This window comes from Flavobacterium psychrophilum DSM 3660 = ATCC 49418 (genome assembly GCF_002217405.1).
GTDB classification, from domain to species: domain Bacteria; phylum Bacteroidota; class Bacteroidia; order Flavobacteriales; family Flavobacteriaceae; genus Flavobacterium; species Flavobacterium psychrophilum.
In genome coordinates, this window is record NZ_MUHE01000021.1 from 51,954 (window position 1) to 98,164 (window position 46,211).

39 protein-coding genes and 2 tRNA genes are annotated in these 46,211 nt (G+C 33.0%); 20 read left to right on the forward strand and 21 right to left on the reverse strand.

The features are described from left to right. The first annotated feature begins 108 nt into the window (after positions 1-108). Entirely contained in the window at positions 109-1,347 is a 1,239-nt protein-coding gene (gene dcm / locus B0A57_RS06290; protein WP_038466737.1) for a DNA (cytosine-5-)-methyltransferase, read from the forward strand. Here dcm and B0A57_RS06295 read toward each other — a convergent pair. The 4 genes from B0A57_RS06295 to B0A57_RS06310 form a co-directional block, all read right to left on the reverse strand. Then, positions 1,323-2,087, reverse strand: a complete 765-nt coding sequence (locus tag B0A57_RS06295; RefSeq protein ID WP_038466740.1) for an Eco47II family restriction endonuclease — start codon at positions 2,085-2,087, stop codon at positions 1,323-1,325. The genes dcm and B0A57_RS06295 overlap by 25 nt on opposite strands. Before the next feature lie 361 nt (positions 2,088-2,448). Then, positions 2,449-2,895: a KTSC domain-containing protein gene (locus B0A57_RS06300; RefSeq protein ID WP_011964067.1), complete on the reverse strand. Its 447-nt coding sequence runs from the start codon at positions 2,893-2,895 to the stop codon at positions 2,449-2,451. Between the two features lie 594 nt (positions 2,896-3,489). Continuing rightward, positions 3,490-3,562 (reverse strand) — tRNA-Met (locus tag B0A57_RS06305). A gap of 34 nt (positions 3,563-3,596) precedes the next feature. Next, positions 3,597-3,669 (reverse strand) — tRNA-Met (locus B0A57_RS06310). Between the two features lie 239 nt (positions 3,670-3,908). On the opposite strand from B0A57_RS06310, the gene era reads away from it, so the two are divergent. The 4 genes from era to B0A57_RS06330 all read left to right on the forward strand — a co-directional run bounded on the left by era (position 3,909) and on the right by B0A57_RS06330 (position 10,745). Further along, positions 3,909-4,790 (forward strand): GTPase Era, encoded by an 882-nt coding sequence (era, locus tag B0A57_RS06315; protein ID WP_011964066.1) that lies wholly within the window; start codon positions 3,909-3,911, stop codon positions 4,788-4,790. A gap of 208 nt (positions 4,791-4,998) precedes the next feature. Continuing rightward, positions 4,999-6,309 carry a ribosome biogenesis GTPase Der gene (gene der / locus B0A57_RS06320; RefSeq protein ID WP_011964065.1) on the forward strand — a complete coding sequence of 437 codons (1,311 nt, stop codon included), beginning with the start codon at positions 4,999-5,001 and terminating at the stop codon, positions 6,307-6,309. 330 nt (positions 6,310-6,639) lie between these two features. Further along, the gene (locus B0A57_RS06325; RefSeq protein ID WP_034098752.1) at positions 6,640-7,206 is read left to right on the forward strand and encodes a DUF4494 domain-containing protein; all 567 of its coding nucleotides are present in this window, start codon (positions 6,640-6,642) and stop codon (positions 7,204-7,206) included. A 185-nt stretch (positions 7,207-7,391) separates the two neighbouring features. Further along, positions 7,392-10,745, forward strand: coding sequence for a T9SS sorting signal type C domain-containing protein (locus tag B0A57_RS06330; RefSeq protein WP_038466745.1), 3,354 nt, complete (start codon positions 7,392-7,394; stop codon positions 10,743-10,745). A 162-nt stretch (positions 10,746-10,907) separates the two neighbouring features. Here the strand turns inward: B0A57_RS06330 and B0A57_RS06335 are convergent, their stop codons facing one another. Next, positions 10,908-11,234: a hypothetical protein gene (locus tag B0A57_RS06335; RefSeq protein ID WP_011964062.1), complete on the reverse strand. Its 327-nt coding sequence runs from the start codon at positions 11,232-11,234 to the stop codon at positions 10,908-10,910. Between the two features lie 26 nt (positions 11,235-11,260). Here B0A57_RS06335 and B0A57_RS12220 point away from each other — a divergent pair, with 26 nt between their 5' ends. From B0A57_RS12220 to B0A57_RS06355, 5 genes are all read left to right on the forward strand, one after another. Further along, on the forward strand, positions 11,261-11,437 hold the full coding sequence (locus B0A57_RS12220; protein ID WP_158001186.1) for a DUF5522 domain-containing protein: 177 nt from the start codon (positions 11,261-11,263) through the stop codon (positions 11,435-11,437). A 281-nt stretch (positions 11,438-11,718) separates the two neighbouring features. Beyond that, positions 11,719-13,701, forward strand: a complete 1,983-nt coding sequence (locus B0A57_RS06340) for a urocanate hydratase (protein ID WP_011964061.1) — start codon at positions 11,719-11,721, stop codon at positions 13,699-13,701. 169 nt (positions 13,702-13,870) lie between these two features. Continuing rightward, the gene (locus B0A57_RS06345; protein ID WP_011964060.1) at positions 13,871-14,974 is read left to right on the forward strand and encodes a hypothetical protein; all 1,104 of its coding nucleotides are present in this window, start codon (positions 13,871-13,873) and stop codon (positions 14,972-14,974) included. 36 nt (positions 14,975-15,010) lie between these two features. Continuing rightward, positions 15,011-15,541 (forward strand): DUF4136 domain-containing protein, encoded by a 531-nt coding sequence (locus tag B0A57_RS06350; protein ID WP_034098747.1) that lies wholly within the window; start codon positions 15,011-15,013, stop codon positions 15,539-15,541. A gap of 116 nt (positions 15,542-15,657) precedes the next feature. Continuing rightward, positions 15,658-17,412, forward strand: coding sequence for an aromatic amino acid hydroxylase (locus tag B0A57_RS06355; RefSeq protein WP_034098746.1), 1,755 nt, complete (start codon positions 15,658-15,660; stop codon positions 17,410-17,412). A gap of 3 nt (positions 17,413-17,415) precedes the next feature. Here the strand turns inward: B0A57_RS06355 and B0A57_RS06360 are convergent, their stop codons facing one another. The 3 genes from B0A57_RS06360 to B0A57_RS06370 all read right to left on the reverse strand — a co-directional run bounded on the left by B0A57_RS06360 (position 17,416) and on the right by B0A57_RS06370 (position 19,838). After that, the gene (locus B0A57_RS06360; RefSeq protein WP_011964057.1) at positions 17,416-18,036 is read right to left on the reverse strand and encodes a DUF4230 domain-containing protein; all 621 of its coding nucleotides are present in this window, start codon (positions 18,034-18,036) and stop codon (positions 17,416-17,418) included. Between the two features lie 2 nt (positions 18,037-18,038). Beyond that, a complete protein-coding gene (locus tag B0A57_RS06365; RefSeq protein ID WP_011964056.1) occupies positions 18,039-18,989 on the reverse strand; it encodes a GSCFA domain-containing protein in 951 nt (316 codons plus the stop codon). Positions 18,990-19,088: 99 nt separating this feature from the next. Further along, the gene (locus tag B0A57_RS06370) at positions 19,089-19,838 is read right to left on the reverse strand and encodes a hypothetical protein (RefSeq protein WP_038466748.1); all 750 of its coding nucleotides are present in this window, start codon (positions 19,836-19,838) and stop codon (positions 19,089-19,091) included. A 145-nt stretch (positions 19,839-19,983) separates the two neighbouring features. On the opposite strand from B0A57_RS06370, the gene B0A57_RS06375 reads away from it, so the two are divergent. After that, positions 19,984-21,738 carry an ABC transporter ATP-binding protein gene (locus B0A57_RS06375; protein WP_011964054.1) on the forward strand — a complete coding sequence of 585 codons (1,755 nt, stop codon included), beginning with the start codon at positions 19,984-19,986 and terminating at the stop codon, positions 21,736-21,738. A gap of 215 nt (positions 21,739-21,953) precedes the next feature. Here B0A57_RS06375 and B0A57_RS06380 read toward each other — a convergent pair whose 3' ends face one another. The 8 genes from B0A57_RS06380 to B0A57_RS06420 form a co-directional block, all read right to left on the reverse strand. Further along, the gene (locus B0A57_RS06380) at positions 21,954-23,693 is read right to left on the reverse strand and encodes a DUF2326 domain-containing protein (protein WP_034098742.1); all 1,740 of its coding nucleotides are present in this window, start codon (positions 23,691-23,693) and stop codon (positions 21,954-21,956) included. Continuing rightward, positions 23,684-23,911, reverse strand: coding sequence for an ABC-three component system middle component 6 (locus tag B0A57_RS12450; protein ID WP_011964052.1), 228 nt, complete (start codon positions 23,909-23,911; stop codon positions 23,684-23,686). The genes B0A57_RS06380 and B0A57_RS12450 overlap by 10 nt, the downstream gene beginning before the upstream one ends. Beyond that, a complete protein-coding gene (locus B0A57_RS06390) occupies positions 23,898-24,872 on the reverse strand; it encodes an ABC-three component system protein (RefSeq protein WP_034098740.1) in 975 nt (324 codons plus the stop codon). Before B0A57_RS06390 ends, B0A57_RS12450 begins: the two co-directional genes overlap by 14 nt. Before the next feature lie 324 nt (positions 24,873-25,196). Further along, positions 25,197-25,994 (reverse strand): TPM domain-containing protein, encoded by a 798-nt coding sequence (locus tag B0A57_RS06400; RefSeq protein WP_034098735.1) that lies wholly within the window; start codon positions 25,992-25,994, stop codon positions 25,197-25,199. Continuing rightward, positions 25,994-26,431, reverse strand: a complete 438-nt coding sequence (locus B0A57_RS06405) for a TPM domain-containing protein (RefSeq protein WP_011964049.1) — start codon at positions 26,429-26,431, stop codon at positions 25,994-25,996. Before B0A57_RS06405 ends, B0A57_RS06400 begins: the two co-directional genes overlap by 1 nt. A 78-nt stretch (positions 26,432-26,509) precedes the next feature. After that, positions 26,510-27,097 (reverse strand): LemA family protein, encoded by a 588-nt coding sequence (locus tag B0A57_RS06410; protein WP_011964048.1) that lies wholly within the window; start codon positions 27,095-27,097, stop codon positions 26,510-26,512. A gap of 48 nt (positions 27,098-27,145) precedes the next feature. Then, positions 27,146-27,478, reverse strand: a complete 333-nt coding sequence (locus B0A57_RS06415; RefSeq protein WP_011964047.1) for a MerR family transcriptional regulator — start codon at positions 27,476-27,478, stop codon at positions 27,146-27,148. After that, positions 27,478-28,455, reverse strand: a complete 978-nt coding sequence (locus tag B0A57_RS06420) for a M23 family metallopeptidase (protein ID WP_011964046.1) — start codon at positions 28,453-28,455, stop codon at positions 27,478-27,480. Before B0A57_RS06420 ends, B0A57_RS06415 begins: the two co-directional genes overlap by 1 nt. Positions 28,456-28,785: 330 nt before the next feature. On the opposite strand from B0A57_RS06420, the gene alaS reads away from it, so the two are divergent. Next, positions 28,786-31,449 (forward strand): alanine--tRNA ligase, encoded by a 2,664-nt coding sequence (gene alaS, locus B0A57_RS06425; RefSeq protein WP_034098733.1) that lies wholly within the window; start codon positions 28,786-28,788, stop codon positions 31,447-31,449. 346 nt (positions 31,450-31,795) lie between these two features. Then, positions 31,796-32,809, forward strand: coding sequence for an IS256 family transposase, variant Zn-binding type (locus tag B0A57_RS12480; RefSeq protein ID WP_089081996.1), 1,014 nt, complete (start codon positions 31,796-31,798; stop codon positions 32,807-32,809). Between the two features lie 265 nt (positions 32,810-33,074). On the opposite strand, the gene B0A57_RS06435 is transcribed toward B0A57_RS12480, so the two are convergent. Further along, on the reverse strand, positions 33,075-36,503 hold the full coding sequence (locus B0A57_RS06435; RefSeq protein WP_034098730.1) for a methylmalonyl-CoA mutase family protein: 3,429 nt from the start codon (positions 36,501-36,503) through the stop codon (positions 33,075-33,077). Between the two features lie 347 nt (positions 36,504-36,850). Between B0A57_RS06435 and B0A57_RS06440 the strand changes: the two genes are divergently transcribed. From B0A57_RS06440 to B0A57_RS06450, 3 genes are all read left to right on the forward strand, one after another. After that, positions 36,851-37,090 carry a hypothetical protein gene (locus B0A57_RS06440; protein ID WP_034098757.1) on the forward strand — a complete coding sequence of 80 codons (240 nt, stop codon included), beginning with the start codon at positions 36,851-36,853 and terminating at the stop codon, positions 37,088-37,090. Next, positions 37,090-37,407: a type II toxin-antitoxin system RelE/ParE family toxin gene (locus B0A57_RS06445; RefSeq protein ID WP_011964042.1), complete on the forward strand. Its 318-nt coding sequence runs from the start codon at positions 37,090-37,092 to the stop codon at positions 37,405-37,407. The genes B0A57_RS06440 and B0A57_RS06445 overlap by 1 nt, the downstream gene beginning before the upstream one ends. Positions 37,408-37,814: 407 nt before the next feature. Continuing rightward, complete coding sequence (locus B0A57_RS06450; protein ID WP_034098728.1) at positions 37,815-38,537, forward strand: DUF4197 domain-containing protein; 723 nt, start codon at positions 37,815-37,817, stop codon at positions 38,535-38,537. Positions 38,538-38,702: 165 nt separating this feature from the next. Here the strand turns inward: B0A57_RS06450 and B0A57_RS06455 are convergent, their stop codons facing one another. Next, complete coding sequence (locus tag B0A57_RS06455) at positions 38,703-39,134, reverse strand: DUF4268 domain-containing protein (RefSeq protein ID WP_034098726.1); 432 nt, start codon at positions 39,132-39,134, stop codon at positions 38,703-38,705. A gap of 198 nt (positions 39,135-39,332) precedes the next feature. On the opposite strand from B0A57_RS06455, the gene B0A57_RS06460 reads away from it, so the two are divergent. Beyond that, a complete protein-coding gene (locus B0A57_RS06460; RefSeq protein WP_038466755.1) occupies positions 39,333-39,971 on the forward strand; it encodes an NUDIX hydrolase in 639 nt (212 codons plus the stop codon). A gap of 45 nt (positions 39,972-40,016) precedes the next feature. Beyond that, positions 40,017-40,832 (forward strand): lysophospholipid acyltransferase family protein, encoded by an 816-nt coding sequence (locus tag B0A57_RS06465; protein ID WP_011964038.1) that lies wholly within the window; start codon positions 40,017-40,019, stop codon positions 40,830-40,832. 5 nt (positions 40,833-40,837) lie between these two features. Here B0A57_RS06465 and B0A57_RS06470 read toward each other — a convergent pair whose 3' ends face one another. Both B0A57_RS06470 and B0A57_RS06475 read right to left on the reverse strand, forming a co-directional pair. Continuing rightward, complete coding sequence (locus B0A57_RS06470; protein ID WP_034098722.1) at positions 40,838-41,446, reverse strand: hypothetical protein; 609 nt, start codon at positions 41,444-41,446, stop codon at positions 40,838-40,840. Positions 41,447-41,459: 13 nt separating this feature from the next. Beyond that, complete coding sequence (locus tag B0A57_RS06475) at positions 41,460-41,954, reverse strand: RNA polymerase sigma factor (RefSeq protein ID WP_011964036.1); 495 nt, start codon at positions 41,952-41,954, stop codon at positions 41,460-41,462. Positions 41,955-42,168: 214 nt separating this feature from the next. Here B0A57_RS06475 and B0A57_RS06480 point away from each other — a divergent pair, with 214 nt between their 5' ends. After that, complete coding sequence (locus B0A57_RS06480; RefSeq protein WP_034098719.1) at positions 42,169-43,473, forward strand: NAD(P)/FAD-dependent oxidoreductase; 1,305 nt, start codon at positions 42,169-42,171, stop codon at positions 43,471-43,473. Here B0A57_RS06480 and B0A57_RS06485 read toward each other — a convergent pair. After that, on the reverse strand, positions 43,470-44,525 hold the full coding sequence (locus B0A57_RS06485; RefSeq protein ID WP_034098755.1) for a DUF3810 domain-containing protein: 1,056 nt from the start codon (positions 44,523-44,525) through the stop codon (positions 43,470-43,472). The two genes, B0A57_RS06480 and B0A57_RS06485, sit on opposite strands and share 4 nt — an antisense overlap. A 98-nt stretch (positions 44,526-44,623) precedes the next feature. Here B0A57_RS06485 and B0A57_RS06490 point away from each other — a divergent pair, with 98 nt between their 5' ends. Beyond that, positions 44,624-46,087, forward strand: a complete 1,464-nt coding sequence (locus tag B0A57_RS06490) for an aminoacyl-histidine dipeptidase (RefSeq protein WP_011964033.1) — start codon at positions 44,624-44,626, stop codon at positions 46,085-46,087. Positions 46,088-46,211 lie beyond the last annotated feature (124 nt).

Consider the following 46,211-nt stretch of genomic DNA (forward strand, 5'->3'; position numbering starts at 1 on the left):
TTAAAGCTAAATTGGTATAACTGTTGTTCTTTTTCTTTTTTATTCGTTTGGATATTCCAATTTTTATTTTAAATTTGTAACCATTGTATAAGGTTAAATAATTTGGTTATGAATAAATATTTGACGCTTTCGGAAGCTTCCGAGTATATTGGTAAAAGTAAAGAAACTTTGCGACGTTGGGACAAGGAAGGAAAACTTTCTGCTGTTCGTGAACCTATGAGTAATTATAGAGTTTATAAAAAGTCCGATGTTGATACTTTATTTGCAGGTTTTTTAGAAAAGGATGTTCAGGAAACAACTACAAATTATGTTGAAGCCGAAAACGATTATACTGTTTTAGAATTATTTGCTGGTGCTGGAGGTTTGGCCATTGGAATGGAAAAAGCAGGATTAAAATGTGTGGCACTGAATGAAATTGATAAATGGGCTTGTCAAACTTTACGACACAACAGACCAAATTGGAATGTTTTGGAAGGAGATATTAGGTCATTGCATTTTTCAGAATATCATAATAAAGTAGATGTCGTAACCGGTGGGTTTCCTTGTCAAGCATTTAGTTATGCAGGAAAAAAATTAGGATTAGCAGATGCAAGAGGAACTTTGTTTTATGAATTTGCTAGAGCCGTAAAAGAAGTAAATCCTCCAATTTGTATAGGAGAAAACGTTCGAGGTTTGTTAAGTCACGAAAACGGAAAAACTTTGCAAGGAATGATTTCAATTTTAGATGAAATTGGTTATAATGTTGTTCCTGTTCAAGTTTTAAAAGCAATAAATTTTAATGTTCCTCAAAAGCGTGAACGTCTAATTTTAGTTGGAATCAGAAAAGATATTGATTTAAAATATGAATATCCAAAACCATACAAGAAAATTTACAACTTAAAAGATGCCCTAAAAAAAGGAGAATTATTCGATTGTAATGTACCCGTATCGGAAGGTTCGAAATATCCTCAAAGTAAAATAGATGTTTTAGATTTAGTGCCACAAAAAGGATATTGGCGAGATTTACCGCTTGAAATTCAAAAAGAATTTATGGGCGGAAGTTTTCATCTTGGTGGCGGTAAAACTGGAATTGCAAGAAGAATAGGTTGGGACGAACCTTGTTTAACTTTAACTTGCAGTCCTGCACAAAAGCAAACCGAAAGATGTCATCCCGAAGAAACTCGACCGTTTACGGTTCGAGAATATGCGAGAATTCAAACTTTTCCTGATGCTTGGAAATTTGAGGGTTCAGTTGCTCAACAATACAAACAAATCGGAAATGCAGTTCCTGTTAATTTAGGAAAGGAAGTTGGTTATTCTATTGTGAAGTTTTTGAATAACTATTACAACTTGTCGAAGCCTAAATAATAACTATAATTTTCAAAAGTAATTTGGTTTAAAATTGTTCTTTTCGAAGTTTCAGTTTCTAATTTTATTTCGTGCAATGCAGAATTTTCTTTAATTATATCACTTTTTTCAATCGAATTCAAATAGTCGTTTATCGCTGTAGGCAATACTTTGTATAATTGAAAAAGTGCATTTTCTTTTCCCGAAAGTAAAGCATAAAATTGGTCGCCCGAAATTTTGTAAACTCTACTATGACTATATTCCTTGCCGTTTATTTCTCCTTTCCACAAATCGTTGAAACTGCCTTTTGCAAGTATTTGGACCCAATAACATTTAGCTTGTTTGTAATTGTCGGCGTAAGTTTTCAGTTTTTGAAATAAACTTTCTGCCGAACTGCTGTTCATTGTATTGTGTTTGTTTTTGATGTCTGCAAACAAAGTATCGTCATTCGCTTTTACGTCAAAACCGCTTAGATTTCCAACTTGAAAACCCTTAATTCCTCCCAAAATTTGCTCGTGAAAAGTTCCAATAGAATTGTTTATCGATTTGTCAATTTGGCGTAATATTTCGGCTTGAATTAAACTTTCCTGATTAATATCGTTGAATTGAGCGTCAAAAGTCAATTTTATTGTATCAACTTTATTACTGTAGAAATTCTTTTTTGTGATATTCTTTTTCGCTTTTAAATATGATTTATGAAGGTTTGCAATGCAATTCAGTAAATGTTCATCCGAAATAAAATCAACATATTTATTTTTCATCTAATTCTTATCGTTATAATTCGACGGCTAAATTAATACTTTTTTATTGAAATTTTTTATTCGATTTCGTTTGCGTTTTCTGCGCTAGTCTTAATAAAATCCCGATGGGGTTTGTTTTTAATTTTAGTTTGCATATCGGATAAAATTAACACTATTGATGGCGGCGTTTTGCATTAGGTATTGAATTTTTGCTGCCTCAAAAAGATTACATTACTAGATCTTTATTTTTATTAGGGTTTAGACCACTTCGTTTGTAACGAAAAACTTTACTCTTGTGGTAATTTCTAATGATGAGATTTGAAAAAAAAAAAAAAGACTTTCTGTAAGGAAAGTCTCTTTATTTGTCGTGTGTTACAAAAGTTTATTCTTCAGCAGCTTCACCAGATTTTCTATAAATAAAGTTTCCGTAAATATGACGTTTTGCAAAACGATTAGGAGATTCTGCATTTACCATTTTTACATAAATATTTCTAGGAACACCAATATATTCATATTCCATTCCGTTAAAGTATTTAATATGCAAAGTTTGTTTTTCTAAATGAAAACCATGTATATTAGAGTTTGTAATAGTGTCTGTGTATTCAGGTAGATTTTTCTCGACAGTTTCTGCGGATATACTTACTAAAAAGTGGTAAGCACCAATAATCTTCTTGCTCGTTTCTTCAGCAGCAAGTTTTCCAGCTTCATCATTTACAAATTTGTCAGGATGAGAATCCTTCATGCTGTTTCTGTAAATAGTTTTTAATTCTTTCAAAGTTACATTTTTGTCAACTTCAAGTAACTTTCTGTATTCGATAACTCTTTTCATACCAATGTTTAAAATAATAATTTAATTGTCAAACCTTTACGAGTGTAGCTCTGTTTGAAATTGGGTGCAAAAGTAGTTATTTAAAATGGTAATTAAAAATTAACTTCAATGATTTGTTTTCATTTATAGTCCTTTTTACTTTACAATATTGGTGTTTATGCTAAAAAAAACAAATAAAACACTTAAATTTAGCCCTTCGATAAAATGATATGCTATTATTTCGAAATTCCCTGTTTAGTGGGTCTAAATCCGCAATAGAAGCCCATCGAGCTTTTTAAAAAAGGGCAAAATTTATGCGCCACACATATAAATAAGTCTTTATGCAATCGATGTAAAACCTATTTTAGATGAAATTTTATACGAATAAGCGGTTGAAAAAGCACGTTAGGAATGTGTCTGTTTGCGGAATTGTGCAAGATAAAAATTAGCTTTCGGATTTAGACAAACAATTAAATAAGCTCAATAAAAAATTAAAGTATTATAGGGAATAGAAATTGTAGAATAATCGAGATTTAATTAACTCATATCAAAAAAAAAGTGAAACTCTATATATACGCATAAAAAAACCCTCTCATTTCTGAAAGGGTTACTTAGTAGCGGGAACAGGACTCGAACCTGTGACCTTCGGGTTATGAGCCCGACGAGCTGCCTACTGCTCTATCCCGCGATGTGCGTTTTGTAATCTTAATAAAGCTACTTAGTAGCGGGAACAGGACTCGAACCTGTGACCTTCGGGTTATGAGCCCGACGAGCTGCCTACTGCTCTATCCCGCGTTGTTTCGAGTGCAAATGTACAACCAATTTCTTTACTTACAACCAAAAAGAGTGAAAAAAATATGTTTTTTTTTCTATTTATTTGAATTTTAATGTTTTATGTTGTCTTTTAATCGCTAATATAATAGTGTTTGTGTAATTAAGATCTCTTTTTGTTGCTACTATTCACTTCATATGACTACCTTTGTCCTCTAGATTTTGGTCTAAATAGTACGAAGTAAAAATAAAATACAATATAAATGTCACATAAAGCAGGTTTTGTAAACATCATAGGAAATCCAAACGTAGGAAAATCTACGTTAATGAATGCCTTTGTTGGCGAACGATTATCAATTATTACATCAAAAGCACAAACTACACGTCATAGAATTTTAGGAATTGTAAATGGAGAAGATTTTCAGATGATTTTGTCTGACACCCCAGGAATCATTAAGCCAGCATACGAAATGCAGGAATCAATGATGAACTTTGTGAAATCTGCTTTTGAAGATGCCGATGTTTTAGTTTATATGGTCGAAATTGGTGAGCAAGACTTGAAAGATGAAGCTTTCTTTAATAAAATTATAAATGCAAAAATACCAGTTTTATTACTGTTAAATAAAATAGACACTTCAAATCAAGCACAACTTGAAGCGCAAGTTGCGTTCTGGACTGCTAAAGTTCCTAATGCAGAAATTTTCCCAATATCGGCCTTGCAAAATTTTAATGTTCCAGAAGTATTTGATCGAATTATAAAATTACTACCAGAATCTCCAGCTTATTACCCAAAAGATCAGCTGACAGATAAACCCGAAAGATTTTTTGTAAACGAAACCATTCGTGAAAAAATATTGATACATTATAGCAAAGAAATTCCTTATGCAGTAGAAATTGTTACCGAAGAATTCTTTGAAGACGATAATATAATTCGTATTCGTTCCCTAATTATGGTAGAACGTGAAACCCAAAAAGGAATAATTATAGGTCATAAAGGCGAAGCCCTAAAGCGAGTAGGGGTAGAGTCTCGTGCAGATTTAGAAAAGTTTTTTGGCAAACAAATACATATCGAATTGTATGTAAAAGTAAACAAAAACTGGAGAAGCAACGTGAATATGTTGAAGCGTTTTGGGTACAATCAATAACGGTTATTTGTTTATTCGAAAACCTTGAATTGATGATAATGCTCTAGCCCTGATGGTAGCGGCATCCTTTTTCTTGCTCCTTTAGCAAGGAAAAGATATAGCGGACAGCAGGATTGGCTCCTAAAAATACCATAAAAGCTTAGAATCTTAGTTACTTAGCAAGTTAGTCACTTTTTTGACTACCTTTGTAAAATATTAAAAATACCTTATGAATAACATTGTTGCGATAGTAGGAAGACCTAATGTAGGGAAATCGACCCTTTTTAATAGGCTGATACAAAGAAGAGAAGCTATTGTAGATTCGGTTTCTGGAGTTACCAGAGATAGAAACTACGGTAAAAGCGAATGGAACGGAAAAGAGTTTTCAGTAATAGATACCGGTGGATATATTCGTGGTTCGGACGACATTTTTGAAGGAGAAATTCGCAAGCAAGTCGAATTAGCTATCGACGAAAGTGATGTGATTATTTTTGTGGTCGATGTAGAAGAAGGAATTACACCTATGGACGATGCGGTTGCAAAAATGTTGCGTAAAGTGACCAAACCTGTTTTACTTGCTGTAAATAAGGTTGATAACGCCATGCGTGAAAAAGATGCGGTCGAGTTTTATAATTTAGGATTGGGAGAATATTATACTTTTGCCAGTATATCTGGAAGCGGAACAGGGGATTTGTTAGATGCGCTTATTGATGCTTTTCCTATAAAACCATTACCAACGCAAGAAGAGATTGTATTGCCTCGTTTTGCAGTTGTAGGTCGTCCTAATGCTGGGAAATCTAGTTTTATCAATGCTTTAATTGGTAAGGAACGTTTTATGGTTACAGATATTGCGGGTACTACTCGTGATTCGATAGATACTAAATATGACCGTTTTGGTTTCGAGTTTAACTTAGTAGATACCGCAGGGATTCGTCGTAAAGCTAAAGTAAAGGAAGATTTAGAATTTTATTCGGTAATGCGTTCGGTTCGTGCGATCGAGCATGCCGATGTTTGTATCTTAATTATCGATGCAACTCGTGGTTTTGAGGGGCAAGATCAAAGTATATTTTGGTTGGCCGAAAAAAACAGAAAAGGGGTTGTTATTTTGGTAAATAAATGGGATTTGGTAGAAAAAGACACCATGTCAACCCGTGATTATGAAGCTAAAATTCGTGAAGAACTCATGCCGTTTGTAGATGTGCCTATTCTTTTTGTATCAGCGCTTACCAAACAGCGTTTATTAAAAGCGTTAGAAGCTACGGTTCAGGTTTATGAAAACAGACAGCAACGTATTTCGACTTCAAAATTCAATGAATATATGTTGAAAATTATCGAAAATCATCCGCCACCAGCCTTAAAAGGGAAGTTTGTGAAAATTAAATATTGTATGCAGTTGCCAACACCAACACCGCAGTTTGTGTTTTTTGCCAACTTACCTCAATATGTAAAAGATGCTTACAAGCGTTTCTTAGAAAATAAAATTCGTGAAAATTGGGATTTTGAAGGAGTTCCGATAGATATTTATATTAGAGAAAAATAAATTAGAAACAGGCAAATTTGCCTGTTTTTTTTGTTTAATGTGGGTTTGTAATCACGTTAGTAGAATCTTTTAAACTATCTAATTTTTGAACTTATTAAAATAAAAAATACGCAGTTTGTTATTCCTTCTTCGTTAGGCTTGAGTCTGAAAGAGCAAATTGGCAACGCAATGCCAATATTAATTATTAATGTTTTAGTGTTTTTAAAGATTGAATTGTAGTAATTAATGTTGCTTCAAACCACTATCTGAAAATTGTGAATATCTATTTTTGTGTTTGAAGTTTTATTCTCTATTAAAATCTATCTTTGATATCCTAAAAATAATCATATTATGAGCGCAATTTGGTACGAATGCAAAGTAAAATATAGAAAAACAGATGATACAGGTGTGCAAAAGGTCACCACAGAGCCTTATTTAGTAGATGCCTTGACTTATACCGAAGCCGAAACTAGAATTAATGAAGAGATGTCTGCTTATATTAGTGAAGAATTTAAAATTACAAATATCAAAGTAGCCAATTATGCCGAGATACATCCGTTCGAAAATACAGATCGTTGGTTTAAATCGAAAGTATCCTTATTAGCATTTGATGAAGAAAGCGGTAAAGAACGCAAAACAAATATGTATATTTTGCTACAAGCCAATGATGTTAAAGAAGCTTATGACAATACCGTTGCTGTTATGAATGGGACTATGGGCGACTATACGATACCTGCTATTTCGGAATCTCCAATTATGGATGTTTTTCCTTATTTTAGTGGCGAAGAAGAAAAAACAGAACAATTTGAAAAATTTAATAGAACTAAAGATTCTAAATTAACAAAAGCGGAAGAAGTAGAGGTTTTAGATACTATGGAATTTGATGCAGCTTTTGTATCGGAAAACGCTTTGTCTTAATCTTGCTTATTTAAAAAAGTTGGTATTTTAAGTAGTTGTTGTGTTTTAATTGTTTTTCGCTTAATGCTATGATAAATAGTGTTTTTTTTTGATTATCGATAATTAAATAGTATTTTTTTTGTTTAATATTTTTTTTATTTAGTTATTAGTTATATATTTCGAAATTAAAAAAAAAGTTAACAATTATGAACCAGAATTATTTTCAAAAAAAGGATACAAAAGCATGTTTTTTTGTGGTTTTTGCAGTGTTATTATTGTTGAATGCTTTTAGTATAAGTGCGCAAACTACAATTATAGGGCCTGCAACTGGAGGAGGTTTTGAGGCTGGTACTACATTTGCTGCAAATGGTTGGAGTACTATTGGTGGGTCTGCAACGCAAAACGTCTGGTTTGACGGAACTTCAGGAGCAACAGGCTTTTCGGGATCACGTTGTGCTTATATTTCAAATACAGCAGGAGGTGCCCATCTTTACGATATTTCTAGTTCAAGGGCATCTTTTTTGTATAGGAATATAACTATTCCCGCAGGAGAAGTTGATATTTCTTTAAGTTTTAAATGGATAAATGCTGGAGAATCCTCTTACGATAAAATACGAGTTTGGGTAGTACCCACTACATTTACACCAACCTCCGGAACTGCAATATCAGCCTCTGGTGCGGCACCAACTGGAATTATTCAAATTGGAGGTGATTTTAGCGTGAAAACAACTTGGACATCTGAAAATCTATTGCTTCCCTCTGCCTATGCAGGTACAACTGTCAGATTGGTTTTCGAATGGACAAATGATTCAAGCATTGGAGCACAGCCTCCAGGAGCAATAGATGATGTGTTATTAGTTTCTAAAACATGTTATGGTTCAGGAATCGGAACAACTACATTAGGTTGTCCTAATACTGTTTCTGGCGGTTTAGGATTAGGTGGGTCGCCAGCACCCACAATTACTTGTTCTACTGCGGCATGTGCAAATCTAGAAGCTACATTTACACCAATTAAGCAGACTACAAGTTATACCGTGTCTTCAATAGCTTATGCACCTCCATATCAATTTAATTGCATGAAAAACCCTGTAAGTGTAAATGTTGATGATATGTGGTCTCCAGTTGTTAATTTGCCTTTTAATTTTTGTTTTTATGGAAATACTTACAGTCAATGTGTGATAGGTTCTAATGGAGTTTTAACTTTTAACACTGCAAAAGCAAATACTGTCTCTGGTTATTCTTTTTCAGATAACTTGCCAAGTACAACAGGAAACTTATTTGAAAATTCAATTTATGGAGTATATCATGATATAAACCCAGCAATTGGCGGAGAGGTAGGTTGGGAATTAATAACATTAAATACAGGATGTAGAGCATTAGTTGCTTCATGGAATAATGTTCCTATGTATAGTTGTACCTCAGACAACTATACAGGTATGATGGTTCTTTACGAGAACACAAATATAATTGAGGTATATATTAAGAATAAAACTGTTTGCGCCACTTGGAACGGTGGTAATGCTATCGTAGGCTTACAAAACGCAACCGGAACAGCAGCAACTGTAGCTCCAGGCAGAAATGCTTTAGATCCAGATTGGGCTACTACAAACGAAGCATGGCGTTTTACACCATCTGGTGCAAGTGTTCCTACTTCGATAAAATGGTATGAAGGTGCAGGAACTTCAGGTCCTGTTGTAGGAAATACTGCCGTTATAAATGTGTGTCCACTTGTTACAACAACATATACTGCCGAACTGAATTATACATTATGTAATGGACTTGCGTATTCAAATACTGCGCAAACAACTGTAAATGTTAATACTGACAAAACTTGGAATGGTTCTTTGAGTGCAGATTGGAATGTTGCTGGTAACTGGACTCCTTCAGGAATTCCTACAATTGCTCAGGCAGTAAATATTCCTAGTACTGTAAATAATCCAATTATAGGCACAGGAGTAGACGCGTTAGCTTGTAGTGTAAAAATACAAAGTGGAGCTATTTTAACAGTTAATTCTGGTTTTAGTATTACTGTAGCTAATGTTGTTAATGTGCTAGCAGGTGGTACTTTTAATATTAAAAATACAGGAAGTTTAGTGCAAACAAATAATGTTACCAACTCAGGAAATATTAATATGGAGCGTATTGCAAATCTTCGTTTACAAGATTATTGCTATTGGTCGTCGCCTGTTGGGAACCTACTAGCAGGAACATTTCCAGTGCAAAGCGTGTCGCCACTTACCCCAGCTGGGTTTATATACAAATGGGGAACTACAGCAGTAAATACTAATGGAGGTTTTGGAAATTGGATAAGCACTACAGAGAATATGATTCCAACAACAGGTTATATTCTTCGTGCACCAAACGGATTTACAAATGCCGCACCAAGCGCGCTAAAAGCAAACTTTATTGGTACACCAAATAACGGTATTTTTACTCCATCTATTATTAGAGGTACTGATGTTACAGGAGTTGCTCCAAATGGAATTATAAGAACAATAGAAGATGACAACTGGAATCTTATAGGAAACCCATACCCATCTGCGATAGATGCGCTAACTTTTTTAAACTTAGCTGCTAATAATATGATTGACGGATCTATACGTTTATGGACTCACGGGACACTGCCTAGTACAGGTGTAACAGATCCTTTCTATGCAGATTACGCATATAATTATACAGATACCGATTATATTATTTATAATAAATTAGGTGCGAGCGCAGGACCAAGTGTCTTTAATGGTAAGATAGCTGCCGGACAATCGTTTTTAGTGCTAATGAATAACGGGCCAGCAGGATCAGGCACCGTAACTTTTAACAATACAATGAGAGTTACTAATAACAATAGCCAATTTTATAAAAAAGCAAGTTTTACTAAAAACACTACAGAGGAGAAACATAGGTTTTGGATAGATTTAATTTCGCCAACTACCACTGCAAACAGAATCTTAATTGGTTACGCTAATGACGCAACACACGAAAAAGAAAATTTATATGATGCAATAACCGATTATAAATCAAGTCAGAATTTTTATTCATTAATTAATGATGAGCCAATGGTTATTCAAGGTAGAGCATTACCATTTGATATAAATGATAATGTGCCTGTGGGAATAAAAATCCCTGCAAACGGAACTTATAAAATTGCTATTGCTGCCGTTGATGCTATGTTTGCTGCGGGAGCACAAACCATATACCTTGAAGATAAATTCCTAAATGTAATACACAATCTAACCGAAACACCATATCAGTTTACAGCAGTAGCAGGAATAACAAACAATCGTTTTGTAATTCGTTATACAGAAAACGCATTATCAAACAACGATTTTAATTATTCAAATAACATAAATGTATTTGCTAATAATGGCATCAACATAATATCAACTAAAGAAAATATTAAAGATGTTGTTATTTATGATGTGTTAGGAAAAACATTGTTAGATAAAAAAAGTATTATCAAAAACGAAGTAAAACTAACCGAATTACCACCTACAACAAGTGTTATAATCGTTAAAGTAACCTTAGGAAATAATAAAGTAGTAATAAAAAAAGTAATTTACTAAATTGTTTAACCCGTTGGGCATAAATAATAAATACTTATTATTTTAAAATAGAAACCCCGTAAAACCATGTTTTACTATAACTATATTAAAACGTCCTGATAAAGCTAACGATATTGTATGATGTTTAAAAACAAATAGAATTACAATCCCTAATAGAATAAATTATTTATAATTTAAAAACTTCCAAAAAGACCTCGATTTTAAATAGTCGAGGTTTTTTTCATTAGCATAAGCCTCTTTTTCAAAAATAATATTCCTATAAGCTTTGTTGCTATCTTTGTATCTAATCATTTGAATTAAAAAATCTAAAAAATACCAAATATAAAAAGGCAAAATAAGCAACTCTAATTGCTGGCGAATATGTATCTTTTCGTGGTTTATGAGAATTTTATCTGTTTTATCAAAAACATTTCTAATAATTATAAATGGAAAAAAAGTAAATCCTCTGTATTTTTTTGAAATTAAATATTTAGAAACAATTAGAAACATACTTTAAAGTTTATAAATTTGTAATCATGAATTTACAAAGTAAAGAAAATAAACCAATAGAAGGCGAAGATTTCTATTACACACCAGAAGGCTACAAATGCTTTACAGATAAATACCACTTAAAACGGGGCTATTGTTGCAAAAGCGGATGCCGCCATTGTCCCTATGGTTTCAATAAAAAAACAGGAACAATAAAGAAGTAAAAAAATAGCGATTGCAAACAGATTAGTAACACTATGATATGAATAACCAATCATTAAAATACAGCATTATGATATACAAATCCTACCATAGATCAGTTATTCGTTATCCATAGCTTTTTTATAATAACAACCCGTTTTAATGATATTATTTATTTAACTAACAGTTTACCATCAGTTTACCATAAATTAAAAACAACAACAGTTCTTAGTTTCAACCTATTCTTAGTCTTCAAAAAAACTTAGAATCTGAACAGCTCAGAACCTTAGCAACTCAATAAAAAATGACTTTCAAAGAACAAATACAACAAGGAATACCAGCTACACTTCCAAATCCTAAACCATACGATTTAGCTATAAATCATGCACCAAAACGAAAAGAAATCCTTTCGGTCGAGGAGAAAAAATTAGCCTTAAGAAATGCTTTACGATATTTCGATGCAAAACACCACGCAACGTTAATCCAAGAATTCTCGCACGAGCTCGAAACCTACGGACGCATTTATATGTATCGTTTTCGTCCAGATTACGAAATAAAAGCCAGACCTATTTCTGATTATCCAGGAAAATGTGACCAAGCAAAAGCCATCATGCTCATGATTCAGAATAATCTCGATTATGCAGTAGCACAACACCCTCATGAGTTAATTACTTATGGCGGAAATGGCGCAGTTTTCTCCAATTGGGCACAATATTTACTCACAATGCAATACCTGTCTGAAATGACAGACGAGCAAACATTGGCTATGTATTCTGGTCACCCCATGGGATTATTTCCTTCTCATAAAGAAGCACCTAGAGTTGTTGTAACTAACGGAATGGTTATTCCTAATTACTCTAAACCAGACGATTGGGAAAAAATGAATGCACTTGGTGTTTCCCAATACGGACAAATGACCGCAGGAAGTTATATGTATATTGGTCCACAAGGAATTGTACACGGAACAACCATCACGGTTTTAAACGGTTTCAGAAAAATTAAAAAAACAACTTCTGGAGGCCTATTTGTAACCTCAGGATTAGGAGGAATGAGCGGGGCACAACCCAAAGCAGGAAATATAGCGGGTTGCATTACCGTTTGTGCCGAAGTAAATGCAAAAATCACACACATTCGTCACTCGCAAGGCTGGGTAAACGAAGTTTTTCAAAACATAGACAAACTAGTAGCCAGAGTCATTTTGGCCAAAGCCAACAAAGAAGTCGTATCCCTTGCTTATCTAGGAAATGTAGTTGATGTTTGGGAACGATTCGACCAAGAAAACATACACATCGATTTAGGATCAGACCAAACCTCCCTACACAATCCATGGGCTGGCGGTTACTATCCAGTTGGGATTTCATTCGAAGAAGCCAACGAAATGATGGCAAACAACCCTAAATTATTTAAAGAAAAAATACAAGAAACATTACGCAGACACACAAAAGCCATAAACAAACACACCGCAAAAGGAACCTATTTCTTCGATTACGGAAACGCATTCCTACTAGAAGCCTCTCGTGCAGGAGCAGATATAATGGCAGAAAACCACATAGATTTCCGCTACCCAAGCTACGTACAAGACATTATGGGACCCATGTGTTTCGACTACGGCTTTGGCCCTTTCCGATGGGTTTGTGCCTCAGGAAAACCAGAAGATTTAGCAAAAACCGATGCCATTGCTTGCCAAGTTCTCGAACAAATGATGCAAAACTCACCACAAGAAATCAAGCAACAAATGCAAGACAACATCACCTGGATAAAAGGCGCACAGCAAAACAAACTAGTAGTTGGATCACAAGCACGAATCCTATATGCAGATGCCGAAGGAAGAATAAAAATAGCAGAAGCTTTTAACCAAGCCATCGCAAAAGGAGAAATTCAAACCATAATTCTAGGACGTGACCACCATGATGTATCAGGAACAGATTCCCCATATCGCGAAACCTCAAATATTTACGATGGCTCACGATTCACCGCCGATATGGCCATACAAAACGTCATTGGCGACAGCTTCCGTGGCGCCACATGGGTATCTATCCACAACGGCGGCGGCGTAGGCTGGGGAGAAGTAATAAACGGCGGCTTCGGCATGGTGCTCGACGGCTCAAAAGAAGCCTCAAAACGATTAGAATCAATGCTTTTCTGGGACGTAAACAACGGGATATCACGCAGAAGCTGGGCAAGAAACAACAACGCAATTTTCGCAATCCAAAGAGCCATGGCCGCACAACCGCTACTAAAAATTACAATTCCCAACATAGTCGAAGACAAATTGTTCGATTTTTAAACACAATAATTAAAAGCCAATCCAGCTGTACACTACAATCTTTTTTGTAAAATTGTTTTTTTATAAGCCCAAAAAGGAGCTTCCTTTGGTCGCTCTTTTTAGGCAATAAAAAATACAATTTTCCCGCAAAAGGATTTCCGTTTCCATCTGGGCTAAAAACACAAAACACATGAACAACCAACTAAAAATCATACTCCAACAAAAATCAGAAGAAAAAACAAACAAACAAATTGAAGACATTAGCAAAAAACTTCAAAAAATAGAAAAGCTAAACACTGATTTCGAAAAATTAAAAACCAAAATAACAAACATTCGCCAATTAGTCGACAAGAAAACTACCGAAATCAAAATTAATTTGTGCCATACCAAAGAACAATTCGTCATTTTATTGATAAAAAAATTCGGTATGAAAAGTTTTACAAAATGGGAAAAAGAAATTATAGCAAACCTAATAAACGAAGAACTAGAACTCTTAGCCAACTATAATCACGAAAGCGAAGACCTGCAAAAAGCCCTCGATCAATACTTCAAATCTCAAAAAGAAAATTTAAATAAGTTCGAAACGGAAATAATACAAGAAAGCATCAAAGATATGCTCGCACAATTCGATTTAGACTTTGAAGATGAAGATCTTGATTTTGAGAAAATAAATGACCCAGCCTTCAAAAAACGAGTTGAAGAAAAAATGAGAACCAAACAAAAAGAAGCAAACGAAAGGCAAAAACAACTCGAAAAAGAACAAAAAATCGAAAAAACCGACATCGATTTTCAAAAAATATACAAAAAACTAGCCAAATTAGCACACCCAGATCTGTATAAATCCAAAGACGAAAAAGCCACAAAAGAAGAACAAATGCAAAGGCTTACAAAAGCTTGGAACGAAAGAGATTATTACGAATTGCTCATGCTTTGGCTAGAAATAGACCCACAAAACACAATCGAATTAGAAATTAATCAAACCAATCAGAAAAACATAATAGCCCAATTAAACTCAAAAATAAAAGAAATTGAAGCCGAAACCTACCAGGTAAAATTTCATTTCGATGATACCGCTTTCTACTACCAGTTTAACGCTTCCTCCGAAAAAGCCATACATACCAATATCGAAAAATACAAGAAAACACTAAAGGAGAACCTCGAAATGACCGCCTCAAAACACCTAGAAGTCGAGAAAACAAAAACATTCAAAATAATACTAAACAACATTTACCAGTCTAATCAAGAAAGTGATTTTAGGAATTATCTAGATGATTTGGGCATAGATTTTGATTAATACTATTAATAATCAATTAGTTAAAAAAATAAAATCATGAAAACAATTAAATTTTTAGCAATATTAGTACCATTCTTATTCGCCTCATGTAGCGCAGTAAGAGTAAATTCTGATTATGACAAAAAAACAGATTTTTCGGTTTACAAAACCTATGCTTTTTACAAAACAGGAATCGACAAAGTAGAAATTTCTGATTTAGACAAAAAACGAATCCTCCGTTCTATCGATGAGCAAATGACTACCAAAGGTTTTACCAAAAGTGAAACACCAGATTTGCTAATAAATATTAATACCAAAGCCGAAAAAAACATAAATGTTAACCAATTTAATGCCTATTACGGATATGGTTGGGGCTTTGGTTGGGACCCTTATTTTGGCGCAAACTACAGCATCAATACAAATACCGAAGGAACGCTAACCATCGATCTAATAGACGCCAAGAAAAAAGAACTAATTTGGCAAGGAGAAGGCGTAGGCTATTTAACTAAAAACACCAACAAAAAAGACGAAAACATAAAATGTTTCGTCAATAGCATTTTATTGCAATATCCACCAGTAAGCAAATAAAGTATAAAACTGAAAATTAAAAACCAAAACAAAAAAGTTTTGGTTTTTTTATACAATAAACTAAAAAAAACATTATTTAATCCCTAAATTTACTTCCAAACAATAATTACAATATTATGGAAGCGCATTTCGAAAGCAACCCGCTGATTAACAGATTGCCAAAACATTTAAAACAGTTTATAAAGCCACAAGATTATAGCGAATATACACCTATAAACCAAGCTGTATGGCGCTATGTGATGCGCAAAAATGTAAATTATCTGTCTAAAGTTGCTCACGAATCATATCTTGTAGGATTAGAAAAAACAGGCTTAGAAATAAATAATATCCCAAATATGTACGGCATGAACCGAATTTTAAAAGAAATTGGTTGGGCCGCTGTTGCCGTTGACGGATTTATTCCACCCAATGCATTTATGGAATTTCAAGCTTATAATGTCCTTGTTATTGCTGCAGATATCAGACAATTAGAACACATAGAATACACCCCCGCACCAGATATTATTCACGAAGGCGCAGGTCACGCACCTATTATTGCCAATCCTGAATATGCCGAATATTTACGCCGTTTTGGCGAAATAGGTTGCAAAGCAATCTCATCATCACGTGATTACGAAATGTACGAAGCGGTGCGGTTATTATCTATAGTAAAAGAAGCCGAAGGTACCCCTCAAGCCGAAATCGATGCTGCCGAAAGGCAAGTAGAATTCTTGCAAAATAATATGGGCGAAATGTCAGAAATGTCGCAAATAAGAAACTTACACTGGTGGACTGTTGAGTATGGTTTAATAGGAACCATAGAAACCCCCAAAATATATGGCGCAGGTTTGCTCTCATCTATTGGCGAAAGTGCTTGGTGCATGACAGATAATGTAATTAAAATCCCATATTCTATCGATGCGGTAAACCAAAGTTTCGATATTACAAAACCACAACCTCAGCTTTTTGTGATACCCGATTTTTCGTATTTAAGTGAAGTTTTAGAAGAGTTTGCAAACAAAATGGCTTTAAGAACTGGCGGATTATCTGGTATTCAAAAACTAATTAATTCGAAAGCCATTGGGACAATAGAGTTAAGTACTGGATTGCAAATTTCGGGTTTATTTGCAAATGTTATTGAAGACCAAGGGAAACCAATCTATGTACAAACCACAGGAAAAACAGCTTTATCTTATAGAGAAAAAGAATTAGTTGGTCACGGTACCTCTTATCATGCGGAAGGTTTTGGAAGCCCAATAGGGAAGCTAAAAGGAATTAATCTGGCTATCGAAGATATGAGTCCGAGAGATTTAAAAGCTTACGATATTTATGAATCAGGAAAGGTAACACTAGAATTTGAAGGAAATATTGTAGTTTCTGGAGAAATTATTACAGGTTCACGCAATTTGCAAGGCGAAATTATATTAATTAGTTTCAAAAATTGTACGGTTACTCATGGCGAAACCATTTTGTTTCAGCCAGAATGGGGAATTTATGATATGGCGGTTGGCAAAAAAGTAATTTCAGCTTTTTCTGGACCAGCAGATGTGCAAAGTTTTAATATGATTACACATATTCCATCATCTCAAACAATAAAGGCTAAAAAAACACCCGAACGTCATGAGTTAGAAGGCTTGTATGAAAATGTTAGAAATATTCGTGAAGGAAAATCGACCCATTTATCGCTAGAAGATACTTTTGGAAAATTGCTCGAAAACCACCCTAAAGATTGGTTGCTTTCGGTAGAAATTGTAGAATTAGTACAGGCTAAAGATACCGTTCTTAGCTCAAAAATAATTTCACATTTAGAAAGTTTGAAGAACTCTAGACCCGAAGTAAAAAAATTAATTAGCAATGGTTTAGAACTAATTTTCGAAAAAGAATCGGTATAAGAATCACGACTTTATTTTCGAAGAAAAATCACTTTCTTTTCCAATAATATTTCCTTCGTATTGTAATTTCCAACCCATACTGTTGGTTAGAATTAGCATTTTAGACAATTCAGAGATTAATCGATTTTGAGCATTAGATTTCAAAGTCGATTTTTCTATTTTATTTGCTAAACTTGTCTTAGCTTGTTTGTTTATTTTGTTATAATCATCGCCAGTAAAAGGGTTTAGTTTGCTTTGATCTACGTCGTAAAACTGAATGTCTGGAGAAATTTTTATCTCTTCTTTTGGGATATTAAGAATGGTAATTATTTTGTTTTTTTCATCAATATCATATTTCATTTCATGTAAATTATACGCAACAGTCACATCGGCATTTACTATAATTAATGCTTTTTTGTCGAAAGAAATCATACCTCCAAAATAAGTGTTTTGGTCTTTATAGGTAAGTACCTCGGCAAAATGGCCTTCGGTAACAACCAGTTTTCCTACATTTACAATTTGTTGTTGAATTAGTGCTGTGCTGTTTTCTAAGCTCGAATGGTCCTCTTTTTTAAACGTACAAAACTTAAATAAAAACACAACTATAATGATTAAAACTATTCCGGTAATGATTCTGTTTCGCATAATTAAAATTTCATGAATGGATATATGACTACAAGTTTAGTAATTTTATCTCGAAGTTTCGATAAAAATTGTTGGTGAGAATCAGATTGCGAATGAAACGGTTTATGGTGTAGTCCTTTTTGAATATCACAAACCTGTTGCATGGTAGCAAATTCTTTTGAATCGATATAATTCTCGAAAAAACGAATCCAAATATAATTGATCGCCGTTTGGTTTGGATGCAACATATCTTCGGTATAAAAACGATAATCCCGTAGTTCATCTATCATGATTTCGAAACTTGGAAAGTAATTGATAATTGATAATTGACAGTTTGCAACTTTGTGAATTGCAGAAATTAAATGCGATTTGCTTAGTGTATTTTCTGCAAAGCCATCTTTAATATGGCGAACGGGAGAAACTGTAAAAATAAATTTGGCTTCTTTGTTTATTTCAGTAATTAAAGTGACTATGTTTTGTAAACTTTTATTGATGGTTTCTATCGGAAGTAATTCTTTTGTAAACTGTTTTTGTGGTACTTTATGGCAATTGGCAACAATTTCATTGGTTCCTATATCTCTATAAACCCAAGCTGTTCCTAGCGTGATAATGAAGTGAGTTGCTTGGGTTATTTGTACATGTGTCGAATCGATTAATTCGTTTAAAGTTTTTAGAAACTCTTCTTTGTTTGGATTAGACAATTCTGAATGCACTTCATAGCAATGCCAAGATTGATTATGAAAAAAAATAGCTGCTTCGGTAAAATAGTGTTTGTGAATACTTCTAAAAATTAGTTTTTCGATAGCAACAGCATTAAAAATAATGCCAAACGGATTGACCGTATTTTGAAACTTGAAATACTCAAATTTTTTTGCCATATTTTCTGCAAAGCAAGAGCCTAAAGAAACTATTTTCGAATTATAGTTTATTAGATGATTACTTTTTGCAATAGCGATTGGAGTTGTAAATTGCATTCTCTTGTTTTAAACAAAAGTAGGGGAATATTTTATAAAAGAAAAACCCTTTCGGAGTTTGAGTTCTGAAAGGGCTAAAATTAACTTTAAAAACGAGTACTAGTACTCAAAGATTGTCGTTCTTTTAAGAACGTTTGTTTCATCATATTTTTTTTGCGCTATAGGATAATCTTGTGCATTATATAAATATTGGTTTGTTGTAGTTCTTGTCGTTTGCGTCGATCCGATTTGTACAGTCGTTTCTTTAACAAGATTATTGGCGTTGCTCATTTCAGCATCTAATAATTTATTAAAACCTAAGATGTTTTTTGTTGCATTGTTTTTAGTGTCGTATTCATAAGTATAAATACTATTGTGTGTTCCAGCAGTTATTTCTTTTTTTACAATATTCCCGTTTAAAAAGGTTTCTTTTTTTGAATGTTCTGGAGTTTCAATACCTGTTTGCTTATTTTTAGCTGTTCTAATATAGGTAATTGTACCGTCTGTATTGTAAGTAAGTACGGTTTTATTTGTAGATGGTGAGTCTATTTCGTTTAAATCTATGATTTTTAACTTACCATTGTCATAAGTATAATCTGTTATCTGTGACGTTGCGTTATTGCTATAGCTTATAATTTTGGTAACTATATCGCCAGTATACGTAAAAACTGTTTTTTTATAAGGATAAGTCACTGTAAGAAGTTTGTTGCCATCATAGGTTAGAATGCCAGTAACTCCTTCTTCAATAATTTTTTTAGGTAAAATATTGGTTGTGGTATTTTCAGGAGCTGTAGCTACTGTTGTATCGTCTTTAGAGCAAGAAATAAGAAGTAAGCTTAAAGCACAAAGGGTATAAAATGTTTTTTTCATAAAAAAAAATTAAGTTGCACAAAAATATAAAATAACAATAAGAAAAGCAATAGATTTTGTGATTGAAAAAGAATACTACATCTTGTATTATAAATTTAAACAATTACAATCTATTTACTACTTTTACTTCTTCAAAAAACAAAAGATGAAACTCCTATATTCTTATTTAATAAAACATAAAACCTTGTTGCTTTTTGCTTTACTCATGGCTGCTATAAACATTTGTTTTAGTTTAAGTGATTCTATAATAACAGGTAAATTAATGCAAGATTGCGGTGTGGGTATTGCAAAATACAAAGGACAAGAGCTTAATTTTATAAAAGCTGTTGGTTTCTGGATAGGGCTTTCCCTGGGGGCTGCCATGATTTCTCGTATTACTAAAAATTTTCAGGATTATTTTACCAATTTAGTGATTCAACGTACTGGTGCCGAAATGTATACAGATGGGATTAAAAAGTCTTTAGACTTGCCTTACGAAGATTTTGAAGACCAGCGCAGCGGAGAAACATTAAGCAAATTACAAAAAGCACGTACCGATTCCGAAAAGTTAATTACCCTTTCTATTTCATTAATATTTCAAACCATTATTGGATTTATTTTTGTTATTGTTTACATATCAAGAATAGATTATCGTATTGCTTTTGTATTCATATTAACAGCCCCAATTATTGCTTTTATTAGTTCTTTTTTAGGAAAAAAAATTAAAGTTGTTTCTAGAAGAATCGTACAACAAACCAATTCTCTTGCTGGATCTACAACCGAAAGTTTGAGAAATATCGAATTAGTAAAAAGTTTAGGTTTAACACAACAAGAGGAAAGTAGATTAAATTCGAACACGCATAAGATTTTAAAATTAGAAATAGAAAAAATTAGATTCATTAGAAGTTTAAGTTTTATTCAAGGTACAACGGTTCATTTTATGAGAACTTCTGTTGTTTTTACCCTATACTATTTCTTGTTTAGTCATAAAATAGTAGTAGGAGATTTACTTACTATGGTGTTCTTTACTTTTTTTATTTTCAATCCTTTGCAAGAATTGAGTGCCTTTATTATTGCTAAAAATGAGACGAAAGTTTCGATGGAAAATTTCGAAAATTTATTAAAAGCAAAATCTGAATTTCGTCCAGAAAAACCTAAATCTATAGGAAAAATTTCTTCCTTACAATTTTTAAATGTGAGTTTTAAGCACAAAACGGCAAAATTTTCGGCAGTCGAAAATATAGATTTTCATATCAATCAAGGAGAAACAGTAGCGTTTGTTGGTCCGTCTGGCGCAGGAAAAACAACTTTAGTTAAGTTGTTAGTAGGGTTGTATCCGCCCGCAGAGGGGCAAGTATTGTATAACGGCGTAAATTCTAACGAAATAGATTTGTTAGATTTGCGTAGGCAATTGGGATTTGTAACGCAAGATGCACAATTGTTTTCAGGAACTATTCGTGAAAATTTATTGTTTGTAAAGCCAGATGCTACCAATGAAGAGCTATATGATGCACTAAACCGTGCAAGTTGCGAAAATTTATTAAACCGTGCCGAAGACGGATTAAATTCGACCATTGGGGAAGGCGGTATTAAAGTTTCTGGTGGCGAAAAACAACGTTTATCTATTGCTCGTGCCATATTAAGAAATCCAAATTTATTAATTTTTGACGAAGCAACTTCTGCATTAGATTCGATCACAGAAGAAGAAATAAATACTACCATTAGAAATATTTCAGATCAAAACCGAATTACGGTTCTTATTGCGCATCGATTATCTACAATCATGCACGCTGATAGAATATTTGTTCTAGAACAAGGAAAAATTATCGAGCAAGGTAAACATGAAGATTTGTTGCTAGAAAAAGGTTTGTATTATGCCATGTGGAGACAACAAATTGGGGAAAGAAAAAGTGTAACCTAGTTTAAATTTGTTCTTGTCTTGTGTTGTACTAAGTCAAACGATCCTTTTTAACTGAAACGTATGTTTTTAAGGCATCAAAATTTTACAACTTTGAACTTAACCCAAAAATAAACCTCGCTTAAAACGGATTAAACGAGGCTGTTTTTTTATGGTTTTTGTAAATGTTTTTCAAAAATTTAGGGTTGTGCAACAGCTACCGCTGTTATAGCCAGTGCTTAATTTTCTTCTGAATTTTCAATTCTAAATAATTTATCTACTTGCGATAATTTCACAACAAAATATTCCTCTTTGTTCAATTCATCAGGTAGCTTATCTTGCAAAATTGACGCAACAAATTGAATATTTGTCTTATCAACTAGTTCTGCAATTTTTACTAATTGATTATTGTGCATTAATTCCTTTTTATCATTTAGTAAAAAATGCAATGTTGGAATATTTTCTGTGTCTGCAAACATAACATATGCAATATCAAAACAAGAAATTTCACCTTGCTTTTTTCCAGAACTAAAATTAGTATTAAAAGCACTAAATTTATATAGTCTTTGACGTTTTTTATTAGTTACTATATCATATTTTAATGCATATTGTTCTCCATAAAGCGTTTCAGAAACATTTGCAAAAAAGCTATTGAATTTTTTTAATTGACTTTTTACTTTTAATTCAAATTCTTCTGAAAACAATGTATCATCAATTTTCTCTAATAATTGATTCAAATCTTTCATTTCATCCTCAACTTCATTCAGTTGTTGAATAATATTTTCATATTCTCCTTTTTTTCTATATTTTTCATTAAGGTCAAGAATTAAAATTTCAAGTTCTTCAAATGATTCACTTTTCGATATTATTTGTGATTGAGATTTTTCTTTTATTAATAAGCTTTGTAGTTCAAAAGATTTAGAACTAATTTTTTTTTCAAGTTCTGGCATTTCTTTTTTAATGAATTCAACTTTTTCATTAATCATTTGGTTATGATAATTCACTAAATCATCAAAAGATTTTTGAATGCCTTCTATTCTTTGTGTAGCTTGTTGATATATAGCTTGTAATTGTTGTATGTCAATATCTGAAAAGTTTGATTTTAAATCAATTTCAGCTTCATTTATTAAGTCTCTCTTTATTTTTAAATTTGTTAATTCTGAACTTGTTTTATTAATTTGATATTTTATTTGATTTAATTTGTCTAAATCAGCTTCAAAATTTTCATTCAAATTAAAATTTGATTTTCTAATATTTAGTTTTTCAATATCATTTTCAATAATTGCTAAAGTTGTCTCATAAGCAGTTTTTGTTTGAGATTTTTCAAGTCTGACTCTAAAAGAATCTTCTTGTTTTAATTTGGCTATTAAATTTTGTTTTTCATTTCCTTTACCAAAATCAATTCCTAGCATAAAAAGATGCAAAGTTTCATATTCAGCATCAGATGTATACTTGTCTAATGTTCTAAGAGTACTGTTTATATTTTCATCTTTGTATCTAATATTATGAGATATTATTTGTCTAAATGTTGGCTTTTCGGAATTATGATTTGGAAAAATTAAATTTAATAATTCAATCTCAAATTCATCCTCGGTATAATTCTTTTCATTAATTCTTCTAATTATTTGATTGCTTGATAAAAAATTTCTTTGAATTGTAACTTCTGTTGAATCTGAAACATCTAAATCATCTTTTAAAATTAATGTTATTAAAATATTTTGATCTCTTAAATACTCTTTTACTAACAGATTTTCTTCTTTTTTTGAATCAGGATCTACATAAATACCTTTTGCATTAGCACCTAGACAAAAATCAATTAATTGCAAAACAGTAGTCTTGCCAACACTATTACCTGTTTCGGTTCCATCCGACAATTCATTTTCTTGTGTTTCATCAATAATAAGATTCATTCCTTTACGGAAATTAATTTCTCTTATGAGATTACTGTTAGAAGTTATTTTTAATGATTTTAAGAACATAATATAATTTTACCTTTAGAATTTATTTTTGCGACATCAATAAGATATAACCAATCTAAACATAAGATAAATATTGAAAATGACATATTTATACTTTGTTTTACATTGTAATATAGTTCCAATATATTTTGAGAATTACTTTTTTGAAGTGATTTCAAAACAAATGCTCCATTATAATAGATGGAATTTTCTGGATGTATATTATCAGGAATTAGCATAATTGTAACTTAAAGGATTTTCAAAAATTTTACATCTAATAAAAGCATCTACAACAATAATTTTTACACATAACTCTAATTCATCAATTGGTATTTCAATAAAATTGGCACTATTAACAACTTTTTCTTTTACATTTTCAATTACTTGCAAAAATATATAATCTGAACTAGTATTTTGATGTTTTACAGATATTTCTACAAAACTAGAATTAACTGATTGTAAAACAGAAAGACTTTTATTTGAACCTTGAGTGTCAAATTCTGCATATTTTTTATCTAATCTACCATAATACATTGCATAATCTTCGATTGTTGATTTTGTTGCAACTAGAGAATTATGAGTAATTTTTCTGTCTATTTCAAAGCTATTTGTCTCTACCTTGTTAGATAAAGCTAGATTTTCTTTAGATAGGATATTTATAATAATAGCTAAATTTGAATCAAGTTTAACTATATCTACATCATTTCCGAGTTCTTTTTGGACTAATTGATAGATTTCTTTTTGCTTCTCAATATCGGTCGATAAAATAAAGTTTAATATCATTTTGTTATCAATAATATCTGAAGCAGGTTTAAAGTTTATTTTATGTGGATTTAAAAATGTTCCTTTTATCAAATCAGTTGATTCTTTTGAGATTAAAACGAATTTAAAAGTATATGAAGAATATTTTGAAATTATTTTTTTACTTAATGATGATTCAAGTTTTTGTTTTGTGTTTGTAGCAGAAACTTGTAAAACTATTTTTTTTTTATGGTCAATTAAATCAATAGCTTCAATATTTTGTTGTATTGGATTTAAATTCACTAATTCCCAACCAAATACTTTACTTAAAAAGTAAGAGTAAAAGTTTTCAGAATGATTATGCAAATCAAGTATATTTAATTTACCTTTTTGATTAATATTATAAGATAAAATTCCTATTTTGTCTACAATGTAATTGAAATATAATGTTCTGTTCATTTATAAAAAATATTTGTAAATATATGTATTATTTCGAGGATTGATTCAGTATTTAGGCGGTTTTCTCGCATTGGCTATAACTTTCGGATTGGAATCAGTAAACAGATTGGCTTTAGCCAAAATGAGCATTGTGTTTTTTCTAAAGTCGGTTAATTTGAAATTGCTTTTGGTTTTAACCAGCGGTAATTCAGCTAGTTCTTTGATTGTAATTTTTATCCTTAAATTAGTTACAGGAATTTCTAATTAAAAATGGTATGAGAAAGGTTTTATGTATGCTATTAGAAATTTGTGCGCATCATTTTTAAGGGTTTTACTAACATTATATTACCAGCTTCCGCTACTGCCACCACCAGAGAAACCGCCACCGCCAAAACCACCGCCAAAACCGCCACCACCAGAAAATCCTCCGCCAGACGAACCGCCAAAACCGCCGCTACTGCGCCCCATACTACTTAGAATGATTGCATCGAGCAAACTGGGGGTTCTGCCAATACCGCTTCCGTTTCCTTTGTTGTTTTTAGAAATTAGCATCAATATAATTATAAAAACAATAATTAAAAATACAATAGGGATTCCGCCGCCATCATCTTTATCTCCTTTTCGTGTTCCTTTATATTTTCCTTTAAAGACATCAAAAATGGCATCGGAGCCTTTGTCTAGACCGTTATAATAACTTCCTGCTTTAAATTCGGGTATGATAATGTTTCTAATAATTTCGCCACCAATTCCTGCGGTTAATCTATCTTCGAGTCCGTAACCAGGATTAATAGCAATTTTTCTTTCCTCTTTAGCTAATAGAATTACAACTCCGTTGTCGTCCTTTGCTGTTCCTCCAATTCCCCATTTTTGTCCCCATTTTGTAGCTAATTGGTTAACATTTTCGCCTTGTAAACTTTCAATGGTAATCACCACAATTTGGGTAGTGGTAGAATCTGAATATTTAATAAGTTTTTTTTCTAGTTGCGATTTTTGGTCAGCGCTTAAAACATTTGCATAATCATATACCGAAGTCTGAAATTTTGGAATATCTGGAATACTAAATTGTGCAAAACCTATTTGAGTACAGCAAAACCAAACAAATATTAGGTATAAAAAGGAAGTGTTGTTTTTAAGTAAATTCATTATCCTTTAGATATTTCGTTAGGCAATTCATTTGTGTCGTCATCTTGATACGGGAAATAGTTTTTTAGTTGTTCTCCTGCTTTGAGAATACCATCAACTAATCCTTGCTTAAAGTTTCCTTTTTGGAAATGACTTGCCATGATATTTTTAGTGCTTTCCCAAAAATCGGTTGGTACCAATTTGTTTATTCCATCATCGCCGCATATAGCAAATTGTTTACTTTTTACAGCAACATAAATTAAAACACCATTGGCATCTTTCGTATTGTGCATCTTTAATTCATTAAAAACGGCTACTGCACGAGTAATTGCATCGGTGGTGGTTTTCTTTTCTAAATGCACACGAATTTCGCCAGAAGTATTTTTTTCGGCTATACAAATGGCTTTCACAATTTCTTGTTCTTCGGCTTTAGTTAAAAAATCTTCTACTTTCGACATTTGGTATGTTTTTTTAACCACAAAGTTCTCTAAGCTTTCCCTAAGTACGCTATTGCGAACTTTGTGGTTAATTATTTTTTAGAATTTTACTTCAACAGGTTTTTCAGCACCAGCAACCGATTGAAAATATGCTTTTTCTTTGAAACCAAACATTCCTGCAAATAATGAATTTGGGAAAGTTTTAATATGTGTGTTATATGGTTTTACGGCTTCGTTAAAACGTGTTCTAGCGGTTAAAATCTGATTTTCAGTACTAGCCAATTCGTCTTGTAATTTTAAGAAACTTTGGTCTGCTTTCAAATTAGGATATTGCTCTACAGATACTAATAATCTTGATAAAGAACTGCTTACGCCACTTTGTGCCTGATTAAATTGAGCCAGTTGTTCTGGAGTAATATTTGATGGATCTACCGTTACAGAGGTTGCTTTGGCTCTAGCTTCGATAACTGCTGTTAGTGTTTCTTTTTCATGGGTTGCGTACCCTTTTACCGTATTTACTAAATTTCCTATAAGGTCATTTCTTCTTTGGTAAGATGTTTGCACATCGCCCCAAGTTTGTTCAACAGTTTGACCTAATACCACAGCGGTATTGTTAATTTCTTTAACCCAGCTGTAAATTCCAAAAATTACGACAGCTCCAATAATCCAAGGCAAAAATCTTTTCATGTTTATTTAATTTAAAAGTTATTTATTAGTCAATTATTTTTTAATTCGTTACAATTCGTTTTTAATATTTATCAGTTGTGATCTAATAGATTCTAATTTGCTAACAATGGCAAATTTATCTAAAGTCTTTTTTTGCCCCTCTTTCAAACGCACTTTAGCCCCTTCTAGCGTAAAACCACGCTCTTTTACTAAATGAAATATCAGTTGCAAATGTTGCACATCTTCGGGGGTAAACATTCTGTTACCTTTGGCATTTTTCTTGGGTTTCAGGATATCAAATTCCTTGTCCCAAAACCTAATAAGCGATTGGTTCACCTCAAAAGCCTTGGCAATTTCGCCCATGCTGTAATATCTTTTATCTTTTGGTAAATCTATATGCATTAATCCAGAGATTGGTTTTCTTGTGTTGCTAATTTGGCAATAGCCGTATATTCTACCGCCGAAATATTACCATAATAAAAATTAATCGGATTAATAGCGTTTCCGTTTTTATGAACCTCATAATGACAGTGCGGCGCTTCACTACGTCCAGTACTTCCTACAAATCCTATAATATCACCACGATTTACATGTTGCCCAGCCCGTTTGTTGTATCGGCTTAAATGTGCATATAGCGTTTCATAGCCAAAACCATGCTGAATTACAATATGATTTCCAAAACCCGAAGCCGTATTGTCTGCCCTTTGTATCACACCATCTCCAGTTGCAAAAACAGGAGTTCCGGTAGGTGCCGTAAAATCCATTCCTTTGTGCATCTTTCTGGCTTTTGTAAACGGATCACTTCGGTACCCAAAACCAGATGCCATATGTTTCAATTGCTCATTTTTTACAGGTTGAATAGCAGGAATAGAACCCAAAAATTTCTCTTTTGCTTTCGATAATTTCAAAATCTCATCGAGCGATTTCGATTGCACAGCAAGTTGTCTCGAAATCATATCCACACGTTCAGAAGTATTAGTCACCAACTGTTCATTATTATAGCCCAACAACTGTTTAAACCTATTTTCGGTAATAATTCCTTTCTTTTTCGGAATTTCAGAAATAGGCGCATTATTAAAATAAACACGATAAATATTATTATCACGATCAGTAATATTAGCTAAAACAGCATCTAATTCATCTATTTGTTTGTTTAAAATGGTATAATTTAATTTCAAATTCTCATTCTCACGAGCCAGTAATTTATCTTTTGGCGTTTCAAAATACGGCGTATTTAATAACGCAATAAAACACAAAAAACCAAACAATGCCGCAGCCACTAAAAACAAGGCGATATAACCAAAACTTTTCGCTTTTTTAGTTTTTATTTTCCGATACGCTAAATTTTCGGCATCGTAATAGTATTTTACTTTCTTCATATTTTAAAATATCCTATTTTTGTAGTCGTTATCACAAAGTAACAAAATATTAGACGAACTAATGTAGAAAATGTTTCAATTATTAAACATCTTTTTTATTATGAGTGCCTAATCCAGCTATTCGTTGCAAGTTCTCGTTTAGAAAGCTTTTTTTCTACGAGCCAGCAGGAGCTTCCTTTGGTCGCTCTGCCAGCTCAAGAAAAAATAGCTTTCTAAATCTCGAAGCTTTCCACTACTATCTGGGGCAAAAAAGGTTATTCGTTAATTTGGTTATTCGTTTATTCGAATCCCAAATAAACAAATAACCGAATAACCGATTAAACATAAAAAATGACATCAAAAGAAATCCGCCAGCAATACCTTAAATTCTTCGAATCAAAAGGACATTTAATAGTTCCATCGGCACCCATCGTGCTAAAAGACGATCCAACCCTAATGTTTAACAATTCAGGAATGGCACAGTTTAAAGAATATTTCTTAGGAAACGGAACGCCAAAAAGCCCAAGAATTGCCGACACTCAAAAATGTTTGCGTGTCTCAGGAAAACACAACGATCTCGAAGATGTAGGATTCGACACCTACCATCATACCATGTTCGAAATGCTAGGAAACTGGTCTTTTGGCGATTATTTCAAAAAAGAAGCCATCAATTGGGCTTGGGAATTATTAACAGAAGTCTATAAAATTCCAAAACAAAACTTATACGTTTCGGTTTTCGAAGGCAGCAAAGAAGACAACGTACCCTTCGACCAAGAAGCTTGGGATATCTGGAAAGGATTAATCGACGAAGACCGAATCATTTTAGGAAACAAAAAAGACAACTTCTGGGAAATGGGCGATCAAGGACCATGCGGACCCTGTTCAGAAATTCATGTCGATTTGCGTACTCCAGAAGAAAAAGCACAAGTTTCAGGAAAAAGTTTAGTAAACAATGACCATCCGCAAGTGGTAGAAATCTGGAACAATGTTTTTATGGAATTTAACCGTAAAGCCGATGGTTCTCTAGAAAAATTACCAGCACAACACGTAGATACCGGAATGGGATTTGAGCGTTTGTGTATGGCATTACAAGGAAAAACATCTAATTATGATACCGATGTTTTTACGCCACTTATCGAAAAAGTAACACAAATTACAGGATATAAATATACTTCAAACGAAGTTAAAAACATAAGCGAAGAACAAAACAAGACCAATATTGCAATCAGAGTTATTGTCGATCACGTTCGTGCCGTAGCTTTTGCTATTGCCGACGGGCAATTGCCCTCTAACACAGGCGCAGGTTATGTAATTCGCAGAATTTTGCGTCGAGCTATTCGTTACGGATTTACATTTTTAGACACCAAAGAACCTTTTATTACTAAATTAGTAGCAGTTTTAGCCAGCCAAATGGGCGAATTTTTCCCAGAAATAAAATCACAACAACAATTAGTTACCAATGTAATTCGAGAAGAAGAAGCGTCTTTTTTAAGAACTTTAGAGCAAGGTTTGCAATTATTAGACAAAGTTGTTGCCGAAACAAAAGGGAAAGAAGTTTCAGGAGCAAAAGCATTCGAATTGTATGATACTTTCGGTTTTCCAATCGACTTAACGGCTTTAATTCTTCGTGAAAAAGGATACGAATTAGACGAAGCAGGATTTAATGCCGCCATGCAAGAACAAAAAAACCGTTCCCGTGCCGCATCAGAAGTTTCTACCGAAGATTGGTCTGTTTTAATTCCAGGAAATATAGAAACATTCGTTGGTTATGACAAAACAGAAAATGATGTAAAAATCACTCGTATTCGTAAAGTAAATTCAAAAAAAGATGGTATTTTATACCAAATTGTTTTAGACAACACGCCATTTTATCCAGAAGGAGGAGGACAAGTAGGAGATAAGGGAACCTTGGTTTCTGCAAATGACTCGAGCGATAGCGAACAGGCGAAGCAAACGATTGATATTATTGATACTAAAAAAGAAAACAACTTAATATTACATTTTGCAAAACAATTGCCAGAAAATATAGAAACTGGTTTTGTAGCCAAAGTAAATACCAATTTAAGAGCGTCAACTTCCAAAAATCATTCAGCTACACATCTAATGCATTTGGCTTTGAGAAGTATTCTAGGAACACATGTCGAGCAAAAAGGGTCGTTAGTAAACCCAGATTATTTGCGTTTTGATTTTTCACATTTTTCTAAAGTTTCCGATGACCAATTGCGTCAGGTAGAAGCAAGTGTAAACGCACAAATCGAATCCCGATTACAATTGACAGAGCACAGAAATATTCCAATAAAAGAAGCCTTGGATAAAGGCGCAATGGCTTTGTTTGGAGAAAAATATGCTGATAATGTTCGCATGATAGAATTTGGCGAAAGCAAAGAACTTTGTGGCGGAATTCACGTAAAAAACACAGCGCAAATTTGGCATTTCAAAATTTTATCTGAAGGTGCAGTTGCCGCAGGAATTCGAAGAATTGAAGCCATTACTGGCGATGCAGTGAAAGCTTTTTATACAAATCAGGAAAATACATTATCTGAAATCAAAGAAGTTTTAAAAAAACCACAAGATATTTTAAAATCAGTAACTTCATTGCAAGACGATAATGTTAAGTTAAAAAAACAAATAGAGCAATTGCTGAAAGAAAAAATTGAAGGATTAAAAAATACTTTGGTTTCAGAATTTCAAGAAATTAATGGTATCAACTTCTTGTCGAAGCAAGTAGATTTAAGCATGAGTTCTACTAAAGATTTGGTACAAGCATTGGGAAGTTTAAAACCAAATTCGTTTGTTGTTCTAGCTTCAATAGAAGAAAATATGCCAAATATTCACTGTTATATTGCTAAAGAATTGGTGGCAGGAAAAGGCTTAAACGCTAATGTTGTTATTAAAGAATTAGGGAAATATATTGAAGGAAACGGTGGTGGACAACCATTTTTTGCCTCAGGAAAAGGGAAAAATGTAAGCGGTATTAAAGAAGCTTTGCAAAAAGCGATTGAGTTTGTAAAGTAGTATTGTGATATTGTTGGGGTTTATTGTTTAAAATAGCTTAATGCTATTAATTACAGTATTTTATGTTAGTAATTGGAGTAAAATATTTTTGAGGTTTTTTCTGCTTCAAAAATATTGCTTCATACTTTTATTCTTTATTTTATTTTTTCGGAGTTCAGTACTTCGTTTGTAATATAAAGCCAATCCTACGACAAATAATGAAATTTAGAAAAGGCTCTAATTAATAGCATTTAAGTGTTTAAAACTCGGTTTAATAGTCAAAAATAGTTGGTAAAAACCTTTCTAGTCACTATAAAATATGATGTTTCCAAAAGTTTATTGAAATTCGTTTCAATAAACTTTTTTTATTTATGAAAAACTCAAAAAAAAGCGTTGTCCAACGTGTAAAAGTCTTCAAACTATTAAATGGGGAATCCAGCAAAATAAGCAACGATTTAAATGTAAAGATTGTGGGCAATTCTTTACAGCAATTAACAAATCTGTTTCTGATTCAAACAAAGAAATTTGGTTTAAGAATTGGATAATTGGCAAAGATACTTTTGAAAAAATATCACTTGAATCTGGATATAGCAAGAGCACATTGCAGCGTTATTTTTCTAAAATGTTATGCAAGGCACCTGTTTTAGAATTCAACTCTACTGATGAAATTTATTTAGTCCTGGATGGAACCTATTTTTCGAATGATATTTGTTTAGTAGTTTATAGAAACTTTCATTTAAAGTTGACACAACTTTATCGCATGACTGATGGAGAACATTTTGAAGAGATTGCAGAAGACTTGCAGAATTTATTGAATCTAGGAATTAAAATAAAAAGCATCACATCAGATGGCGATAAATCCTCAATAAAGGCCATCAAAAAAGTTTGTCCAAAAGTGCCTTTTCAAAGATGTTTAGTCCATATATCAAGGATGTGCCGAATCTGGCTTACGCAAAACCCTAAACATAAATCGGGTTTTGAACTCAAACAAATAGCAGTTAAAATTGCTTCGCCAGTTCGAGCAAAGCTCTCGGGTCATCATATTAATTCTGAATACAAACGTCAATTATGGCTTATTGAACTTATTCAATGGGAAGAAGAGTATCGAGATTATATCAATCAAAAATCATATAACATTGAAACAGGACGATATTGGTATACTCATAAAATGGTAAGAAGATCATTCAGTGTAATTAAAAAAGCATTGCCAAATATGTTTCTATATTTAAAGGATGATAAAATACCAAATTCGACAAACTCTTTAGAATCATTTTTTGGACATTTAAAAGGGAATCTAAATATTCACAGAGGATTAAGTTTTGCTAATAGAAAGAACTTTTTGAAATGGTATTTGTATTATAAAAATCAAATGAACAAATAGGTTTTCTTTAGCCATTTGGTACACCAAAAAATGTATAAAAAAGGGCAGATTGAACTGCCCTCATTTTTCGTATGTACATCAAATCTATTGCTAATTGGTTGCTCCTCAGCAGAGCCAATGTCCTCTTTAATTTGATAGGGTAATTTAACTAATCTAAAATGAAAAATCACCAACTATTTTTGACCACATTACCAAAATAAAAATCCTGGAACAACAAACAAATAGTTTGTTATTCCAGGATTTTAATTTATTCAAATATTAAAACTTACATATTTCTTCGATATTGACCGCCAACTTCAAACAAGGCACTCGTAATTTGTCCTAACGAACAAACTTTCGTAGCTTCCATTAAGTGTGCAAATAAGTTCTCGTTTTTGATAGCAGCTTCTTGTAATATATTTAGATGTTCTTCTACTTTATTAGCACTTCCTTTGTGTAAATTAGTTAACATATCTATTTGATATTGCTTTTCTTCTTCGGTAGCACGAATAACTTCGGCAGGAATAACCGTTGGAGAACCTTTAGAACTCAAGAAAGTGTTTACCCCAATAATTGGGAATTCACCCGTGTGTTTCAAGGTTTCGTAATACAAACTTTCTTCCTGAATTTTCGATCGTTGGTACATGGTTTCCATGGCACCAAGAACGCCGCCACGCTCAGTAATTCGGTCAAATTCTTGTAAAACAGCAGCTTCAACTAAATCGGTCAATTCTTCGATAATAAACGAACCTTGAATTGGGTTTTCGTTTTTCGCCAATCCTAATTCTTTATTAATAATTAACTGAATCGCCATGGCACGGCGCACAGATTCTTCCGTTGGCGTGGTAATCGCCTCATCATAAGCATTGGTATGCAACGAATTACAGTTGTCGTAAATTGCATATAAAGCTTGTAAAGTGGTGCGAATATCATTAAAATCTATTTCTTGGGCGTGAAGCGAACGACCCGATGTTTGAATATGGTATTTCAACATTTGTGCTCTTTCGTTAGCTCCGTATTTATTTTTCATGGCTTTCGCCCAAATTTTACGTGCCACACGACCAATTACGGCATATTCTGGATCGATTCCGTTTGAGAAAAAGAATGATAAGTTAGGACCAAAATCATTAATATTCATACCACGACTCAAATAATATTCCACGTAAGTGAATCCATTAGAAAGTGTAAATGCCAATTGCGTGATTGGATTAGAACCTGCTTCGGCAATGTGATAACCCGAAATAGAAACCGAATAAAAGTTTCTTACGTTTTCTTTGATGAAGTATTCTTGTACGTCTCCCATTAATCGCAAGGCAAATTCGGTCGAGAAAATACACGTATTTTGTGCCTGGTCTTCTTTAAGAATATCCGCTTGAACGGTACCACGAACTTGAGATAATGTTCTTATTTTAATATCATTATAAACGTCGGCAGGCAAAACTTGATCTCCAGTAACTCCTAACAGCATTAAACCTAAACCATTATTACCAGCAGGAATTTCTCCTTGGTAACTTGGTCTTGTAATGCCTTTTTTCTTGTAGATTTCGTTTATTTTTTCTTGAACTTCTACTTCAAGATTATTTTCTTTAATGTAATGTTCACATTGTTGGTCTATAGCTGCATTCATAAAAAAACCTAACAACATGGGAGCGGGCCCATTTATAGTCATAGAAACTGAGGTCATGGCATGCACCAAATCGAAACCTGAATACAGTTTTTTAGCATCATCTAAACAACAAATAGAAACCCCTGCGTTTCCAATTTTTCCGTAAATATCAGGGCGAACATGCGGATCGTTTCCGTATAAAGTTACACTATCAAAAGCAGTAGAAAGCCTTTTTGCTGGCAATCCTGCAGAAACATAATGAAAACGTTTGTTGGTTCTTTCTGGTCCACCTTCTCCAGCAAACATCCTACTTGGATCTTCTCCTTCACGTTTGAACGGATATAATCCCGAAGCAAAAGGAAATTCTCCTGGTACATTTTCTTGCAAATTCCATTTCAAGATATCGCCCCAAGCTTGGTATTTTGGCAATGAGATTTTTGGTATTTGAGAATGTGATAAACTTTCGGTATGTGTAGCGATTTTTATTTCCTTATCACGTACTTTGAAAGTGTAGAAAGGATTTTTGTATTTATTTACTTTCTCATTCCAAGTGAGAATGATTTCCCAGTTGTAGGGATCGAGATTCATTTTTACTCTGTCGAATTCTTTTAATAACAGTATAATAAATGGATGAGATTCTTCCTTCGTCAGAATGACAAAACTATCGTCAATTCCTGCTTTATTTAAAACTAATGATTTTTCAGAAACACTTTCAATGGTTTTGAAAATTCCGTATAGTTTTTGAGCCACTTCTACTTGAGTAAGTGCTATTTCATCGTATTTTCGATTATTTTCGGCAATTTCAGACAAATATCGTGTTCTGTGTGGCGGAATGACAAAAATTTTCTCGCTCATTTCACGAGTGATTTTGAAAGTCGATTTTAAGTCCGAATTTGTTTTTTCGACAATCTTATCCATTATCGATTTATACAACGTGTTCATTCCTGGATCGTTAAATTGCGAAGCAATTGTGCCAAAAACTGGCATGTCATCTGGATTTGAGTCCCAAAGATTATGATTGCGTTGGTATTGTTTTTTTACATCACGAATGGCATCTAATGCGCCACGTTTGTCAAATTTATTCAGAGCTACTAAATCGGCAAAATCTAGCATATCTATTTTTTCCAATTGTGTTGCAGCTCCAAACTCTGGTGTCATGACATAAAGAGAAACATCAGAATGATCCATAATTTCGGTATCAGATTGTCCAATTCCCGAAGTTTCTAAAATTATAATGTCATATTTTGCTGCTTTAAGAACCTGAATGGCTTCGGCAACATATTTAGATAACGCTAAATTAGATTGCCGAGTGGCTAACGAACGCATATAAACTCTAGGATTGTTAATCGCGTTCATACGAATTCTATCTCCTAATAAAGCCCCGCCTGTTTTACGTTTTGATGGATCGACAGAAATTAATCCTATGGTTTTTGTTGGAAAATCTATTAAAAAACGGCGCACTAATTCATCTACTAATGATGATTTTCCCGAACCTCCTGTTCCTGTAATTCCTAAAACTGGAATTTTTGAAGTTTGGTTTTGTTTGTGAATTTTATCAAAATAAGGTTTTGCTATTTCTGGAAAATTTTCGGCAGCCGAGATTAAACGAGCAATTGCCGTTGGATTTTTTTCTTGAATATGTTTTAGTTCTCCGTTTAGTTTGTCGCCAACAGGAAAATCTGAACGTTGCACTAAGTCGTTTATCATTCCTTGCAATCCCATAGCACGACCATCATCTGGTGCATAAATGCGAGTAATCCCGTAGTCTTGCAAATCGGCAATTTCACTAGGCAGAATTACACCACCACCACCGCCAAAGATCTTAATATGACCCGCTCCTTTTTCTTTAAGCAAATCGTGCATAAACTTAAAATACTCATTGTGACCACCTTGATATGAGGTAATTGCAATCGCATTGGCATCTTCTTGAATGGCTGTGTTTACTACTTCTTCGACGCTACGATCATGACCAAGATGTATCACTTCTACTCCTGTAGATTGAATTATTCTTCGCATAATATTAATTGCCGCATCGTGACCATCAAAAAGTGCTGCAGCGGTTACAATTCGCACTTTGTTTATAGGAATATAAGGTGTTTGTGGTTCCATTTTGAGAATTTGGTATTTTTGAGTAGCAAATCTAGAGATTTTTATAAAAATTACCTATTTTTTTTAATGGAAACACAAATTATATTTTCGGCTTAATTCTATTATTTACAGCATTTTAAATTAGGGATTGCTTCGCCAGTTTGTTCTTTTAGCCTCGGGTGACGAGGAAACCCTTTTTGAAGCAGCAAAAGACTCAAAAAGATTACTTCACTATAATTTTATAGGAGTTTAGTGAACTTCGTTTGTAATATAAAGTCCTACCCTTGTGTTGGCAGCAAGCAAAAAAAATTCTGATAACGAATGACATCTTTAAGATAATTTGTATTTTTGATGAAAATATTTTTGTTATGGATATTCAAAGTAGAAAAATAGAATTTGTACAAGCTTTCCTCAAACTTCAAAGTGAAGAAGTTATTTCACAGTTTGAAAGTTTATTGAAAAAGAAATCTACTACAAATCTTGAGCAAGATTCAGATTTCAAACCTATGTCTATTAAAGAATTTAATGACAGAATTGATAAATCTGAAAGCGACTTTAAAAACGGTAGATATAAAAATACTTCTGAGCTCTTAAAGAAATACATTTAATGAGTTATAAAGTAATTTGGTCAAACTTTGCTGAAAGTGAGCTTGACAAAATTTTCGAATATTATATTGAACAAGCAAGTTTAAAAGTTGCTAAAAAGATAATTAAAAACATTTTAGCCGAACCCAAGAGGCTAATTAATAATTCAGAAATGTTTCAAACTGAAGAATTATTAATTGACAGAGAGGAAATTTACAGATATATAGTTTGTGATGATTACAAAATAATCTATTCAGTAGATATTAAGTTGAAACTTATAAAAATAGCGGACGTATTTGATACTCGTCAAAATCCAATAAAAATAAAACGTAATAAATAAATTGCCAGCGGCCAACACACGCTACAACGGATTTGGGTAATTGGCTTAATGGAAAGTTGGTCTTATATTTGGGATGATTTGGCAAATCCGAATAATAGGCTTAATTTAGTCCCAAACCCGATGTAGCGCGAGAACGGTAAAGTCTAAATAAAGGGATTTAAAAAAGCTGTTTATTATACAATTAAGCAAAATTTTTTGAGGATTACTTTTGGGCAGTCGTAAAATAGAATGCGGTATTTAAAATTAGATAATCAATTGATTATGATTTGTTTTTGTTGTCATTTCTACTTCTAAATTTGCAATTTATAAACCCTTAGTCTATTTAAAATAGTGTAATATTTACATTTAATATATAAATGGCTTTATTTTTGATACTATTGCATCATAAAAATTAAAACAATAGCATCATGAAAAAATTAATTCTTTTAGCCTTTTTAGTTCCAATGGCATCGCAAGCCCAATTTGATGGCCTTATAAAGTTAGGTAAAGAAGTCATAAACACGGTCTTAAAAACAGACGATAGTTTTGATATTGCAGCAGGTCTAAAAGAAGCTTTAAATAACGGAGTTGCCATACAGGTTACTAAACTAACGGCAACAGATGGGTTTTATAAAAATGATGCAGTAAAAATACTAATGCCTTCCGAATTGCAAAAAGTTGAGCAAACACTAAGAAAATTGGGTATGAATAAATTAGCAGATGATGGTGTAAAAGCTTTAAACCGAGCAGCTGAAGATGCGGTTAAAGAAGCTACTCCCATTTTTGTTGATGCTGTAACAGGAATGAGTTTTACCGATGCAAAAAATATTTTGATGGGAAACCAAAGCGCAGCAACAACTTATTTGCAAGGTTCTACATCGACTGCATTGTACGGAAAATTTAATCCTGTGATTAAGAGTTCTTTCGGTAAAGTAGGGGCTGATAAAATTTGGACACAAATTATCACAAAATACAATAGTATTCCGTTAGTTAAAAAAGTAAATCCAGATTTGACTGACTATGTTACAAACCAAGCCATGACTGGCGTTTTTAAAATGATTGCTGTCGAAGAAAAAAATATTAGATCTAATGTAAATGCTAGAACATCTAACTTGCTGAAGAATGTTTTTGCCATGCAAGATAAAAAATAATAAAAATTATATAAAATTATTTTTTTTAACATTTATCAATAAAATAACATTGCTTTAACGTTAAATTATAAAAACAATCGCTTTCTTTGTATAGAAATTCATAGAATTTTGTTTGGTTTGGTTAGTTTATACGAAAGTCAGCATCTAGGTGCTGACTTTTTTGTTTTAAATATCCTTAATGTAATCTTCGTATTCGAGATAAAATCGTTCTAACTCGTTCATTTTTTCGTTAAAAAAATCAAATATCTCGTCCCAATATTGTCGGTTACTAACACTAACGTCTAGTTTTTCGACCCAAATGCGGCTAATGGTTTTTTCGCTTTCTAGCGTGTATTTATTTTCAAAAACTAAATCCTTTATATATTCTTCTTCAAGGATAGTTTTTAGAGATTCTAATTTTTCAAAATAAGATTTTCTTTTTTCGGCATCACGCATTTCTATATCAATAAGAACATGGGCTTTTTTATTATCTACAAAAAACTTAAAAGAAAAATCTTTAATTTTTGTGTCATATAATATCCATTTTCTAGGATACTTCTCGGCAAATGAAATCCAGAATTCTCGTTTTAATCTTTGGGCTTCTTCTTTAGTGTACATAATTTATATTAAGGTAAGAATTTGGAACTCGAAATATTTAAACTATCTTTATGATTGTCTTTTTTTTAACTAATAAATTAAATTCGTTGGTTACAGTCTAAAAACGTATTTGCTTTTTATTTTTCGCCACAGGTTTCAAGGCTTAAAAAAGTGTTTGTTATTTTTACACTAAAACCACCTCTCTTTAAAACCAGCAAAATGAAATTTTCAGATTTTTTAAAATATGTGCCAAAAATAGCAAAAGAATCGCTACCAGCGGCTATTGCACATGCAAAAATGATTCCGCCAGAAAGAATAGAGTTTCTAAATAATCAAGATTTTTCGAAAATAATCCCAAAAAAAGCGGCGGTTTTAATGCTTTTGTATCCAAAAAATAAGATGACACATTTGGCATTAATAGTAAGAAATTCTTATCCAGGAATTCATGCTTCGCAAATTGCTTTTCCTGGAGGTAAAGTCGAAGATTCTGATTTATCACTTTGCGAAACCGCATTGCGAGAAACAGAAGAAGAAATAGGGGTTGCTGCAAAAAAAGTAACAGTTATTAGATCGTTTACCCAAGTTTATATTCCGCCAAGTAATTTTCTCGTTTACCCATTTTTAGGCTTCGCCAAAGAGGAACTTTTGTTTACATTAAGTCCTGATGAAGTAGATCAAGTTATCGAATTGCCATTGTATGAATTCCTTGATGAAAAAAATGTTATTTCTACAAAAATGTCAACTTCTTACGCTTCAAACATTCAAATTCCTGCTTTTAAGATAAATGAGCATTTAGTTTGGGGAGCTACTGCTATGATGATGAGTGAGTTGAAAGAAATTCTAAAAAAAGTCTTATAACTTAATAGTTTTTGTAAATTTGTAGTTCACATTTTTTATAAAATTATGGGATTATTTAAGCGAAATCCTTTTGGACATATACTTTTTCTAAAAAAATGGCTCATCCGAATTTTTGCAGCCATAACACACAAACGTTATCGAGGTTTTAACGAATTACAAATAGAAGGTTCGGAAATCATTAAAAATTTGCCAGATACAAACGTGCTATTTATATCAAACCACCAGACCTATTTTGCTGATGTTGTGGCTATGTTTCATGTTTTTAATGCCAGTTTAAGCGGTCGTCAGGATAATATTAAAAATTTAGGCTATATCTGGCAACCCAAATTAAATATTTATTATGTTGCAGCAAAAGAAACCATGCAGTCTGGCTTATTGCCCAGAGTTTTAGCTTATGCAGGAGCCATTTCGGTCGAAAGAACTTGGCGTGCAGGCGGTAAAGATGTAAGTGATACAGCAAAAAAAGACGTAAATCCTAACGATACCGAAAATATAAAAATCGCTTTAGCCGATGGTTGGGTAATTACCTTCCCGCAAGGAACCACGAAATCATTTAAACCTGTTCGTAAAGGAACGGCACATATTATAAAACAACACAGACCTATTGTAGTTCCTATTGTTATTGACGGTTTTCGACGTTCTTTCGACAAAAAAGGGCTTCGAATGAAAAAGAAAGGGATCCTACAAACCTTTACCATCAAAGAACCTTTGGCTATTGATTATGATAACGATACAATTGAAGAAATTGTCGAAAAAGTAGAATATGCCATCGAACAACACCCTTCTTTTCTAAAAGTTATCCCATCTGAAATAATCGAAGAGCAAGAAGAATTAAATAAAATGCGTAAATGGGAATACTAAATTTATTAGAAATCAATTTTCTTTAATTCTTCATAGTTGTTTTTTAATTTACTAAGAAATCTCCCGTAAATTAGCTTGTAAAAATACCAGATACTCCCCATTATACAAATCATTACAAGCAGCAATGCAATGTAGTTTATTTCGGTGATTACTTTGCTTGTAGCTAATCGATTAGCATTGTAACCTTCCTTCCAGCCAGCTAAGGCTGCGTAGGCTCCGGAGATACCTCCTATAAAAATATTCCAAAAAATATAATAAGTAACAACTTTTCTAGTTTTTAAAATAAGTTCTATTAGTTTTCTAGAAGACTCAAGTACCGAAATGGCTTTGTAATTTTTATAAAACAAAAAGATAAAAACGATGATTACAAAATAATTAATATACTGCAAAACATTTAAAAAAGGATGCAAAGCAAAAAAAACCTCTTCTTTTTTATCCGTTAACAAATACCCAATTCCATTTAAAAAAACAAACTCTATAACACTAATATAAAAAATCCATTTCACACTCGAGGAAGAATTTTTATGCAACATCACATAAATTTCCTGCTCCGAAAACTTCGGATAATTATCATTCCTATTCCAATCTTTTTTTAATAAATCCAACTCTTTCATATATTCCTTTTCCTTACGGATTAATAATTTTCTTCAATTTACTCTTAATTCTATTCATTTTCACCCTAGCATTCACCTCACTAATTCCTAACGTTTCAGATATTTCAGTATAATCCTTCTCTTCAAGATACATAAAAACCAAAGCCTTCTCAATATCATTTAACTCCTGAACCGCTTTATACAACAACCTCAAATGCTCCTCTTCCTCATAATTATACTCCTCTTGCAATACAAAATGCTTGCCAGTTTCAAACTCGATTGTATTTAGCGCTTTAGTATTTTTTCGGTATAAAGTAATGGCAGTATTTAGCGCCACACGATACGCCCAAGTAGAAAACTTAGAATCACCACGAAACTTAGGAAAAGCCTTCCATAACTGAATCGTAATTTCCTGAAACAAATCATTATGCGCATCGTTATCTTGAGTATATAACCTACAAATTTTGTGAATTATATTCTGATTATCCTTTAATTGCCCCACAAATGACCGCTCTAATGCATTACTCATATCACGTTAGTAGTATTAATAGTAAGTTTGTTACAAAGTAAAACAATAAAAAATTAGAAGCACAACATTCCCGTTTTTTTCAACATTTTTCCCGCTTTCCGTTTCAATCCTCGCAAAAAAGCTCGGGATTTCCACTACAATCGGGGCTAAAAATTAGCATTCAAATTCTAAAAAACCTTTGTACCTTAGCCCCTAAGAAACCCAGCACCTAAAAATGAATATTCCACAAACAACCCTACCCCGCATAGTCATCATTGGTGGCGGATTTGCAGGCATAGCCATCGCAAAAAAACTAAGAAACAAAAAACTACAAGTGGTCTTATTAGACAAACACAACTACCATACATTTCAGCCCTTATTATACCAAGTTGCCACTGGCGGACTCGAAGCAGGCTCTATTGCCTATCCCATTCGAAAAGTCATTCAGGAATATAAAGACTTTTATTTCAGATTAACATCTGTAAAAGAAATTGATACCCAAAACCAAAATATAATTTCCGAAATAGGCGAATTGCATTACGATTATCTAGTCATTGCAACAGGTTCGAAAACCAATTATTTTGGTAACAAAGAGATCGAACGAAATTCGATGGCAATGAAAACCATTCCACAATCACTCAATATTAGAAGCTTAATTCTCGAAAATTTCGAACAAGCCGTTCTTACAAAAGATCCCGCCGACAAAAACAGCTTAATCAATTTCGTATTAGTTGGCGCAGGCCCAACAGGAGTAGAGCTTGCAGGGGCATTGGCAGAAATGAAAAAAGCCATTCTTCAAAAAGATTATCCAGATCTAGATGTCTCTAAAATGGAAATCAATCTCATTCAAAGTGGCGACCGAATCCTAAACACGATGAGCGAAAAATCATCAAAAGCAGCCGAAGAATTTCTATTAAGTTTAGGTGTCAAAATCTGGAAAAACGTTCGGGTAACTAACTATGACGGGCGTACCATAACCACAAATTCTAACCTTACTTTCGATACCGCCACCTTAATATGGACAGCTGGCGTGCAAGGTGCAGCAATCGCTGGACTCGATGCTAAATCATTAGTACAAAAAGTAGAACGTATTCGTGTAAACCAATACAATCAGGTTGTAGGCCACAATAATATATTTGCCATTGGCGACATCGCTTCTATGGAAACCGATAAATACCCACAAGGTCACCCAATGATGGCACAACCCGCCTTACAACAAGGCGAATTATTAGGAGAAAACATCATAAAACTCATGCAAAACAAGCCCTTAAAACCTTTCCAGTATCATGACAAAGGCAGTATGGCAACCATTGGTCGTAATAAAGCCGTGGTCGATTTGCCTAAATATCATTTTAGTGGCGTTTTTGCTTGGTTTGTCTGGATGTTTGTACATTTATTCTCCCTAATAGGCTTCAAAAACAGAGCCGTTGTTTTTCTAAATTGGGTGTACAATTACATTCGTTTTGATCGAGAAGGAAGGTTAATTATTAGGCCTTACAAAAAGAAAAGCTTTGTTACTTTTACAAGTGATGAGGTTTAAAGTTCATTATTGCTAGAATAATAATTAACCATCAAATTAACAAACTTACTATAACTTTCTAATCCGTCTTTTTGCTGGTTTAATTTCAAAAAATTGTCATAAAAAATCTTAAACCCAGTATCTATAAATGTTTGGTGGCTTTCCCAGAAATGTTGGCTTTCCTGATAGTTTTTTAGCACTCCGGGATTGATGGTTTTTAGTAATTTTTTAAATATTTGGGGATTTCTAACTTCCCAATTAAACAAACAATACCGCAAAGCAAAACTATAACCAGAATATTTAAAATACAAATCTTCCGTTTTTATAGCAGATAAAAAGCTAATAAAATTGCACTCACTTTCGCTGGCATAACCCATTTGGTGTGCCATTTCGTGGCAAGCCGTGCTCGGAAAATTATACATAGGAATCATGTTATTTACTTGAGCCTCATTTGTAAACGGATTCAAATAACCACCAAAACCCATATACGTTAGCGGATAACTAAACAATGATTTTTTCTGACTCGGAACGCCATAAGTAAAAAACGAATATTCTTTAGACAATTTCTGGTAAGCAACAATCGATTTGTCGAAAATTTGATTTTGAGTACAAACAGTTGTTACTTTTTTTGCAGTATCATTAGTAATCTGAAATTGAATTTCATTAGTTTTTACTATTATTTTTTTAGTAAAACAGAGCAATTGTTGGTCTGAATATTCCCTTTTTATATTCATTTTTTCAAAAAGAGGTACTCGGTAATAATTAAAAGCCCACAAAAGATGAAACACAAAATAAGCAACAGACACAAACCCTAAAACAGATAAAATTTTATTTTTCCAATTCTCTTTTCTGCTTTTGTAAAACCAACAAATAGCCCAAATAATTAAAATTCCGTACAAAACATCGCCAACCGAAAACGGAATCCAACCCAAACAGGTTCTAGAAAATTTCGAGATAATTGGATACAGTAAGTTGCTATAGTTTTTCTCGACAAAATTAGGAAAAAACGCAAGCAATTTCAATCCAATAATTTGAACCAATAGCAGGAGCGGAAGTAAGTATTTTCTGTTCACAAAAATGTTTTTAAGAACGTAAATATAATCACAAATCAATTTACAAAGAAAATAAACTTTGTAACTTTGTACACTTGAAACTTTGAAACAAAAAAATAATGAGCCAAGAAATAAGAAACCTTGAACCAAAAGATCTTTGGAACAAATTTGCCGACCTAAACGCAGTGCCTCGTCCTTCTAAAAAAGAAGACAAAGTGATCGAGTTTATGAAAGAATTCGGAAATAGTCTAGGACTAGAAACTTTTGAAGACGAAATTCGTAACGTAATTATCCGCAAACCAGCAACTGCAGGTATGGAAAACCGAAAAGCACTCGTTTTACAAGGACATTTAGATATGGTACACCAAAAAAACGGGGATACTATTTTCGATTTCGATACACAAGGAATCGATATGTATGCAGATGGCGACTGGGTTCGTGCTCGTGGTACAACACTTGGAGCCGATAACGGTCTTGGAGTAGCTATGATTATGGCTATTTTAGAAAGTAAAACCATCAAACATCCAGCCATCGAAGCTTTATTTACTATCGATGAAGAAACAGGAATGACAGGCGCACTAAACCTAAAAGGCGGTATTCTTAGAGGTGATATTCTTTTGAATATGGATACAGAAGAAGACGACGAAATAGACATAGGTTGTGCTGGAGGAATCGATGTAACCGCAACTCGTTCCTATAACGAAGAAGAAACTCCAGAAAGTTCTGTGGGGTATTTAATTACCGTAAAAGGTTTAAATGGCGGACATTCAGGAATGGATATTCACAAAGGTTTGGGTAATGCAAACAAAATCATGAACCGTTTGTTATTTGACGGATTTGAGAATTTCGGATTGCAAGTTGCCGAGATAAACGGCGGAAGTTTACGTAACGCCATTCCTCGTGAAAGTGTTGCCAAAGTAATCGTTGCAGGAATGTACGACGAAGCTTTCGTGTTTGATATGCAAGAAATTATTACCGATATTAAAACCGAATTTAAAACGACAGAACCTAACCTTACTATAGAAATTGTAAAAAGCGATTTGCCTAGTAAAGTAATGGATTTAGGCGTGCAGGAAGGAATAATTCGTTCTATTTATGCAGCTCATAATGGAGTTTATAGAATGAGTGCTGATATGGAAGATTTAGTAGAAACGTCAAACAATGTAGCAAGAGTTATTATTAAAGAAGGAGAAATCACCATTGGCTGTTTAACACGTTCATCGGTAGAAACCTCAAAATTTGATTTAGCAAATGCGTTGCGTTCTGCTTTCGAATTGTGTGGTTGCGAAGTAAACCTTGCGGGGTCTTATCCAGGTTGGACACCTAATGTAAAATCGGAAATATTAGATGTTTTAGTTTCTATTTATGAAAAACAAAACAGCGAAAAACCAAAGGTAGTAGCTTGTCACGCTGGTTTAGAATGCGGGATTTTAGGAACAAATTATCCAGATATGGATATGATTTCTTTTGGACCAACAATACACGGAGCGCACTCTCCAGACGAAAGAGCATCTATAAAATCTTCTCAGAAATTTTATAAATTTGTGCTAGAAATTTTAGAAAATATTCCAGTAAAGAATTAATTTTTTTGTTGTCATAAAAAGCTGAAATATCATTAAAAATGTAAAAACTCGTTTATCACTAAACGAGTTTTTTATTTATACCAAATTAGCTTTAAAAACACTGGAATATTTATTGAGGATGTTG

Excerpts from the sequence above, each read along its gene's own strand:
- dcm (WP_038466737.1), top strand. The coding sequence starts at position 109 with ATGAATAAATATTTGACGCTTTCGGAAGCTTCCGAGTATATTGGTAAA.
- B0A57_RS06295 (WP_038466740.1), bottom strand. The coding sequence starts at position 2,087 with ATGAAAAATAAATATGTTGATTTTATTTCGGATGAACATTTACTGAAT.
- B0A57_RS06300 (WP_011964067.1), bottom strand. The coding sequence starts at position 2,895 with ATGAAAAGAGTTATCGAATACAGAAAGTTACTTGAAGTTGACAAAAAT.
- era (WP_011964066.1), top strand. The coding sequence starts at position 3,909 with ATGTCACATAAAGCAGGTTTTGTAAACATCATAGGAAATCCAAACGTA.
- der (WP_011964065.1), top strand. The coding sequence starts at position 4,999 with ATGAATAACATTGTTGCGATAGTAGGAAGACCTAATGTAGGGAAATCG.
- B0A57_RS06325 (WP_034098752.1), top strand. The coding sequence starts at position 6,640 with ATGAGCGCAATTTGGTACGAATGCAAAGTAAAATATAGAAAAACAGAT.
- B0A57_RS06330 (WP_038466745.1), top strand. The coding sequence starts at position 7,392 with ATGAACCAGAATTATTTTCAAAAAAAGGATACAAAAGCATGTTTTTTT.
- B0A57_RS06335 (WP_011964062.1), bottom strand. The coding sequence starts at position 11,234 with ATGTTTCTAATTGTTTCTAAATATTTAATTTCAAAAAAATACAGAGGA.
- B0A57_RS12220 (WP_158001186.1), top strand. The coding sequence starts at position 11,261 with ATGAATTTACAAAGTAAAGAAAATAAACCAATAGAAGGCGAAGATTTC.
- B0A57_RS06340 (WP_011964061.1), top strand. The coding sequence starts at position 11,719 with ATGACTTTCAAAGAACAAATACAACAAGGAATACCAGCTACACTTCCA.
- B0A57_RS06345 (WP_011964060.1), top strand. The coding sequence starts at position 13,871 with ATGAACAACCAACTAAAAATCATACTCCAACAAAAATCAGAAGAAAAA.
- B0A57_RS06350 (WP_034098747.1), top strand. The coding sequence starts at position 15,011 with ATGAAAACAATTAAATTTTTAGCAATATTAGTACCATTCTTATTCGCC.
- B0A57_RS06355 (WP_034098746.1), top strand. The coding sequence starts at position 15,658 with ATGGAAGCGCATTTCGAAAGCAACCCGCTGATTAACAGATTGCCAAAA.
- B0A57_RS06360 (WP_011964057.1), bottom strand. The coding sequence starts at position 18,036 with ATGCGAAACAGAATCATTACCGGAATAGTTTTAATCATTATAGTTGTG.
- B0A57_RS06365 (WP_011964056.1), bottom strand. The coding sequence starts at position 18,989 with ATGCAATTTACAACTCCAATCGCTATTGCAAAAAGTAATCATCTAATA.
- B0A57_RS06370 (WP_038466748.1), bottom strand. The coding sequence starts at position 19,838 with ATGAAAAAAACATTTTATACCCTTTGTGCTTTAAGCTTACTTCTTATT.
- B0A57_RS06375 (WP_011964054.1), top strand. The coding sequence starts at position 19,984 with ATGAAACTCCTATATTCTTATTTAATAAAACATAAAACCTTGTTGCTT.
- B0A57_RS06380 (WP_034098742.1), bottom strand. The coding sequence starts at position 23,693 with ATGTTCTTAAAATCATTAAAAATAACTTCTAACAGTAATCTCATAAGA.
- B0A57_RS12450 (WP_011964052.1), bottom strand. The coding sequence starts at position 23,911 with ATGCTAATTCCTGATAATATACATCCAGAAAATTCCATCTATTATAAT.
- B0A57_RS06390 (WP_034098740.1), bottom strand. The coding sequence starts at position 24,872 with ATGAACAGAACATTATATTTCAATTACATTGTAGACAAAATAGGAATT.
- B0A57_RS06400 (WP_034098735.1), bottom strand. The coding sequence starts at position 25,994 with ATGAATTTACTTAAAAACAACACTTCCTTTTTATACCTAATATTTGTT.
- B0A57_RS06405 (WP_011964049.1), bottom strand. The coding sequence starts at position 26,431 with ATGTCGAAAGTAGAAGATTTTTTAACTAAAGCCGAAGAACAAGAAATT.
- B0A57_RS06410 (WP_011964048.1), bottom strand. The coding sequence starts at position 27,097 with ATGAAAAGATTTTTGCCTTGGATTATTGGAGCTGTCGTAATTTTTGGA.
- B0A57_RS06415 (WP_011964047.1), bottom strand. The coding sequence starts at position 27,478 with ATGCATATAGATTTACCAAAAGATAAAAGATATTACAGCATGGGCGAA.
- B0A57_RS06420 (WP_011964046.1), bottom strand. The coding sequence starts at position 28,455 with ATGAAGAAAGTAAAATACTATTACGATGCCGAAAATTTAGCGTATCGG.
- alaS (WP_034098733.1), top strand. The coding sequence starts at position 28,786 with ATGACATCAAAAGAAATCCGCCAGCAATACCTTAAATTCTTCGAATCA.
- B0A57_RS06435 (WP_034098730.1), bottom strand. The coding sequence starts at position 36,503 with ATGGAACCACAAACACCTTATATTCCTATAAACAAAGTGCGAATTGTA.
- B0A57_RS06440 (WP_034098757.1), top strand. The coding sequence starts at position 36,851 with ATGGATATTCAAAGTAGAAAAATAGAATTTGTACAAGCTTTCCTCAAA.
- B0A57_RS06445 (WP_011964042.1), top strand. The coding sequence starts at position 37,090 with ATGAGTTATAAAGTAATTTGGTCAAACTTTGCTGAAAGTGAGCTTGAC.
- B0A57_RS06450 (WP_034098728.1), top strand. The coding sequence starts at position 37,815 with ATGAAAAAATTAATTCTTTTAGCCTTTTTAGTTCCAATGGCATCGCAA.
- B0A57_RS06455 (WP_034098726.1), bottom strand. The coding sequence starts at position 39,134 with ATGTACACTAAAGAAGAAGCCCAAAGATTAAAACGAGAATTCTGGATT.
- B0A57_RS06460 (WP_038466755.1), top strand. The coding sequence starts at position 39,333 with ATGAAATTTTCAGATTTTTTAAAATATGTGCCAAAAATAGCAAAAGAA.
- B0A57_RS06465 (WP_011964038.1), top strand. The coding sequence starts at position 40,017 with ATGGGATTATTTAAGCGAAATCCTTTTGGACATATACTTTTTCTAAAA.
- B0A57_RS06470 (WP_034098722.1), bottom strand. The coding sequence starts at position 41,446 with ATGAAAGAGTTGGATTTATTAAAAAAAGATTGGAATAGGAATGATAAT.
- B0A57_RS06475 (WP_011964036.1), bottom strand. The coding sequence starts at position 41,954 with ATGAGTAATGCATTAGAGCGGTCATTTGTGGGGCAATTAAAGGATAAT.
- B0A57_RS06480 (WP_034098719.1), top strand. The coding sequence starts at position 42,169 with ATGAATATTCCACAAACAACCCTACCCCGCATAGTCATCATTGGTGGC.
- B0A57_RS06490 (WP_011964033.1), top strand. The coding sequence starts at position 44,624 with ATGAGCCAAGAAATAAGAAACCTTGAACCAAAAGATCTTTGGAACAAA.